Genomic DNA, 57,671 nt, shown 5'->3' with positions numbered 1-57,671 from the left:
AAATTGTTCTTGAACATTTCTAGAAGTTTTAACTATAAGATTAAGTTTGGAATTGTCAATAAGTTCGCTTGCTTTGGAAGTAAAATCCGATAAAAAATAAACCAAAACATCTTTATATTCCTTGGCAGACATTGGAACCTCATCCGATGGCAAAAGAGCAGCAAGTGAATCACTAATATATTCTTTATTTTCATTAATATTCTTAGTAGCGTTTTTTAAATTAACATTAAGTTCAATAATATTTTTACCGTCTTTTTTTTCTATCTTAAACACAGATACATCAGTTTTTTTCATATAGTCGCCTAAAATTTTAATTAAATTATCAAACTTAACAACTAAATTAATAAAATCTCCTTGGGTTTTAATACTCAAAAGCCTGAGTCCAAGCTTTTCTTCTCCATTTTTAAAGTATTTTTTTATTTCATCTACAGGAAAAAGAGGCATATTTGCAATTTTTTCTCCTACCAAAGTTATTAAGAGTTCTTTTCTAATTTTTTCAAATTCTCTATCAACATTAATAAATATTGAAACAATACCACTAATATCATCATTTAACTCAATTTCAACATTAGAACTACAAGCAAAAAAAATAAACAATAAACTCAAACTAACAAAGCACTTTTTCATAACAAACTCCTAACTAACAGTTAAAAACTATTATAATAGAATATATAGATATAAAGCAATAAAATTAAAGGAGAACACCTATGGTGTATGATAAAACACTAGAGCCAAAATTTTTTCAAAACCTGCTAGACAATAGCCCTACCCCTTATCACCTAGTAAACTATATTGAAGAGAAATTAATAAAATATTTTAATGCACAACAATTAAAACTTGATGAAAAATGGAAAATTGAAACAGGATCATATTACATAAAAAAAGAAGGAACTAGCCTTATTGCCTTTAATATTGATGTAAAAAAAAAATATGAACCGTTTCTAATAGCAGCAGCACATACAGACAGTCCAGGATTAAAATTAAAAATAGATGCAACAGAAAAAACAAGTGGCGTGTTTTACAACCATATTGAAGTTTATGGTAGCCCAATAATTTCTACTTGGATTGACAGAGACTTAAGCTTAGCAGGAATTGTATATTTCAAAAAAAATGAGAATATTGAATCAAAATTAATCAATATTGAAAATATAGGAATTATTCCAAACCTTGCAATCCATTTAAACCGACAAATTAACGAAGGATTTAAATACAATACTCACGACAATTTAACAGTAATAAGCAGCACTAAAAAAACAATAAAAGATAATGTCTTAGAACAACTTGGAATAGAGTGTAAAAATTTTTTATCTTGTGATTTAATATTTACAGAATCACAACCCTCCAAAATAATAGGAACAGAAGGAGAATTTTTGGCTTCTAAAAATCTTGATAACAAATCGGGATGCCACGTAATCATGAATGCTTATGTTCATACAAACAATGATAAAAATAAAATAGCTGTATTTTTTGACAACGAAGAAGTAGGATCTTTAACTTCAAGAGGCGCTGATTCAAATTTTCTATCAGAAGTTCTAGAAAGAATCGATCTTGCTCTTAATTTAACCAGAGAAGAGCATTTAATAAAAACAAACAAATCATTTAATATCTCGATTGACAGCGTTCACGGCATTCATCCGGGCTATACATTTAAACACGATCCAAACTATCAAGCAACTTTGGGCAAAGGCCCAGTTGTAAAAACTAGCGCTAATTACAGATATGCAACAGCTTCAACAGGATTTGCAAAATTAAAAAATTTGGCTATTAAAAATAATATTAAGATTCAAGAAATAATAATGAAAGCAAATGTTCCTTCAGGCACAACAATTGGTCCAATTTCAAATGCAAGAACAGGAATAGAAACCATTGACATTGGAACACCAATGTGGGCAATGCATTCCCTACGCGAAACAGCATCAATAGCTGACCACATAGAAGCAATTAAATTGCTAAGAGCTTTCTTTGAAAAAGGAATTTAAAATTGGAAACAATAAAAGAAATAATTGTAGTTGAGGGAAAAGATGATCTTAAAAGAATCAAAGAATCTTTTGATTGCATAGTAGTAGAAACAAAAGGATTTGCTTTAAAAATTGAAACTATTAAATTATTAAAAAAAGCCTTAAAATACAAAGGAATAATAATCTTAACAGACAGCGACAAATCTGGAAATATTATTAGACAAAAAATAGTCAAACATCTAGAAGAAAATAATAAAATCAAACATGCATATCTTAATACTAAAGACACTGAAGTTGAATCGGTAAATAAAACAGAAATAATAAATATACTTAAAAGAGTTGGAACTTTATCTAAAGATAATCAAAAAGATTTATTAACATTAAGCGATTTGTTAGAACTTGGCATAATAGGAGAAAACTCAAAAAAAAATAGACAAAAAATACAAAAATATCTTTGTTTAGGAGATGGAAACAACAAAAAACTCTTAGAAAGACTAAATTACTTTAAAATAACAAAAACAAATCTAAAAAAACAATTGGCTTTAATTAACTCCCCCAGAAGGACTTGAACCTCCGACCTAGTGGTTAACAGCCACCCGCTCTACCACTGAGCTATAGGGGAAATTGAACACTAAAAACATTATCTTAAATTTAAAAATTTTTGTCAATTATTTTCCAATATTTTAAAAATCCCATTAGCAAGAATTTTGGAATCTTGATCTCTAAGCTTAGAAGATCTAATAGACCAAGCTTCCTCTGGAAATGCTAAATTTCTAACTTCTACTAAAAGCTTAGTCATTACTATATTATTTCTTAAAACATGAAGATTTTGACCCTTAATATAAAAACTTCTTTTCATTCCTTCTGTAATTTTTTCTGCTGCAGATTTTGAATGAGTATCATATTTTTTCTCATCATCTTTTTGATAATAAAATCCCATACTCTTGGGCGCTCCAACACTATTATCCGCATGCAAACTAAAAAAGGCTATATCCTTATCTTTAATATGTTTATATTTATTAACAATGTTTTTAACAACAATCAATCTTTTTTTAAGGCCTGATGGAGTGCCGCTTATCCAAGAATCAACAGTATCATTTTTATTTAGATCATAATCATTGTAAACCTCATTTTTAACATTAACAAAAGTATTGTTAGCGAAAACACTATTCCTAATTAAATGGTCAGGAGCCAAAATAGTAAGTTCAACATTAGCCCCCTCTTCTTTGAGGCATACATAAAGCCTCAAGGCAATATCATACACATATTCATCTTCAACAACAAAAACTTCATTTCCAAGACCATCTCTAGATTTAACAATAGCTCCAGGGTCAAGACCGCCGTGACCTGGATCAAGAATTATTAACTTATCTTTAAGCCTTGATCCTTTATTAACCCTGGAATTTACTAACTTTTCAAAACTTTTGAAAAGTTGGGTTGCCTTTTTATAAGAATTCAAAGGAGAATGCCAATCTTCTGAATAAAACTCACTTGGCTGACTTATCTTTCTTGGTCTATACCAATAATAGAAATCACCAACAACCTCAAATATTGGTATTTTAGAGTCTAAAATGACCAAAGAGCTAATATCAAAAATATCTTGATTGGCAGCAATTCCAAAAGTATTTAAATTTATCTTTTTGTTTTTGCTTGAGGGAAGATTAACTATTGTTTGAACTTTATTAGAAGAATTAGAGCTAGAATCAACCTTGTTTTTAATATATAAATCGTTTTTAGTTTTAATTATAGAAGAATCAATTGTAAGTTTTTTATCAAAAATTTTCAATTTTTGATCGTGCATAATATTATTGCTGTTTAAATTATTCCAATTTTTAAGATCCTCAATTAAAACACCGTAATGTCTGGCAATGCTATACAAAGTCTCCCCTACAGCAACTGAATGATATATAAACTTATTATTTATTTTTTTCTCAATTTTTAAATCTCCTCCAACGGGTTTTTCTAAATCATTATTTACAATCTTTAAAACATTTAATAATGAACCTGCTTTAAGATTAACAGCCCGATTACCATTAAGAGCTACAAGATCCTGAGCAGTAACACCATAAATATAAGCAATTCTACCAAGAGTTTCCCCTCTTTTAACATAATGAAAATTAACATTCTTAGTGGCTTTCTTTAAGAAAAGTTGCTGGCCAATCTTTAATTTATCATCATTAAGAAAATTAAATTTTAAAATATCCTTAGAACTAATATCAAAATCTTGAGAAAGTTTTGAAAGTGAATCACCTTTCTTAACAAAATAAGGCTTTAAAAAATCAGGCTCAGTTAATACAAGCTTCATTCCAACCTTAAGATCTTTAGAGCGCAAATCATTCCAAGCGATTATCTCTTCTTGACTTAATCCAACAAGCTTTGAGATGCTCTCAATAGTGTCGCCCTCTTTTGTGGTGTAAAAAATTACTCCTTTATTAACAGGTTCTAGCGAACTAAAAGAATGCCTGACTTTATGGGTAATGTTTCGACCTAAATTAGAATCACTTGGAATAATTAATATTTGCCCTACCTTGATATTGTCAACTTTGAGTTTATTAATCCTTTTAAGATCACTTACTTTGGCTTTATATTTAATTGCAATTGAAAAAAGAGTATCTCCTTTGACAACCTTATACTCAAAATCGGCATTAAGACTAACAGTACTTATTATTAAAAAATAAAATAATACAATAAGCTTTATAATTTTCAAAACACAAAAAGTTTTACTTTTCCTTAATGCCAGTATTTTGAACAATGTAGTCATAAATTATCCAATAATAATCATATTTTTTGAAGAAGAAAGTATATCTTTTGGAAATATAAAATTGCCCATCGTCAAAATATAAATCAGCAATCACCTTGCCCGAAGTATCAGAATAAGTTGTCTCAATAATAGAAAATTTATTTGGTGCTTTTGAAATATCTGAATTATTAGAATTCCACAAATATTCTTTATACTCTTCAACTACATTTTTATTAGGAATGGGTGACAACTTTTGCTTATAAAGGTATGCCTTGCCTTTGTCATTTAATAACAAACCTTCAATATCAAGATATAAAAAGAACTTTTCTTTTTTCCCAAGCTGCAATGCCTTTAACAAATATTTGACAATCTCGTCGGGAGACAATTTTTTCTTCTTCAAGATATCTTGAATATCGTTATTTTCAGACAAATTAACAAGATCTATACTGCCTGGATTTCCATCAAAACTATCATTTAAAAAAAGAGTAATAATATTGGATTCTTTTTTCTTAGATGGATCTGAAATGTCTGGAAAGAAAATACCCTTAACAAAATAAACTCCATCTTTACTAAACTTAACAAATTGATTTAAGTTAATAACTACAGAAAATTTTTCATTAGGTCTCAAGCTCATATTTCTAACAGGAATTGCAACATTTTTAGATCTCTTTTTAACATATTCAATGGGTCTTTTAACTTTAATATTGGCGGTATCGGTAACATCAAAATCAAAGCCAAAAGAATTGATATCGCCTATTTCTAAAGTTAAAACACTGTCAGATGCATTACTAAGAGAAACTTCAATAAAAACATTACTATTAACGCGATAAATAGATTGATTAAAAAACTTGATTTTAAAATCAAGGCCCTTGTAATCTCCCGCAAACAAAAGAAAAGAAATATTCATAAAAAAGATACAAAAAAGCAATTTTCTAATATTCATAAGCTCCCCTCAAAATCTAACCACATTATATATAAAGAAAGTAATAATACCTATAGTATATTATTATACTAAATTAATTAAACAAAAAGGTAAAAAATGAATATAGATGAAGAACTAACAACAATATTAAAAAATAATTCCAATTTAAAAAAAATGAAAGAACTTTTAGAACAAAACACATTTTTTTCATTAACAGGATATGAAGGATTTTTCAAGGCTTTTTTAATTAAAAAAATCAAAGAATATAGCAAAACTGGGAAAATAATATTAATAGTTAAAGACGAGCACACATTAGATAAAATTAAAAATGATTTACAAGTAATTACAAATCAAATCTTTGAACTTAACTATTTTAGCCCCCTTGTATACAAGGGTATCGGCTCAAAAAATACGATCTTTAATAAAAGAATCAAATTTTTAATCAATTTTTATAAAAAAAATCCTGGAATATATATTACAGTCTTAAAATCATTGCTTAGCAAAATACCCGATAAAAATACATTACTAAAGAATGTATATAAAATTGAAAAAAATACCAATATTAATACAGCAGACATTGAAAAAACTCTTATAACATTGGGATATGAAAAAACATTCAGAGTAACAATTCCAGGAGAATTTACAATAAAAGGAGAAATTATAGATCTATACTCTTTTGGAGAGCAAAATCCAATAAGAATTGTACTAAACTTTGACAAAATAGAAGAGATAAGGAAATTTAATCCTTTAACCCAATTAAAACATGATAATGAAATTTTAGAATTCCAAATTCTTCCAAAAAAAGAAATTATTTGGGACGATGAAACTATTAACACCTTAAAAACAAAAATTAAATCTGTTGAATATAAAAAAATTCTCAAAGAGTTGGATTTTAAAAAAGAAACAAAAACGGAAGAAATGTTTTATCCACTAGTAGCAAATACTTACTTAAGTGATGAGATTGAGAAAAATACGCCTATTGTAAACTTTGAAATTAACAATTTCGAAAAAGAAATTGAAAAAATACACCAGGAATACGAAAAACTTTACAAAGAAGCAAAAGAAGCTGGTAAAAATATAATTAATCCAAAAAGAATTCTCTTAAATTATAAAACCTTCAATCTAAAAAGCGATGTTTTATTTTCAAAAATTAAAAACCCTAAATCCAAAGAAATTATAGAATTTAAAATCGAAAGTGAGAGAAACTTTTTTTCAAATATAGCACTTACAAAAGAGGAATTTGAAAATTGGCTAAAAAATGGATTTAAAATAATCATTGCAGCAGAATCTGAATCACAAAAAGAAAAACTTAAATATATTTTCAAAGAATTCCCAAAAGTATCAATTGAGGTTTTAAAAATATCTGGCTCTTTAATAATAGAAAAAGAAAAAATTGCCATTATTCTTGAATCAAACATTTTCAATACCGGGCAAAAAATAAACAAAACCTTTGAATCTTCAAAAACAAAAGCTATTGACTCTTTTGTTGAGATTGAGAAAAATAGTCATGTGGTTCACATAAACCATGGAATTGGTATATTTAGGCAAATAAAAAGAATAAAAACAAGCTCGCTTGAAAAGGATTATATTGAGATTGAATACGCTGAAGGAGAAAAACTATTTATTCCAATTGAACAAACAAATTTAATTCAAAAATACATTGGAAGTGATCCTAAAAATATCAAATTAGATAAAATAAGTTCTAAAACATGGATAAAAAACAAAGCAAACGCAAAAAAAAGAATCGAGGAGATTGCAGACAAATTAATAGAACTTTATTCAAAAAGAGAAAGCATTAAAGGTATTAAATACCCAGAAGATAACGAATTACAATTGTTATTTGAATCTGAATTTCCATACGATGAAACTCCAGATCAAATAAGAGCAATAAAAGAAATAAAAGAAGATATGATGAGCTTCAAAGTAATGGATCGCCTTCTTTGTGGGGATGTTGGATTTGGAAAAACCGAAGTTGCCATGAGAGCTGCTTTTAAAGCCGTAATGGGGAATAAACAGGTTGTTGTACTCTCACCAACAACTATCTTAGCAGAACAGCATTTCAATACATTCAAAAAAAGATTTAAAAATTTTCCAATCAAAATCGAAGTATTAAGTAGATTTATAAAAAATAACGCAGAAACCCGGATTTTAAAAGAACTTAAAATTGGAAAAATTGATATAATCATAGGAACACACAAAATTCTTTCAAAAAAATTCATCTGCAAAAATTTAGGGTTAATAATAATTGATGAAGAACAAAGATTTGGTGTAAAAGAAAAAGAAAAACTTAAAGAAATAAAAATTTCGGTTGATTGCCTTGCTCTTTCTGCAACACCAATTCCCAGATCTCTTCACATGTCGCTAATTAAGCTTAGAGATATTTCCGTTTTAAAAATTCCGCCTAAAAATAGAGTAAAAATAGAAGCTTATTTAGAATCGTTTAACGAACTTTTAATAAAACATGCAATTGATAGTGAACTATCTCGAGATGGTCAAGTTTTTTTAGTAAATCACAATATCGAAGAGCTGCATTATTTAAAGGGACTCATTGAAAAATTAACTCCTTATGCAAGAATTGCAATAATTCATGGAAAACTTACAGGAGACGAAATTGAAAACATAATGCACAATTTTATTAAAAAAGCGTATCAAATTTTATTGGCAACAACAATAATTGAAAATGGAATAGATATTCCAAATGCAAATACAATAATAATAAATAATGCAAACAAGTTTGGACTTGCACAGCTATATCAACTCAAAGGAAGAGTTGGAAGGGGCTCTAAGAAAGCTTATGCTTATTTTTTGTATCAAGATAGCGAAAAGCTAAATGAACACTCTATTGAAAGACTAAGAGCAATAACAGAATTTTCAGATCTAGGAGCAGGATTTAAAATAGCAATGAAAGATATGGAAATAAGAGGCGTTGGAAATTTGCTTGGCAGAGAACAACATGGGGAGATTGAGTCGATTGGATTGGACTACTATCTAACAATGCTAAATAAAGCAATTGAAAAAAAAATGGGAAAAATCACATCAGAAGAAGAAGAGGTTAATATTGAAATTAACTATAGTGGCTTTATTCCTGAAAATTATGCAAAAAATGAGCAGGATAAAATACTAATCTACAAAAAAATCTTTAAAATTCAAACTGAAGAAGAAAGTAAAAAAATAAGATCAGAGCTCCAAGATAACTTTGGCCCAATACCCAAAGAAATAAATAGTCTATTAATGTTAGCTGAACTTAAAATTCTAGCAAAAGATTTAAACATAACAAAATTAAAAGAAACAAACAAAACTTTGGAAATAGAGTATAAAAATATAGAAAGCATTCCTATGGAAAAAATAATAGAAATACTTCAAAAACATCCCAATTTATTAATATTAAATCCCTCATATCAAAAATCAATATTTTTAAGCTTTAAAAATATTGAAAAATCTGAGAAAATAAATTACATATATAAAAATATTAACTTACTAAAAACAAGCACATAACTTGTCAAATACAAAAGGAAAAAAAATGAAAATATTAATCATAAATACAGGAAGTTCTTCATTAAAATTTGCTATTTATCAATATGAAAATTCAAAAAAAATAATATCGGGAATTGTTGAAAAAATAAAATCACAAAAATCAATCATAAAAATAATAAATACTGACGGATCAATAACAGAAAAATTTGAAAAAGGAATTGAAAATCACCAAAAAGCAATAGAGAAAATGTTTAAATTGCTATTAAACAGTAATTTAAACATCCTTAAAACTATCAGCGAAATTAAAATAATAGGTCACAGGGTTGTACATGGAGGATCAAACCTTAAAAATTCAGCAATTCTTAATAATAGTATTTTAAATAAATTAAAACAAATTTCTGAACTTGCTCCACTTCATAACCCAAATGCAATCATCGCAATAGAAGCAGTGCTTAAAATTTTACCACACGCAAAGCAAGTTTTATGCTTTGATACTTCATGGCATCAAACTATAAAAGAACATGCTTTTCTTTATGCAATTCCATATTCTTGGTATAAAAACCACAATATTAGAAAATATGGCTTTCATGGCCTTTCTTATTCGTACATAACAAAAAGATCCTCAGAAATTTTAAATAAAAAAATAGATAATCTAAATTTAATAATTTTGCATCTTGGAAATGGAGCAAGTATTAATGCTGTTAAAAATGGAAAATCTTATGACACAAGCATGGGAATTACTCCGCTTGAAGGCCTTGCAATGGGAACAAGAAGCGGTGATATAGACCCATCAATTATTAATTTGATGAGCACTATATTAAATAAAACCACCAAACAAATTGAAGAAATGTTAAATAAAGAAAGTGGCATACTGGGAATTTCTGAAAAATCAAATGACATGCGGGATATTTGGAACAAAATTGAAGAAGGAGAATATCAATCAAAACTTGCAATAGATATAATGACATATAGAATAAAAAAATATATTGGATCTTACATTGCCATTCTTGATTTTAATGTTGATGCAATAGTTTTTACAGGCGGGATTGGCGTTACTGATTATGGAATAAGAGCTCTTGCACTAAAGGGATTTGAAAAAATTGGAATAGAACTGGACCTTGAAAAAAATGAAATGGCCCAAAGCAAGTATTTAGAATCTGAAATATCAACCATTAATAGCAAACTAAAAATACTAGTACTACCAACAAACGAAGAATTGACCATTCTTGAAGACATTTATAATTTAATTCCAAAAAATTTATAATTTTTCAAATTTAAAACCTAAAATCTGATTTATTTATTATAATCATTTAAAATAGCCTTATATTTAACTCTTGCAAAGTAAAGTTGCTTTTTTAACATTTTCCATTATTTGTTTTCCCTTTACAATTTCAAGAAGAGTAAAAGCAAATTCAAATGAAGTTCCAACACCTTTAGAAGTAATAAAATTATTGCTTATAACAACATTTTTATCTACAAACTCACCATCAAGCACATTTTTTTCCAAATCTGGATAACACGTAAACTTATTAAACCCTAGAAGACCCTTAGCAGCAAGCACTACTACTGGAGAAGCACAAATAGCTGCAATATATTTACCTTTGGCATTCATATCTTTTAAAATCAAATCCAATTCTTTTGAATTAAAAAGATTAGTAGCTCCAGACATGCCTCCTGGGAGAATTATTAGATCAAAACAATTTTCCTTACAGTTTGATATTACATCATCAGTTAAAAAAGAAACGCCTTTTGAACTTATCACAACATTGTTATCATTTGAACTGATAATTTGAATATTAACATTACCCCGTCTTAAAATATCAATCGGAACTATAGCCTCAATATCTTCAAAGCCATTTGCAAGAATAATTCCCACTACCATATTTAGAACCCCTAATGCTGATGGAGGGACTTGAACCCACGACAACTCGGATATGAGCCGAGTGCTCTAACCAACTGAGCTACATCAGCTTAAACTTTTATTAAGTGTATAAATTCAATAATGCTTTGTCAATGCTATTATTAAAAAGCATTATTATAAAGTATAATACAAAATGATTTGCTAATAAACATACTAATATATTAGCATTTACTATTTTATAGTTAAATGAAAAGAAATTTTTATCTTATTCTCATTTTTATAACTAACAACTGCTTCTCCATTGATTTTTGGGATACGATGGAAAGAGAAAAACTAATAAATGAAATGGTAAACAAAATGCAAGATCATGAACTACTAGGTCAAATGTTTATGATAAGCTATCCAAATCAATCAATAACAAACTTTGTTCTTGATTTTATAAGTAAAAAAAACCTTGGAGGAATCAAAATTTTCGGATGGAACGCAAAAAATTTAAAAGACTTAACAGAAAGTATCAATAAAGCTCAAAAAACAGCTCAAAATAATAAATTTAAAATTCCCTTATTTGTAGCAACAGATCAAGAAGGTGGATGGACACAGCACATAAAATCAAATACATCAGAAACAATTGGCAATCTTGGAATTACAGCATCTCTTTCTCCAAAAGATTCTTATAATACGGGATATTACATAGCACAAGAGCTAAGTCAGCTTGGAATAAATTTAAATTTCGCACCCATAGTAGATATATATAGTAATGAAAATAATTTCACAATAGGTCCAAGAACATATTCGGATAACCCTAAAATAGTTTCACTTCTTTCTCTGGCCTTTTACAAAGGGCAAAAACAAGGAGGAATAATTTCTACTGCAAAACATTTCCCAGGGCACGGCAATACTACTCTTGACTCTCATATAGATATTCCAATAATAAATTCTAATTTACTAGAAATAAACTTAAATGAACTTTTGCCATATAAAATATTAATTCAGGAAAACATCCCAGTAATAATGACAGGCCATTTGGCATATCCAAAGCTTACAAATGGAGAAAATATTCCTGCATCATCCTCAATAAAAATAATTAAAGACATACTAAGAAAGAAATTAAAATACAATAATATAATAATTACTGATGATCTATTAATGAACGCAGCAAAATACAATAATGAGAGTATTTACAATACAATTGAAAGAATAGTTAGAACAAAAAGTGATATTTTTTTAATATCTTTAAATGAAAATATACAAAAAAACGCTTACAAAATGCTGCTAAACTTAATGAAAAAAGATTCGGAAATAAAAAATAATATTGTTGAATCTAATAAAAGAATATTAAGAATAAAATTGGCATACTTAAAAGAAAATAAAAATAAATCTAATCTTTATCCTAATTTCAATAAAAATGAGAAAATATGCTCAAAAGAAGGTGAAAAATTTTTTGAACAAAACACATTAAGGGGTATTACAAAAGTAAGAATAGAAAAAGAAATATCTAAAACTAAAAAAACCCTTATAATATCTCCTTATTACAAAATGATTGCAGAAGGCAAAAAAATATTTCAAAATACATATGCTTATTATTACAACTATTATCCCTTAAACAGGACCAACTTCCAAAAACTCGACGAAATTAAAAAATTAATTAAAGAATTTGAACAGGTTATCTTTAGTTTATCAACACCTGGAAGCTTGAAATATTTAGAAAATTTGAAAGAATATAAAGAAAAAATAAGTGTAATTGTATCTCTTACGCCTCAACATGTTAAAAAATTAAATTGGATAAAAAATATAGTAATTATTTATGGAACAACGCCTCTGGCATTTAGATCTGGTTTTTTAACACTCACTAAGGATTTTGATCCAAAAGGGACCATCCCTTTAAAAAATATTATAAATAAATATTATCCTTAATGTATGCTAGCATTCGATTTTTTACAATCTCTAGAGAACCTTGTTTAATTCTAAACCCACTAGCATTTTTATGCCCACCGCCCCCTAAATCTTCTGCCAATTTTCCAACATCAAAAGAATCTTTAGATCTCAGCCCAACTATAATCGAACCATCCTCCATTTCCTTTAAAATACCTAAAATTTCATTATTCTCAACATTGCTTAAAATCATATAAAAAAGCTCATTAACCCCACTAACTCCACCATCTTTTCCAGAACCAGAAGAAGATAAAAACGTAAACAAAACCTTTCCATTCAAATAAGATTCAAGATTGTTAAGCATCAACTTAAGAGTTTCTATTGATTTTAGGCTTTTGGTGGTTTCTATATAGCTATAAACTTCTTTAAGACTTATGCCCTTTGAAACCAGTCTTGCAACCATTTCAAAAGGCTCTGGATCGCTTCTTGAAATGAATTTAAAAAAACCAGTATCGGTGCAAAATCCTACTAAAATATACCAAGCTTCTTCTTTTGTAAGATCATATCCAAACTCTCTTATCAATTTTTCAATTAAAAAAGTAGTAGAAGGCGCAAAAGGATCAATATAGCCCTCACATTCTAATTTTTCACCAGACATATGATGATCGATTACTAAAGTAGGCATATTCTTTACATAAAATATAAATTCATCGCCTATCCTATCTAAAATCGAGCAATCTAAAATAATAACTGAATAATCTGAAAGCTCAATATTAGGCCATTCAGATAAAAATTTATCTTTAAAAGGAACTATTTCTTTTCTAATAAAAGGACCTTCATTTAACAAAATAGAATTTTTGCCAATTCTTGAGAGAAAAGACGATAAAGCTAAAGAAGAACCTATACAATCAAAATCGGGGTCTTTGTGTCCAATAATAATAAAATTATTATATTTTTCAATAAAATTGATAACATCTCTCATAATAAAGTTCGCAAACCTTCCATAAAACAAGTTTTTGGCTTATTTTATATTGACTATATTACAATATTTCAATAAAATAAGCCACAATGGCTAATAAAATATAACGGGTGGAAAATTTTGGAAAAACTAAAACAAGAAGATATAGATAAAGCATTTTATATGGCGGAAAAAGCTAGAAACAATTCATATTCTCCATATTCAAAATTTAAAGTAGGTGCTTGCATTAAGACTAAAACAAACGATTTTTTCATTGGAACAAATGTTGAGAATGCAAGTTTTGGAGCAACTTGTTGCGCAGAAAGAAGTGCAATTTTTAACATGATTGCAAAAATTAGCGTACAAACAATAGATTTTTTATTGCTTAATACAAGTCCTGAATGTATTCCGTGTGCTATGTGCTTGCAAGTAATGGCAGAATTTTTTGATCAAGATACAAAAATAATAATAACAGAATCTAAATCATTTCATGAAAACAAAAAACTAATAAAAATTTATACATTAAAAGATTTGCTTAAAGCTCCTTTTGATAAAAAAGAGCTACTAAGAGTAACAACATAATCTCAACTTGCAAAAAATTAAATTAACTTAATATCTTTAGAGAAACTAAAGCACTTGCAAGTCTATTTAATTTATTGCTTTCAAGAGTATTGGCAGACAAATCAAATACACTTAAAATAAGCTTTTTCTCATCAGAATTAAAATTATATTCCAAATCTTCAAATAATAAAAAATTAATAATTGGAACAAATTTTTCTACAAAACCATACAAACTGTTATTAAGATCATAGAATTCATAATAATAATTAAATATATCTTCTAATGACCGTCTGTCAAACTCTTTTAAAATCTAATAAAAAATATTTTTAATATTATCAATTAAACTGCGCAAATCATTATTATTTAAAATATTTTTTTTACATTTTTTCACAAAAAATCCGATTGTCGCATAAAATATTCCTTACTTTTGTCTCAACAAATCAAGATTGAGCTTGAATTTAATAAATGATAAAATGTAGCATTAATACTACATTAGTAAAATTATGCAACAACTAGGAGAATGTTACAATTATGGTCAAGATAATAAGCTTAAAAAACATTCATAAATTTGCTTATTTAAAATTGGATCCTTTAAAAAAAGAAGATATCTACATTGTTTATATTGAAAATAATTCAAAATCAATTTCAAATCTTAAAGCGAAAGCAAAAGCTGATCAAATTGAAATAATTAATTTTTATATTGATGATGATTTTAAATCAGAAGGCATAGAAAGAATAATGATTAGCAACTTAATTCATTACGGCAAAAAAAATAAGTTTAAAACAATTTCATGCCAAATTACTGAAATACAAGAAGAGCTTTTAAGCTTAGGATTTGAACATAACGATTCTCAATATAAAAAAGAATTAGCATCTGAGATAGAAGAAGATAAGTTTGTAATGGGAATTGGAATAATCTCTATATTTACCGAAGTAGCATCAACATCTTCTAAACTTACTGTTGGAATACTGTTTAATTCATTTGCACTTATTGCTGATGCTTTCCACGTGATGGCCGACTTTGTTTTATCTACAATAACTTACTTTAGCTTGAAAATTACAAGCAAGCCTGAAACCATCCATTATCCTTATGGACACAAACTAATGGAAAGCTTAATAGCTTTTATCATGGGAATAATCATACTTATGGCAGGATTTACACTATTTTTAAATACAACCGGTTTAAATAAATTTATCACTCTGGGGGTAGAATCCGGATTTAATCTACACATACACCAAAACAAAAATAAAAATAATGCTATATATGAACATGACCATAGTCATTCACACAATCACAATCATGATCATAGCAACAATCATAGCGAAGATGACAAAAAAAATATACTAGAAATATTTTCAAATAAATCTCTTAAAAAAAGCTTATGGATACCACTAACCCCTTTCATTTTTTTTATAGTGAAAATAATAGAATATTTGACAAAATTCCAAATAGGAAAAAGATACAACAATCAGCTTCTCTTAGCACTAGCTTCAGCTGATAAAAACTGTATATTCTCACATGGTGGGATTACACTAAGCTTACTGCTTGCAACTTACATGTGGAGCGGCTTTGACAAAATTATGTCTATATTTATTGGCTTTATCATAATAAAAGAAGGACTTAACGTAATAATAAATAACGCAAACAATTTACTCTCAAAGCAAAATATAGATCTTAAAAGAAGCGTAAAAGATACATTAAAAAATTCACACATAAACTTTAAAACACTCAATTTCCATAATCAAGGCAACAAACTTGTGCTTTATATCAAAATAAATTTAAATTCAGAAAATGACTTTAAAAATTTTACAAATAAAATACAAGATATTAAAAAAATCATAAAACAAGAATATAAAGAAATAAATGAAATATATTTTTTAGTCTAATTAAATTAATAATAAACAAATAATTGACACTCATAATAAAGTTGTGTTAACATTTTAAATTGTAAGACGCAGGGTAGAGCAGTTGGTAGCTCGTCGGGCTCATAACCCGAAGGTCATAGGTTCGAGTCCTATCCCTGCTATGCTTTATTTTTAATATGCGAGGAATTGATGAATAGAAAACAAAGAGCTAAAGGCAAGCTAGTAAGGAGATTTGGTATCAACATTTTTGAGCAGCCAAAATATGACAAAATCCTTAAAAAAAAGCCACATCCTCCTGGAATGCACGGAAAAACCAGAAAATCTAAAAACACAGAATATGGAAAACAATTGATAGAAAAACAAAAGATAAAGTTTACTTATGGTGTAAGCGAAAGACAGCTAACCAACACTTTTAAAGAAGCAAAAAAACATCACGGTGTTACTGGAGACAACTTACTCTCAATACTCGAGAGAAGAATTGACAATGTTGTATATAGGGCTGGGTTTGCTATATCAAGAGCACACGCAAGGCAAATAGTTTCTCACGGCATTATTATATTAAATGGAAGAAGAGTTACAATCCCTTCAATAATACTAAGAGCAAATGATCAAATTCAAATAAAAGAGAAAGACAGCTTAAAAAAATTAATAAGATCAAATATAGAAAAAACTTCGTCTCTTAGAAATTTACCAACTTGGATAGAAGTAAATGCTGATGATTTAAACATAAAAGTAAAGCATGCTCCATCAAGAGACGAAATACCTACGCTTGCTAATGAACAAATGGTTGTAGAATATTATTCTAAGAGAGCATAACATATTTTTTGTTTCTGCATGATTAAAAAAACAAAAAGTGGCTAATTAAAGCCACTTTTTTATTTACCCTTTTTTTTACCTTTTGAAAAATTTTTACCCAAGTTATTCTTAGCAAAACAAGAAAAATTATTATTCTTTCTCAGACCCTTAACATTGGGTTGAACACTAAAAGATACTCTATTACCCGAAGGCTTTCTAACCCCATCTTTCATAGATCTACTCCTAAAATATAAATTTAAATATGTGAATTTTTAAATAATATTCAAATAATCAAAAACTTCTTCTAAGTTTGAGACAAACTTAACGTCTATATTGTCTTTAACTTCTTCTGGAAGCTTAGAATAATCTTTTTTATTGTCTTTGGGCAAAATAACTTTACTTATGCCATTTCTATAAGCTGCTAAAACTTTTTCTTTAATACCGCCCACAGGAAGAACAAAGCCCTTTAAAGTCACCTCGCCAGTCATTGCAAGATCCAAAGGAACTTTCTTGTCAGACAGTATTGAAGCAATTGCTGTTGCAATGGTAATACCTGCAGAAGGCCCATCTTTTGGCGTTGCTCCTTCTGGAAAGTGCAAATGAATTTCAGGACTTTCCTTTACATCAAAATTAAGCTTAGAAGAATAGGTCTTAACTATAGAATATGCAAGCTGCGCACTCTCTTTCATAATAGCCCCAAGACTTCCTGTCAAAATAATGTCTCCCTTTTTCTCAAACTTAGTTGCCTCAACAGGAAGAACCGTACCACCATAACTTGTCCAAGCAAGCCCATAAACAAATCCTGAAGAATCAATCTTAATTAAATCTAAATTATCCTCAGTATCAACATAATTAAAATAATTATTAATACTAATTATTTTATAAATACCTGGAATATCAGGATCATGAGTAAAAATCGAATTATTTCCATGTATCAAAGAACTTGGTGAATAAAAATTGCCTTTAATAATTTGATCTTTAGAATACTCATAAAGCAGCTCCCTTACAAGTTTTCTAATCAAATTGGTTAAAACTCTCTTTAGCCCCCTTACGCCAGATTCCATAGTATAGTTTCTAATTAAATTAAAAATAACATCATCTTCTATTCTTATATAAACTTTATCCAAAAAACTCTCTTTAATTATGCTTGGAATCAGAAAAATTTTAGCAATCTCTAACTTTTCAATATAAGAATAACCCTCAACTTTAATTATTTCCATTCTATCCAGAAGCGGCTTTGACATGCCATTCAGAGAATTGGCTGTTGTAACAAATAAAACATTAGAAAGATCATAAGGAATTTCTAAATAATGATCTACAAACTTATAATTTTGCTCCGGATCTAAAACTTCTAAAAGGGCAGATTCGGGATTTCCCTTATAACTACTATTAATTTTATCTATTTCATCAAGAAGAATAACGGGATTGGATTTGCCCGCTCTTTTCATCGCACTAATAAAAACACCTGGAAGAGAGCCAACGTAAGTTCTTCTGTGTCCCCTAATTTCTGCTTCATCTCTTAAACCACCAAGAGATATTTTAACAAATTCTCTAGATAGTGATCTTGCAACAGATTCCACAAGAGATGTTTTACCAATTCCAGGAGGCCCCACAAGACATAAAATAGGAGCTTTAACCTTGGAATTAATTTGATAAACAGCTAAAAAATTTATTATCTTTTCTTTTGCTTCATCCATACCATAATGAGAATTTCTTAATATAAACTCAATCTCACTTAAATGATTTTTCATAACAGTATTTTCATTCCATGGAAGATCCAATATTAATTCTATATAACTTCTAATAATATTAGCATCAGGTGAATTCATCTGCATTTTAGACAATCTAGAAATTTCTTTTTCAATCTTAGATTTAATATCTTCTGGAATATCTTTAGAGTTTAATCTGTCAATATAATCGTTTTCATCTTTACCTAATCTTTTTTGTATCTCTTTAACTTGCTCAGAAAGAAAATAATCCCTTTGCCCCTTATCCAACTTAGCTCTAACTTTAGAATTAATATCTTTTTTAAGATCTAAAAGATCAATTTCAATGTTTAAATTAACAATTAACTTTTCTATTCTGGTTTTAACATTGAGTTCTTGCAAAAGCTCTAATTTTATGCTATTTTCCAAGTTTGAATTAGAGGCTATAATGTCGACAAGCTTACTTGGATTCTCAAAATAATTAATTGGTTCATTATCAGTATCATAAGATTTTAAAGACAAGGAATTTCTATAAGTTTCATAAGTTTCTTTTAAAAATTTTGAGTAAGTGAAAAGCTCTCTGTTTAATCCGCTATCATCAGGCACAAAAGTAACTTTGGCTCTCAAATAATCATTTTTTTTGGAAACACTGCCTATAAGAACCCTACTTTGACACTCAATCAAAACTTTTATTACATCTTTACTTACCTTTATAACTTGTATAAGTTTAGAATAAGTACCCACAGAGCATAAGTTTTTAACTCCTCCCCTATCAGATTCATCATAATTAGACTCATTTGGATAAGCAAATAAAATCAATCTTTCCTCTAACATGGATTGAGCTATGGAATTAATTACATATTCATTATCAAAAGTTACCCACAATGTCATATTGGGAAAAAGAACATTTTCTTTTAAAATAACAATTGGAAGATCTTCTTTTTTATTTTTTATCATATTTAAGATTGATTTCATATAACTCTTTTGCCCAAGGTTTTTTAATTGCATTTCCCACCAAAATTAATGGGTTAATATCTGCATTTAAAACAGATTCTTTTGTAACAACAACCTTCTTGGCCTTACTAATAGAAGGAACCTCAAACATAACATCTTTGAGAAGGCCTTCTAAAATAGATCTAAGGCCCCTTGCTCCAGTATTTTTTAAAATGGCCTCATCTACAATTGATTCTAAAGCATCTTTTTCAAATACCAATTCAACATTGTCCATTTTAAACATATGATAATACTGCTTAACAATAGAATTTTGAGGATCAACCAATATTCTCAACAAATCTTCTTTATTCAACTTTTCAAGATACGAATGCACAGGAAGTCTACCAACAAACTCTGGTATTAAGCCAAATTTAATCAAATCTTCCATTTCTAAATACTTTAATGAAGTATCTTCTCTTATATTCTTTTTTTCAACTGCTGAAAACCCAATAGAACTTTTATTTATTCGATTCTTAACAATATTTTCAAGCCCAACAAAAGCACCACCACATATAAAAAGTATATTTTGAGTATTAATTTCAATAGTATCCTCATAAGGATGCTTTCTGCCGCCTCTTGGGGGAACATTGGCAACAGTACCTTCAATTATCTTTAACAAAGCCTGTTGAACCCCTTCTCCAGAAACATCTCTTGTTATTGAAACATTTTCGTTTTTTTTAGCAATTTTATCTATCTCGTCTATATAAATAATCCCTTTCTCGGCTAAACTAACATCCCCATGAGCAGCATGTATCAATTTAAGTAAAATGTTTTCTACATCTTCGCCAACATATCCTGCTTCTGTCAAAGTTGTAGCATCTGCTATTGCAAATGGAACATTCATCTCTGCAGCCAACGTTTTTGCAAGCAAAGTTTTACCGCTGCCCGTGGGCCCAACTAAAAGTATATTAGATTTTTCAATCTCAATACCGTTGTCATATTTATCATTTTTCAATATTCTCTTATAATGATTATAAACAGCTACAGATAAAACTTTTTTTGCATCTTCTTGCCCAACAACATGCATGTCTAAATGATCTTTAAGTTGTTTGGGAGTTGGCAACCCGTTGGAATTAGAATCTAACGGTTTGCACAACTTTTCTTTAAAAAGATTGTGACATATTTTAGAACATTCCGGACAAATCGCTACTCCATTAGATATAACAACATTACCGCCAAGTTCGGCAACACTAAGTCCACAAAAAGAACACTCTTTTACTTTTTGACCTTTTACTCTTGCCATAAAAACTTTTACCGAAAATAAAACTATTCCCTTGCTAATATACTGTCAATAAGACCATATTTAAGAGCATCACTTGAAGTCATAAAATAATCTCTTTCCATATCAAGAGCCAGTTTTTCCTTATCAACCCCTATTTGATTAGACATAATATCAATTATTAATTTTTTAAGTCTTAAAATTTCATTAGCTTGTATGTTAATATCACTAGCCTGACCACTTATTCCACCCCAAGGTTGGTGAATCATTATTCTAGAATAAGTTAAAGATTCTCTTTTGCCTTTAGCGCCACCCGCAAGCAAAAAAGCTCCCATTGAAGCGGCTTGTCCAATGCAAATTGTCCTTACATCGGGCTTTATATATTGCATAGTATCATAAATCGCAAGACCTGCAGTAATACTGCCACCTGGGGAATTCAAATAAAGATAAATGTCTTTATTTGAATCTTCTGATTCTAAAAACAAAAGTTGAGCAATCACAGTATCTGCCTTAGGGTCATTAATCTCACCACTCAAAAATATTATACGCTCTCTAAGCAGCCTTGAATATATATCAAATACTCTCTCATAATTTCCCGTATTCTCTATTACAGTGGGTATTAAATTATGCATAAATTCCATTTTTCTTACTCACAAATTTTACAATTAACAAAATCTTTAAAAGAAACTTTTTTGCCCTTTACCTCTTTAAGATTTTCCAAAATTTTTTTCTTAGCTCTTTTCCTTTTGATATCATCCTTTAAATAAGAAGTCAAATTTTGATCTTCATAAAATTTTTTAATCTCCTCATAACTTACACCCGAATTCTCAGACTGCCTGGCCATTTCATATTCAATATCGCTCTCAGTAACTTCAATTGGGTCTAAATCTATCATTTTCTGCATTATCAGCTTAGATTTCAAATTCTTAAGAATCTCATCTTTTAAATTATCACTACCAACATATCCTGAAGAATAAAATATATTTTTAAACTCTTCAAGGCTCATATTATTTTTATTTTGCCTTTTAGAATCCTTAAAAGCAATTTCAATTTCGACCTCAATCATTGAATGGGGAATATCTATTTCTAATTTTTCAGAAATAATAGAAAAAAATTTATTTAGCTTTAAAGTTTCTTTTTTTTCTTCAACAATGTTTAAAAGACTAGATTTTATAAAATTTTTAAGATCATCTAGCGTATTATATTTACCACTAATATCCTGTGCAAATTCATCGTCTATTAAAGGAAGATCTCTTTTTTTAATACTCTTAATCTTAATCTTCAATTTTCTTGAAGAGCCCGCAAGTTCTTTAAATTTGTAATCTGCAATATAAGATTTTTCTATAACTCTCTCTTCATTTATTCTCATACCAATTATATCTTTGTCAAAATCATAATAGGTCTCAGATTTCCCAACCGTAAAAACAAAGTCTTGTCTTTTTGTTGATACTATCTCATTTAAAAAGTGATCAAGCTCAACAAAATTCACTTTAACAATGCTATCCTTCTTGACAACTCCTTCCTCATCTTCAATGATAATTGCATTTTCTATTTGAAGATTTCTAATCTCATCATCAATATCAGAATCATCAATAAAAACTTCGGGAATCTCCACTTTAATATCAATCTCAGCAAAACTTGGAATTTTAAACTCAGGATAAGTCTCATATACAAAAGTAAATTCAAAATCTTCATCAAGATTTAATCTTAAATTATTTTCCTTTACAGTAGGAGTAGTATAGCTTAAAGGCATTTTGGACTCTTCTTTAAAAAATTCTTTAAGAGAATTATTAATCACTTCTTCTAAAACAGTGGCTCTTAAACCTTCAGAATATTTATTCTCAATAATATTAATAGGAACTTTTCCAATTCTAAAACCTTGAATTTTAAGTCGGGAAGAATAATCTTGCAATAATGAATTATACTTTTCTTGAATAACACTTTTTGAAACTCTAATGACAACCTCAACTTTTGAACCTGGAAGAAGCTTAATATCTTTACTTAAAATCACTGTTAATGCCTCAATTAAACCTTACTGATAATTATTAAAAAGCGAAAGACGGGATTTGAACCCGCGACTTCCACCTTGGCAAGGTGACACTCTACCCCTGAGTTACTTTCGCACTTTTACAGAAGGTGGGAGTCGAACCCACACGCCAAAGGCACTAGATCCTAAGTCTAGCGTGTCTGCCAATTCCACCACTCCTGCATACTTCATACTCAAACTAGTATACAAAAACTTAAAAGCTTTTGCAAGTATGCCTAATCTACCAAACAAATAATAATTTCGCACTCAGCAGGAGTCGAACCTGCAACCTTCGGATTCGAAGTCCGCCGCTCTATCCAATTGAGCTATGAATGCAATTAAAAATAAAATTGATTAAAGGGTGATTGACGGGGCTTGAACCCGCGACATTCGGAACCACAACCCGACGCTCTACCAACTGAGCTACAACCACCAATAACTAGTGACTATGATTATTATAATATTTTATATATATTTAACTCCTAAGTCAATAAAAGATAAAAATAATAAAAGCCATAAGACTTTTATTAAAAAATTTATAATAAAATATTATTTTTTTTCAAAACTAAAATTTTTGAAATCTTTCTAAGCTTTTTTTCAAAAAATCATAAACTCTAATAGTTGAAGAAATATTTACTCTTTCCCTAGTAGTATGAGGCCATTCAATCCAAGGCCCAAGGGTAACAGATTCTACACCTCCCAACCTAGAAGATATTATGCCTGTTTCAAGACCTGCATGTATTGTGGAAACATTGGCATCTTTAAGATACATCTCTTTATACACTCCTTGAAGATGTTTTAAAAGATTGCTATTCTTATCAGGCTGCCAAGAAGGATCATCATAAATTACACGCAAATTAGCTCCTGATAAATCACTTATGGACTGCAAATGATTGCAAACATACTCTTTGTCTGAATCTAATAAAGATCTTATTAAAAAAGTAAAAATATAATCGTCTTGCATTCTTAAAAGACTTGAAAAATTTAAAGAGGTCTTTATAAGCTTATTTTCATAATTTTCTACTTTTTGAACTCCATGTAAAAATCCCATTCCCATATTTAAAAGCTTATTTTTGCTATTTTCATCAAGAACTTTAACTGATGAAAATTCTCTTTTATTAACAATAATATCAAATTCATCTTCAAGAGAATATGCACTTTTAACTTTAAGTACAAACAGTTTAAGCTCTTTATTTAATAAATCATAATCATTATCATCTATAAAGATTAAAGCCCTGGCTTCAATTGGAATTGCATTGCTACTATTTCCACCAAAAATGCCTTCAATCTCAAAATTAAGATTTGCCTTAATTTCAAAAAGAGCAAAAAACATTAATTTTAAAGAATTTGCCAAATCTAAATGAATATCTGACCCAGAATGGCCACCTTTAAGCCCTTTAAACAAAATCTCTACCTTTGTTTTTTTCGTTACAAGACTATACTTAGGAGAAAAAACAATTTCTACAAGTCTTGATCCCGCACAACCAACTAAAAAATAACCTTCTTCCTCTCCATCAAGATTAATAAGGCTTTTACCACTACATAAATTGGGATCAAGGCCAAGAGCACCTATTAAACCTATTTCCTCATCAACAGTAAACAGAAGTTCTAAGTCGGGATGAGAAAAATTATTAGCTTCACTCATAATCCCCAACATCATAGCTACTCCAATCCCATCATCAGCTCCAAGAGTGGTCCCTACTGCTTTAAGATATCCATCCTCTTCAATAATTTCAATCGGATCTGTTTCAAAATTATGCAAGCTAGATTCATTCTTTTCGCAAACCATATCAACATGAGATTGTAAAATAATAGGATGCATATTAATATTATTATTTGACTTTATCTGCACTACAATATTACCAACACTATCTTCTTTAAAAGAATAACCAAATTTTTTGGCTCTCTGCTTAATAAAATTAATAATTCCTTTAACATTTTTTGAACATCTTGGAATTTTTGATATCTCTTTAAAAAAATCAATTACAATACTCATAATAACTTTCCTTTGATTATATTAAATCCATAAATATACTTAGATTTAATTTATAATTAATAATATATTATACTAAATTAATCTTTGAATTCATTCAATAAATTCAATAATATTGGTTAAGCTTTGTTTTCAACAAAATCTGCATAATAATTAAAATTTAAAAATTCTTTAGGAATTTCTGAAACAAATCTTGAAGGCACCTGATCAAAAATTTGCCTATCTTTTTTACGCTTATTGGCCATAGTAATAACAAGAGAATCTTTTGCACGAGTTAATGCAACATAAAAAACTCGCCTCTCTTCTTCCAAGTCAACCTCGCTATCTTCAATGATTCTATGATGAGGAATAATGTTGTCTTCAACAGCAATAAAAAATACATAATCAAATTCTAAACCTTTAGCAGAATGTACTGTCATTAAATTAATATTAATATTTTCAGATTCCTCACTTGCTTCGTTAGATTGAATAACTATGTAATTTAAAAAACTGCTTAAATCTCTCAACTCACCAAATTGTTTGGATTCCCAATTTTTAATTATGCTTAAAAACCCCTCTATATTTTGATATTTATATTCAGCCACTTTGATTGAATTAGGATTTTCACTAACTAAAAATCCCCAATATTCAATACTTTCTATCATTTCTTTGATTATATTAGAATAAGTGTTTTTTGTTATACTAAATTTATATTGATACTCTTCAATAAAAGATACAAAATCTTCTATGCTTTCAATGACCTGCTTATTCAAAGCTTTATCATAACTAGAAATGTCTGTAAAAGAAAAAGTAATGTCACAAAGAGCATCATAAATACAACAACCTTTCTTGTCTGCTATATCTCTAATTTTTTTCAAATATTCCTTGCCAATACCCCTTCTTGGAACATTAATGATTCTAAGAAGATCATAATCACTTTTAGGATTTATTATTACATTTAAATAAGAAATAATATCTTTTATTTCTTTTCTCTGAAAAAAAGACGTTCCCCCTGAAACTTTATATTTTATGCCCTGTCTTCTAAAAATCATTTCAACGTTTTTAAAAAGAGCATTGGTTCTCATAAGAACTCCTATCTTTTTAGACTTAAAGCCTTCTAGCCTTGAAAGCTGCATGATTCTATTTGCAACAAACTCAGATTCTTGAATTTCATCCTCAAATATAAAAACATCAATAACTTTGCTACAAATCTTTGAGGACCACAAGGTCTTTTCTTTTCTATTTTTATTATTTAAAATCACAGAATTGGCAACATCTAAAATATTTTTTGCAGAACGATAATTTTGTTCAAGCTTTATTTCTTTAACGTTGTAATCTTTTTCAAATTGCAACATGTTGTTATAATTAGCCCCGCGCCAAGAATATATAGACTGATCATCATCCCCTACACAACACAAATTACTATGATTTATCAAAAGACGAATAAAATTATATTGAATCAAAGAAGTATCTTGAAACTCATCAATCAAAACATACTTATATCTTTTAGAATATTTATTTCTAATATCAGAATTGCTGCTTAACAATTCTTTTGGTTTTAAAATCAAATCATCAAAATCAAAAGAATTATAAAGCCTTAATCGATCTTCATAAAGCCTGTAAATATTTAAATCTTCTTCCTTTAAATCATCAAGGGTAAGAATCCCGTTTTTTAAAAGCGAGATAACATTACTAAGTGAATTTAAAGAAATTTTTTTATTAAAAAGACCTTCATCAAGTAAAATCTCTTTAAGAAGAGAAATTCTATCATTGTCATCATAAATGCTGAAGTTTTTTCTATATCCTAATAATTTATAATTTTCTTTTAAAAAGAAAAGCCCAAAAGCATGGAAAGTTGAAACCATAAGATTGCTAAGAGGACTTTTTAAAATTTTTTTAATTCTGTCTTTCATTTCATTAGCAGCCTTGTTGGTAAAAGTCAAAGCTAAAATCTCTCTCTGAGCAATACCTTTTAAAAGCAAATAGGCTATTCTGTGAGTAACAACCCTTGTTTTTCCACTACCAGCACCAGCAATAATTAAAAGAGCACCTTCAATAGTAGTAACTGCTTCATATTGAAATTGATTAAGAGATTTTTTAAAAAAATCATCATTAGGCAAAATTAAAAAACCCTTGTTCCGTCTGGATATTCCACAATAACTTTAAAGTTTTCAGGAAAAGCAAAAATCTTTCGCGACTTAGATTGATCGAAATCTTTGACTAAGATTGGAATACAATACTTATTCAATGTATTAACGGCAAACTCTGAATTTTCAAGTCCAACCTTAACTGATCCTTTTGCCATAAAATTAGTTCCTCCAAAAAGCTTGGCCTTAAGATTGCTTTTATTAGCTCCATTTTCGAGCATCGCATTTATTAACATGGGAATAGCATAAATTCCATATCTTCCCCTTTGCTCAGGAGATATGTCAAGATCTGACTTAACTAGAACATAATGATTCATCCCAATTAAATTGTTTGCTTCGTCAAAAAGCACAACAGCAACACAAGAACCAAGAATTGTGGAAATCACTCTTTTATTTGAAACAAAAGCTTCACCAGGAACTATTATCGTAACATCGCGTTTTAATTTAAAATTAAAATGATTCAACATAAAATTAATACTCTCTTGAAAAAAAATTTATAAAACTCTTATAAAGGCTTTGCCAAAACCTTAATTTATTTACCTTCTCACTAAACAAATCAACATCACCTACCTTTTCATTTTCTAAAAAAATCATAGCCCTCCCAACAGGCACATCTCCACTAAGTGGAGCAACCAACTTATCAACAGTATAGCTTATATTAATTTTATCAAATTCATCTTTAGTTAAAACATAATAAAAAGGCTCTTTAGAAAAAAGAGCAACTGTATCCACCGTACCATTATAGACTTTTTCTTTTAATTTTACTATTAAAGGAAATTTAGAATATTCATTAAATCCATATTCAAATAAATTTTTTGCAATCGAAGCTCTCATTTTCTCTCCAAATCCATTAATTCCTTTTTCAACCCCCAATACAACTGCTATCAATCTTCTATCGCCCTTTTTAGCAGTGGCAACAAGATTCAAGCCTGATTCCTTAATATATCCCGTTTTAATACCATCTGAATAAGGATATTCATGTATTAATAAATTAGCATTTCTTTGTTTTAAGTTTAAAAATCTTGATGACAAAGCAGTTCCTAAATTTTTATGCTTTGGATAAACAAAATACTTTAAAGAATGAATATTAAGCATAAATTTAAATTTTTCTACATAAGATTTTACAAAAAAAGCCATATCTAGTGCTGTAATCTTATTTTCACCACTATATCCAGAAGGTTCAACAAAATGCATATTAAAAAGTCCTAAATTTAAAACATTAATATTCATTAAATTAACAAAGCTATTTAAATTGCCTACTACAAACTCAGCAATTGCAATAGAAGCATCATTGCCCGAAGAAACCGAAAGTCCCTTTAAAATCTCTTCAAAATTAACAATTTGACCTTTTTCTAAAAACATTAAAGAAGAATTGGGGGGTGCATTATAATATGAAGCAGAATCGCTAATAGGAACTATGCTTTTTAATTTTATGTTTCGCTTTTCAGCTTCAATTAAAGCTGTATAAATTGTAACAATCTTTGTAAGCGATGCTGGAGGAAAAATTAAATTGGGCCTCTTAGAATAAAGTATTCGCCTAGTATCAAAATCCATTAAAACTATTGATTTTGCATACCTTGATAATTTATTAATCTCATCTAAATTAACTGCAAAAAGATCATCACAAAGCGGGGGAAAAAAGAAAAATAAAATTAATAACAATTTCCCAATAACATAGATACTATTCATGTTGTAATATTAAATTATATATTATTTATCGATTGTTAATTACAATACAATTTAAAAGGAGCCATTTTTATGAATTCTTATGATTTTGTAACAGCTTTGGTACCAATAGTCCTAATAATTATTGGTCTTGGCATAATAAAAAAGCCAGCTTACTATGTAATACCCATATCATTAATAGCAACCGTTGCTATAGTTATATTTTATAAAAACTTGGGAATAGTAAACACAAGTCTTGCAATGCTTGAAGGCGCCCTAATGGGAGTATGGCCAATAGCAACTGTAATTATTGCTGCCATATTTACATACAAAATGTCAGAAGATCAAAAAGATATAGAAACTATTAAAAATATTTTATCAAACGTATCTTCTGATAGAAGAATTATAGTCTTGCTAGTAGCATGGGGATTTGGAAATTTTTTAGAAGGTGTTGCTGGATATGGAACTGCTGTTGCAATCCCTGTATCAATATTAATAGCAATGGGATTTGAACCATTTTTTGCCTGCTTAATCTGCTTAATAATGAATACCTCATCAACCGCCTATGGATCTGTAGGAATTCCTATAATATCTTTAGCTCAAGCAACCAACTTGGATGTTAATATTGTTTCATCTGAGATTGCATTCCAACTAATACTTCCAACCCTAACAATACCTTTTGTACTGGTAATTCTTACAGAAGGAGGCATTAAAGGATTAAAGGGAGTATTCCTTCTTACCCTACTCTCAGGAATGTCAATGGTAATATCACAATTATTTATATCAAAAACTTTGGGACCAGAACTTCCTGCAATCCTTGGAAGCATTCTTTCTATGACAATAACAATAGTTTATGCAAAGTTTTTTGGAGAAAAAAAAGAAGCTGCTGAGCACCAAAGCAAAAACACAATATCCTTATCAAAAGGTATTATTGCCTGCTCGCCCTACATTTTAATAGTAACATTTATAGTGCTTGTATCTCCTCTTTTTGACAGAATTCACGAATACCTAAAAACTTTTCAAAGCACTGTTAGTATTTATCCAGAGGCAAATCCCCTACACTTTAAATGGATTGTCTCTCCAGGCTTCTTGATTATACTTGCAACAATAATATCCTATTCAATACGAGGGGTTCCAATGTTAAAACAGCTAAAAATATTTACACTAACTTTGAAAAAAATGGCATTATCTTCATTCATAATCATATGCATCGTTGCAATATCAAGATTAATGACACATAGCGGAATGATAAGAGATCTTGCTAATGGAATCTCAATGATAACAGGAAAATTTGGACCATTATTTAGCCCACTAATTGGAGCTATTGGAACATTTTTAACAGGGAGCGATACAGTTTCAAATGTTCTTTTTGGCCCTCTACAAACACAAATGGCAGAAAATATTGGAACAAATCCTTACTGGCTTGCAGCAGCAAATACAACAGGAGCAACTGGAGGAAAAATGATTTCTCCCCAAAACATCACAATAGCAACAACAACTGCCGGATTAATTGGACAAGAAGGCAAGCTTTTATCAAAAACAATAATTTATGCTTTATGCTACATTTTAATAACAGGATTGCTAGTTTATTTAGTATAAATTAATCATTTAAAATAAATAAGATTAATTTATACTAAAATTAATCTTATTTATAAATTTGAATAATATAAAAATAACAAAATAATAATATGGCCTTGAATTTTTAACTAATATTTTAATATTATATAGATGTTATATATATGTTTAATATATTATACATAATAGCATATCTATAATATATTTATTAATACGTTTAATTAATAACTGGAACTAATAAAAAAATTTCTAATTACAACAGGAAGGTATAATTATGAAAAACCAAATTTTATATAAATTAATTATATTTTTAACCACATCTGCAGCAATATTTGCAGCAGACGCATTAAAAGAAAAAGATATATTTAAAATAAACCCATGGATGCCGACATTCGGATTTGAAAATACAAGTGAATTCAGATTAGATATGGACGAGCTTGTCCCTGGGTTTGAAAACAAAAGCAAAATTATTATTAAGCTTAAACCATTTGAAGCTAATCCCGAATTAGGCAAAGACGATCCATTCTCAGCTTACATTAAGGTAGATGATCTTGCATTAAAAGCGGATGGCAAAAAGGGTGATCAATTTAAAATTGACGTAGGAGACATTACAGCACAAATCAATATGTACGATTTTTTTATTAAAATAAGTACTATGACAGATTTTGACTTTAATAAAGAGTCTTTATTTAGTTTTGCACCTATGACTGGATTTAAAAGCACTTACTATGGATTCCCAAGTAATGATAGAATAGTAAGGGGGACAATTCTTGCAAGAGGTACTTCTAAAAACATAGGAACAATTCAACTGGGATACAAGCTTCCAAAACTCGACCTTACATTTGCAATAGGAGGAACAGGCACTGGTAACAGAAATCAAGAAAATGACAAAGACACTCCATACAATAAAACATATCAGGGAATCCTTTATGGAATTCAAGCAACATGGAAGCCAATAAAAAATCTACTTGATCAAAATGAAGATACTAAATCTGTAATTGCAGAAACACCTTTGGAATTAAATTTTGGCTTATCAGGAGCCTATGGAAATGAAACATTCAATAAGTCATCAATAACATACTCTTTAAAAGATAAATCCGTAATTGGTAACGATTTATTAAGTCCAACTTTATCAAATTCTGCAATTTTAGCATCTTTTGGAGCTCAATATAAACTTGGATTAACAAAAATCAACGATAAAAATACTTATCTTATTTTACAAATGGGAACTGATTTTGGAATAGATCCTTTTGCAAGCGATTTTTCTGTATTTGGACACATCTCAAAAGCAGCGAATTTTAAAAAAGAAACATCCTCAGATCCTAATAAAAAAACTGAAAATATATTTGATCCAAAAGGCAATGCTCTTAATTTTAGTAAAAATACAGAATTGGGTATTGCATTTTCAACAGGAGCAAGCATAGGATTTGCTTGGAATAAAGATACTGGCGAAAAAGAATCCTGGGCAGTTAAAGGATCTGATTCCTACAGTACAAAACTATTTGGAGAACAAGACAAAAAATCTGGAGTTGCATTAGGAATAAGCTATGGACAAAACCTTTACAGATCTAAAGACACCAACAAAAGATTAAAAACCATATCTGAGAATACATTTCAAAGCTTAAATGTTGAAATTTCAAGCTATGAAGACAACAAAAAGGGAATTATAAATGGACTAGGATGGATAACATCTATCGGACTTTACGATATTTTAAGACAAAAATCTGTAGAAAACTATCCCACAGTAGCTCCAAGCGCCGATGAAAAAAATCAAACTGGAAAAAGTTCAGCAGGCACAAAGACTACAACCCCCGATCTGACATTTGAAGATGCAATGAAACTCGGCTTGGCTGTATATCTTGATTATGCAATTCCAATAACATCCATTTCAACAGAAGCACATGTAGTACCATATATTGGGGCATACATTTTAGGGCCTCTTAATAAACTCTCAAGCGATGCTACAAAAATTTATTTAAAAACAGGACTTAGCCTTGAAAAACTAATAAGATTTACAACAATTTCTCTTGGATGGGATTCAAATAACATCATAGAACTTGCTAATAAAAACACAAATAATGCTGCCATTGGAAGTGCTTTCTTGCAATTCAAAATAGCCTACAGCGGAAGCTAACAGCAAAAGAAGGGCTAAAGCCCTTCTTTTCTATCTTTAAAAACAATTGATTAATTGATTACCTTATATTTCTTTCCCTGCAAATTTTTTCATAAGCATCTTGAATTTTTATAAATTTATCATTTGCATCTTTTTGCCTTACAGGATCATTTGCAAACTTATCAGGATGATATTTTATAACAAGGCTTTTATATGCCTTTTTAATCTCATCATCACTAGCACTATATGTTAACCCCAAAACACTATAGGGATTTACAATTTTAATATTAATATCTTTATAGGCTTCATAACCATCAGATTCAAGCTCTAAAAAAACACCAACATAAGAAATAAATTTTTCAGCTTCTAAATTTTTATACCTAGAAAGCCTATTAATCTCTTTAAGGGAAGCAAAAAGCCATATAAAAAGATCTTTATGCTGAAAATAACCAAGCTTAAGAGTATATAAAATTTTATCAGCATTATTATTTTTAGTAATAGCAGAATGAAAGATAGTATACAATTCTGATTTACCACGTTCAGATAAATTTAAAGAATTGATAATAAAATTGACATAATTTAGTTGCTCTCCAGTTACAGTTCCCAAAATAGATAGCAATTTGGCCATTAATAAAAAAGAAAGTTTATAAAATTCAAACTCTCTAGATCTAGAATATGAGTAATCTCTTGTAAAGTATATTCTAAAAAAACCTAAAAAACTAAATAATATCAACACAAAAGGAAATAAAATAAAAAGCATCGCTATTAAAACGGGATTAAAAATAAAAATAAACAACAACACTAAAAAAAACACTCTAATTGGACTTGGCATTTATTGATCATAACCTCCAACGTAATCAAGGTATGTCAAAATCTTTAATAAATCTTACAACTTCCTTTTTTATTTGTTTTAATTCAATATCTGACTTTGCCTTTAAGGCTCTAACAATAAATTTAGCAACATTTAAAGAATCGCTTTCATTTAGGCCTCTAGAAGTAATAGCAGCACCCCCAATTCTAATACCAGAAGCCAAAGAAGGGCTTTTTTTATCAAAAGGAATAGCATTTTTATTTAAAGTAATATTTACACTCTCAAGTAATTTCTCAGCATCAGCACCAGTAAGATCCGAACTACTAAGATCAACCAAAAACAAATGATTGTCTGTGCCACCACTAACAATACGAAATCCTTCTGATTTAAAATATTCAGCCATAACTTTAGTATTTTTTATTACGTTAGCAATGTATTCTTTAAAATTTTCCTGAAGAGCCTCTTTGAACGCAATAGCCTTACCCGCAATAACATGAACCAAAGGACCCCCTTGAGTTCCAGGAAAAACTTTAGAATTTACAGCACTAAATAAGGGTTTCTCTTTTCCATTAAAGTTTACTAATTTATCAAAATCCTTTCCAGAAAGTATTATTCCGCCTCTTGGTCCTCTTAACGTTTTATGCGTAGTACTTGTAGTAAGATGCGCCACATCAATTGAAGAATTATGAAAACCAGCAACAATAAGGCCTGCAATATGTGCAATATCACACAAAAGATAAGCAGAAACATCATCTGCTATTTCTCTAAATTTTTTAAAATCAATTTCTCTTGAATAAGAAGAAGCTCCAGCTATTATTAAATTCGGCCTACAATCTCTAGCTATTTTAAGAACTTCATCATAATCAATTAGCTCAGAATCCCTAGAAACACCATAAAAATAGGTGTTAAAAAATATACCAGAAAAATTTACCCTGCTGCCATGAGTTAAATGTCCTCCATGGGATAATTGCATACCAAGAATCCTGTCACCTGGACCAATAAGAGCCATTATGGCCGCCATATTGGCCTGAGATCCGCTATGCGGTTGAACATTGGCATACTTTGCACCAAAAAGCTCTTTTGCTCTTGAAATTGCCAAAGTTTCAATCTCGTCAATAAAAGAACACCCGCCATAATATCGATTCAAAGGATAGCCTTCGGCATACTTATTGGTTAAAATACTACCAACAGCCTGCCTTATCTCTAAAGATGTAAAATTTTCAGAAGCAATAAGCTCAATATGTTCTCTTTCTCTTAATTTTTCTTTCTCAATTAAATTAAATATTTGATCATCTCTCATTAAAAATTATCCTCCAAAACAAACCTATGCATTAAAGAATACGATCCGTTTGTCAAGCTTTTATACTTTAAAAACCTAGAATCTAAATATCCGTCAAAAAATTCATTTTTATCATAATCCTCTTTGCATCCATATTGAATATAGTTATCAGACATATTCAAAAAATACTTAGAGCTATCTTTAAATAATACTGCATTTATTATATCAAAATATATAAAACCAACCTCAGATAAAAAAAATTCAAACCAAAAATGCTCTTTTAATTTAAGAGAATTAGAATCATAATAAAGCCCGACTATATTTCTCAGTGGAATCTCGTACTTTAAAAATAATAAATTCGTAAGAACTATTAAATTGCTATATGAAATTTTTTTTTCTTTAATAGAATCCTTTAAACTTAAATTATTCTCAATAATTTTAAAATTTGAAGTCAAAACATCAATAATTGCTTTAGCCAACTTATAAACTGAATTACTGCCAGCGGTTTTGGATAAAATTAGAGAATCTAACGACATTAAATCAACAGAGCTGTAACATAAATAATCTTTTTTTTTGTCTTGAACATACTTTTTGTACTCTTGTTTATTAATATCTCTATTAATCTCAATACTTTCTAAATATTTCGCATCTAAAAATTCCAAATTAAGTTTATAAGTTTTTACCTTAGTCTTAAAAACAAATTTATTTGTCTTAAGATTTTCAAAAAATAAATTATCAATATTAAAATCAAGATGCTCATTACTGAGATCTGTAATTTTTTGACGCTCATTCTCAATTGGTTTTAAATAGAAGATATTAAAATTAATATCTTCGGGGTTTGAATCAAAATTACTACTAATATTTTGATTAAAATAAATCTCTTCAATTATTGTAAACTCTTTTGAATCATTCAAAGTCCACTTAAAAAAATTATCTTTAACAGAAAACGAAACTTTATTGCTTTGAATATTGTCCAATAAAACATAAAGTTTCCCACTAGAATTTAGAGTTTTAGGAGAAATAAATTCCAAGCTATTCTCAGAAACATTTAAAATATTTTGAGGTAAAATTGTATAAAGTTTATCCTTGGTTTCAAGAAAAATTTTAATAGTACTAAAATATGAAAACAAATTCATACCCTGCAATAAGGTTGAAGAATTTGTATTTAAAGTTATTTTATCCTCTGAAAAAATAAAAGGTACATTTTTCCTATTAAGCTTAACGGGAACTTGCCTACTAATGACAAGAAAAAGCTCATTGCTAATACCCCTTTCACCTTTTACAAAAATAAGTCCAGAATTCACTTCGTCTGTAATTTTAAAAACTATTTCCGTATTATTCCAGCTAATAATGCTACTTTTAACCAAATAATTATTGTTGATATTAATCTCTCCTGTACTGTGGCCTAAATTATTCCCCTTAATAACAATAATATCCTTGTGCGAAGTGGGAATTGGAGATATATCATAAATAATTGGCTTTGAATAAAATAAAAATCCAGAAAAAACAAATAAAACTAAAAAAATAATAAAAATTAAGCTTAAATAAAAATATTTGTTTTTTAAAAAAATAGCCAAATATTAGCCTCTTTTAACCTTAGTTCCTTCCTTAGTATCAACCAAAACAAAACCTTTTTTGGCAAAAAGGTCTCTAATTTCATCAGCACGCTTAAAATTTTTTTCATATTTAGCCATTCTTCTCTCTTCAATCAAAGCCCTCATATTCTCATCAATAACTACATCATGGTTTTCTAAATTTTTCAAAATTTCTTCTCTTAGATTAAGTGACATAATCTCATCAAAAATAAAAGCTAATCTAAGCTTCGAAACAAAGCCTAAATTTTCAGATTTAATCATCTCCCAAAACAAAGCCAATCCTTGAGAAACATTTAAATCAAAAGAAACTTTTTCTACAAAAGAGTCATAATATTCTTTTTCTGCACTAAAACCAAAATTTTTTAAATCCTTATTAAGTATATTTAAATCAACTGGATCTAAAGATTCATAAAAAAAACTTAGTTTGTTTATCAAATTTTCTCTAGCAATTTTACTTGCTTGAAGATTATCCAATGAAAATTTTAATTGATTTCTGTAGTGTGATGTCAAACATAAATATCTAAAATCAAGAGGGGAAAAATTTTGATCTTCCAAATCTTTAATTGTAATAAAATTTCCACTTGACTTTGACATTTTATTGTAATCCATAATCAAAAATTCTCCATGAACAAAGATATCACACCATTTCTTATTCAAAAAACACTCTGCTATTGCTATTTCATTTATATGGTGAACTCCAATATGATCAACTCCTCCCAAATGAATATCAAGCGTATCTTTGAAATACTCCAAATTCATAGCAGCGCACTCCAAATGCCAACTTGGATAACCAAATCCCCAAGGAGAATCCCATTTCATCTCCTGATCTTTAAACTTAGAATTAGTAAACCACAAAACAAAATCAGTTTTATTTCTTTTAAATTTATCAACATCAACTCTGGGCAAGGTCATATTTTTATCAATAAGATCAATGCCGGCCATCTCACCATAGCTTTTAAAACAAGAAGTATCAAAATATACATTACCATTAGAAAAATAAGTATTTTTTTTTTCTTCAAGAATTTTAACAACCGCTATCATGATGGGAATATGTTTACTTGCAACAAGAACTTTATCGGGATATACAATGTTTAATTTTCTACAATCATTAAAAAAAGCTTCTGTAAAAAATTCACTAATCTCATAAGCTGTAAGGCCCTTCTCTCTTGCAGTCTTGGCAACTTTATCTTCTCCATCGTCAATATCACCTGTTAAATGTCCAATATCTGTAATATTCATCGCATAATTAACTTTATACCCTAAAAACCTTAAAGTTTTAATTAATAAATCTCCAAAAATATAGGTTCTAAAATTTCCGATGTGCGCATAATTATAAACAGTAGGCCCGCAAGCATACACTTTTACATTTTCAAAATTTGTTAATTCTGAAAAATCCTTTGTTCTAGTATTATATAACTTTAAAATCATACATTTCTCAAAATTGAAAAAATAAAAAATCTCATTTATTATTAAGTACGTATGCCTAAAAGCCTAAATAATTTTCTTAAAAAAATCAATATTAAGCCTCAAACAAAAAATCTAGCTGACTATACAACATATAAAATTGGAAACATTTCGAAATTATTTCTTACTCCTAAAAATATTAAGGAAGCCGAAAATATTTTCAAAGTAGCAATAGAAGAAAAAATAAAACTATTTATTCTTGGGGGAGGATCAAATATTTTAGTCAATGACGATAAAGAGCTTGATTTTCCAATAATATACACTGGATATCTAAACAAAATAGAAATTCGCAAAAATAAAATCATTGGCGAATGTGGTGCGAATTTTGAGAATTTATGTAAAATTGCGCTTGATAACAGCTTAAGTGGCCTAGAATTTATCTATGGACTACCCGGAACACTAGGGGGCGCTGTATGGATGAATGCCAGATGCTTTGGAAATGAAATCTCTGAGATACTAAAAAAAATTACATTTATAAATGATAAAGGAAAAACTATTTGCAAAGAATTTAAAAAAGAAGACTTTAAATATAAAATATCACCTTTTCAAAATAAAAACTTTTTTATATTAAAAATTGAATTGAATTTAAAAAAAGACAATAAGAAAATTATTGAAGAAAAAATGAATAAAAATAAACAAGCAAGAATAAATAGGGGGCACTATTTATTTCCAAGTAGTGGAAGCACTTTTAAAAACAACAAAGCATTTCTCAAACCTAGTGGACAAATAATTGAAGAGTGCAAGCTCAAAGGATTAAGCATTGGAGGAGCTACAGTAGCTAAATATCATGGAAACTTTATCATTAATATTAAAAATGCCACTTCCAACGACATAAAAAGCTTAATTGAAAAAGTAAAAGCTGAAGTCTACTTAAAAACTGGGTTTTTGCTTGAAGAAGAAGTTCTTTACATAGGATTCAAATAATCAAAAAAACTAAAAAAGAATATCTTTAATCTCATCATTAATCTTTTGAATCAATTCCTTTGTCTTTAATATCTTATCCTTAGAGGATTTCACTAAAGATGAATATTCTTGAAGAGAACTTACCGCATCTAAATTCATCTTAGAAACTTTAAACTCTTTTAAATCTTGGCTAAAGTTGTTAAACTTGCTGCTAATAAAATAGTGGTTATTAAATATTTCTTTATACATATTCTTAGCATCTCTGATCTTAGTATCGTGAGACAAATACCTTTCTTTAAACTCACCAATTTCTTTAAAGTGCTTAGCAAGAGTAAGATCTACTTTCTCATGTCTTGAAAAATTGTTGTCCACATTATCTTGAATGTCTATGAAATTTTTATAAATTGTATCAATCTCTGAATTAATTACTGCAATAATACTGTCGACAGTTTTAAGTTCATCTTTAATGGTTTTAGAATATTTTCCAGAATTAATAGCAAGCTTTCTAATCTCCTCAGCAACAACTGCAAAACTTTTGCCTGCATCACCTGCTTTTGCTGCTTCAATTGCTGCATTCATAGCAAGCATATTGGTCTGAGCTGAAATTGAAACTAAAAGCTTATTTACACTTTGTAAACTATTTGTTTGAGACAAAAGATCTGCAAAATTTTTATTCACATTTTCAAAAACAATATTTAAATCAAAAACCTTACTTTTAATATTTTCAATATCAGCAGAATTTATTGTAGCAACCTTATTAAAAATTTCCAAATTTTTATCTATACTATAGAAAAAACTAACATTCTCTTCAAAATTTGAAGAGATTTCTGATATGTACTTATTGTGGTCATTGATCGGATCAGCAATAGATTCAAAGCCTTTTAAAATATCAGCAATTGATTTTTCAAATCTAGAAAAAGTATCTCCTAGCTGTTCGTAAACTAAAATGCTAGAATCCATACTCTCAGTATTTGATACAGCAGTTTCTATTTGTTCCAAATATTCATTCAAATCTTCAGAATAAAATTTTATTTTTTCAAAAGATTCATTACTCTTAGAAGACAGATTATCTAGCTTTAAACTAATATAAGAAATAATAGACGAGGAATACTTAACCTTTAAGGGAGGTTCAAGACTAAAAGGATCGCTTTTTGATTTTTGATAAGCAACAATCCTGTTAAAATCATTAATTAATGAAAAAACAAAAGTATTGCACAAATAAAACATAATTGAAAAAGATAATAATAAAAGCATAAAAAATATAACCCAATTCGATTTAAACATAATAGAAATAGAATTAACATTTAAAATAAGCCCTTGAGTCAAAAAATCATCGGTTTTCACAAAGTTCAAAGAATAAAAATCTCTTCCATAATTAAAAGTATACTGAGAACCAGAAGAATCTTCTTTAACATAAGCTATAACTTTACTTAAAAAATTCTCACCATAAGCCGTAGAAAAAGGTTTGGCCTGAAGATTATTAAAATTTAAAAAAATGGGCATATAATTCCTGTCAAGCATAAAAAAATTATAATTCTTACTGCCAAATTTAAGAGAAGAATACAATTGATTTTCAATAATATCTAACGACTCATCAAAGCATAATAAAATCCCTATCACGCCCAATGTTGCAACAGAATCTCTAACCGGGAAACTTACCACAGAATAAATTTTCCCATCTATTTGCATATATCTTGAATAATACTTAGAATTTTTTTCTACAGGAACAGAATAAATTGGATCCAATCTAATATCTTTTAAGCCTAAAGATGAAAAATTTGAATTTGATATTAAAACATTTTTTCCTATAGGAATATAAAATATACCTTCAAGTGAATCGTTTGCTAAAGGAATAGTCTTAAAAATTTTATCTATGGAACTAAATTCTCTTGACTTTAAAAACAAATCGCTGTTTTCATCTAAATTATCACCCAACTTTAAACTTGAAGACAAAAGAAAGCTTTTTGAAGAATTCACCAATATCCCAAACCTATAACTATCTTTTATAAGCTCCTCAAGAAACCTAGAGGATTCCGAATATTTGGCTTTAATTACAGCAGAAACACTGTTTAAAAACAACTTAGAATCGAATTTAAAGCGATCCAAATATTCATTTTTATGATTCATATAAGCATAGCCTATGAATAAAAAATTTAAAAAAAGGAATCCAAATAAAACTAGATAAAGAAATCGTTTAGTATTTTTCAGATTAACATCGATTAAATTCTCATCTGTCATAAAAGCTCTCCAAACATAACATTAGCATGATTAAAATCTTAAAACAAAACTTTCACCTTCATAAATCATATACAAATAATTACTAATAACAATTGGCAAATTAAACATTTCTTTCCGAATCTTAAAGATTAAATCCTTCAAATATTTGCAAATAATTATTTTATTATTTAGCTACATGCATATATAATTATATAATAAAACATGTAGAATACTAAAAATTTAATGTTTTAAAAATTTTATGAAAATTATGAAAAAATAAAATTTTTGAGGGGACTTAGTGAAAAGAAAGAAACTTAACTCCAACCTTTTTTATAAATTCAATTTTATAATTCTGGCATATACAATAATAATTATTGCAACAACCTTTTTACTACTAGATCAGGGCTATAAAAAAATCATAACAAAAGAGCTACAAGACTTTACAAAATTCATTAACCAAGCAATGATTAAAAGCTTTTCTGATGAATCTAAAGAAATAGTAAAAGCTTTAAGCATATTAACAACCAGATATGATTATAAATCTGCAATTCTAAATAACAAAAATGAAGAGTACTTAGTATCTGACAAGATTTTAATGACACTACCGTCTTTTATTAAAATAATAGAGTATACAAACAAAGATGGATACATAATAGCATCAAGCGAAAAAAAAAGAAACGGTCAATATATGAGCTTAAAAGAATTGCTTCTGAGTAAATCTATAACTACATTTCAAATTTCAATTCTTCACAACAGTTTAGTAAAAATAAATAACAATTTTTATATTCCAATAGCATATAAAATAACAGATTCAAAAAAATCTAATATTGGATATATTATTTTATATGCTGACATTTCAGAAAAAATTGCCGAACTAAAAGAATATCTTTTACTGCTTTTGGAAAACTCATTACTAGAACAAAATGCAAGCAGCAAAAACTCATCAAAATACTTTAATGTATACGTAATAAACAACAATGGCGATGCATTTGGAGGAAAAGACGAGGTTTTAAAAAATATAAAGCACATATTTGGCTTTAACCTAAAAACATTAACTGAAATACTAAATGTATTATCTCAAGGAAAGGCAAATTACAATACAAGCAATTCAAATGAAATAATCTCCCTAGCAAGGATTACAACATCCCATTGGTACTTAGGAATAAAAATAGATTATAATAACATATTTTCAAAAGAATTTAAAAATATGAGATTAGTTTCACTTTCTATTATATTTATTTTGGTAATAATTTTTATATTAATAATGATATCAACCATAAAAACTTTAATAATATCAAAAATAGATAAACTCAACGTTGTAATTCCAAAAGTTAAAAATGGCGACCTGACATTTAAAATCGAATCAAAAGGCAAAGATTCCATAAGTTCAACAATAAATCTTTTTGGTCATTTTATTGAAAACCTAAAAAATGTAATTAATTCACTACAAGAACGAGTAAAGCTACTTAAAGAAAATGGAGACCATTTATTTAGCGAAATAAATAAAACCCACAATACAATAAAAAATTCAAATCAATACATAGAAAAAACACAAGAAGAAGTAGAAAAGCAAGTAGAATTCATCTCTAATACAACAAATATAATTGAAAGTCTTTCAAAAAATATTTCATCTCTTGACAATTCAATTGAAACTCAAGCCGCAAGTGTTGAACAATCTTCATCGGCTATCGAAGAAATGATAGGAGGAATACAGTCAATAACAGAAATAACTCAAAAAGCTGCAAAAAGCACAGAAGAACTAAAAAGATTCTCTGACGATGGACGAAAAAAACAAGAAGAAGTTATTACTCAAATCAAAGAGATTTTCAAAAACTCAACAAGATTACAAGAAGCAAACTCTTTAATTTCATCTATAGCAAGTCAAACCAACCTACTATCAATGAACGCTGCAATTGAAGCATCTCATGCTGGTGAAGCCGGAAAAGGATTTGCAATTGTTGCAGAAGAAATAAAAGACCTGGCAGAACAAGTGACATCACAATCAGAATCTGTTGCCTCATCAATTAACGAAATAATGGATTCAATAACCAAAACCGTAAACACTTCTGAATTAACAAATAAAGCTTTTAACCAAATATTTGATTCGATCAATTTAGTTGTTCAAGTAATAGAAGAAATAAATCATACAATGCAAGAGCAATCAATAGGTAGCCAAGAAATTTTAAAGGCTTTAAATACAATGCGGGAAATAACATATGAAGTAAAAATTGGTTCAAATGATATGTTTAGAGGCAACAAAGAAATTATTAGCACCATTAAACTGCTGGGAGAAATTAATATTACGGTCTCAAACTCCATGAAAGGTTTAAAAGAAGAGATTAATAAACTGATAGAAGCAATTGAGCGTATTAAAGTTTTAGGAACTACAAACTCAAGCCATATTTCTGGAATTAGTGAAAGTACAAATCAATTTAAAACCAAATAACCTAGATTAAAAGGAAATAATATGCAAAAAAAGACATTTTATAATACTGAAAAATATCTTAAAAGCCATTTAATGTTATTTCCTATTTTTGCTTATACAAAAAACTTTTTAGATGCTATTATCGTATCTATTTGGATTTCAATATGTATAATACTTCCTGCCTTAATAATCAATCAAATAGAACTAAAAAAGCATAAAAGCCATATATTAGGGATATATCTATTAATAATAGGAATTTTTACCAGTCTAACCTACTTATTCATGCTCTATTTAACACCAACTTTATACAAAGAATTTAAATTTTCAATACCCATTTTAATAGCCATAATAATATCATTTCATAAAAACGAGCCTTTTAAAATGCTAAAAAACCCGTCAATGATAATTAAATATTCTAAAATTCCAATTTTAATTTTTATTGCACTAAGTTCAACAGCCTCACTTATTAGGGAAATATTAAACACTGGCAATTTAAAACTTTTTAACAACGAAATACCCATAATAAAGGAGCTTATAAATACAAAAATGTCAGCCCACAGCTCAAACATTTTTATTTTAGCGTCCTTAATTTTACTATTAATCAATATTTTAACAAGCATTAAAGAAGAAAAAATTATTAAAAGTGTTAAAGAGGGAAAAAATGAATAAAAGTGTTAAAAACAAGATTAAAGACGAAATTAATGTTATAGTCAATAATTTAGCATTATCAAATAACATAAAGCTAGATAAAATTAATATAAATATTCAAAAACCTCCAAAAAGCGATCTAGGAGATATTTCCATATTAATGTTTGAAATTAGCAAAACCTTAAAACTTCCTATTGAAACCATCTCTGAAGAAATAATAAAAAATCTTAAAGCTAAATATGAAATTAAAGCTGTGGGACCTTACTTAAACATCAAAATTTCTAGAAAAAAATATATTAATAATACAATACAAATGGTAAATGCCCAAAAAGATGCCTATGGAACAAGCAAATATCTAGACAATAAAAAAATAATATTAGAATTTTCATCACCAAATACAAACAAGCCACTACATGTGGGACATCTTAGAAATGACGTAATAGGAGAAAGTCTGTCAAGAATATTAAAGGCTGTAGGTGCAAAAATCACAAAAATCAACTTAATAAATGACCGTGGAGTTCACATCTGCAAATCAATGCTTGCATACAAAAAATTTGGAAATGACATTACCCCCGAAAAAGCTTTTAAAAAAGGAGATCATTTAATTGGCGATTTTTATGTTAAATACAACAAATACTCACAAGAAAATGAAAATGCCGAAAAAGAAATTCAAGATCTACTTTTACAATGGGAACAAAAAGATGCAAGTACAATTGAACTTTGGAAAAAGTTAAATAAATGGGCAATTGAAGGAATAAAAGAAACATACGAAATTACAAACACCTCATTTGATAAAATTTACCTTGAAAGTGAAATTTTTGAAATTGGGAAAAATGTCGTATTAGAAGGGCTTGAAAAAGGATTTTGCTACAAGCGAGAAGATGGTGCAATATGCATTGACTTACCCTCAGGCTCAGATGAAAAAGAAGATCCTAACGTAAAACAAAAAGTACTCATAAGATCAAACGGAACATCTATTTATCTTACCCAAGATTTAGGAAATATAGCAGTAAGAACAAAAGAATTTAATTTTGAAGAAATGATTTATGTAGTTGGAAGCGAACAAATTCAGCACTTCAAAAGTTTATTTTTTGTAGCAGAAAAATTAGGACTTTCCAAAAACAAGAAACTTATTCATTTGTCGCACGGAATGGTTAATCTTATTGATGGAAAAATGAAATCAAGAGAAGGCAATGTAATTGATGCGGATAACTTAATCTCAGATCTAATAGAATCAATAATACCTGAAATTACACAAAAAATTGAGGACAAAGAGAGTGCCAAAAAAAATGCTTTAAACATTGCATTAGGAGCAATTCACTATTATCTACTAAAATCAGCTATACATAAAGATATTGTATTTAATAAAAAAGAAAGCCTATCTTTTACAGGAAATTCTGGACCATATATCCAATATGTTGGAGCAAGAATTAATAGCATTCTTGACAAATATAACGTACTTTCTATTCCTGTAATAGAAAAAATTAATTTTGACCTTTTAAAACATGAAAAAGAATGGGAAATTATTAAAATTATATCGGAATTAGAAGAAAATATAATCAAGGCAGCAAAAGATTTAAACCCCTCAATACTTACCAACTATTCATACTCACTTGCAAAGCATTTTAGCACATACTATCAAGAAGTTAAAGTAATAGATATAAACAATATTGATTTAACAATCACAAGAATCGAATTTTTAAAAGCCATATTACAAACAATAAAAAATTGTATGTATCTGCTTAATATCCCTTATATGTTAAAAATGTAGACAAGAAAATTTTGCAAAATTTTCTTGTCTAATATCCGTTTAAATCTAAGTCACTTTTGCTAAAAATTAATTTTATTTTATCTTCATATTTTTTGGATATATAATATCTTTTTAACTTAAGAGTATTAGTAAGCTCTTCCCCAATCGAAAAAGAATCTTGAAGTAAAACAAAGCCTACTATTTTTTCAAAACTTTTAAAACCTAATTTAGTATTAATAGTGTCTGAAATATGCTTAGAATAAAGCTTATTAACATCCTCATTGGCCAGCAAATCACTTCTGGAAGAAAAAGACACCCCACTAGAATTTGCCCATTTTTCAAGATTATCAAAATTAGGCACAATAACAGCACCCAAAAATTTTTGATCCTGGCCAACAATCATAATATTTTCAATAAACAAAGATTTGCCTAAAACTCTCTCAAGAGGCTCAGGCTCAATATTTTCCCCCCCCCTCAGAACAATTGTATCCTTGCTTCTACCAACAATTGAAATTTCATTATTAATTGTTAATCTAACCAAGTCCCCAGTGTTAAACCAACCATCTTCTGTTAAAACTTTACTGGTCTTAGCTTTATCCTTAAAGTAGCCGCTCATTATTTGTGGCGACCTGATCCAAAGCTCACCTTTTTCTCCATAGGGCAAAACTTTTCCATCAATTCCAACTACTTTGCATTCAACATCTGGCAAAATGGGCCCTACAGTTCTTGCTACAGGGCTTTTAAGATGCCTAACGCTCAAGATAGGACCCGTTTCAGTAAGACCATAACCTTCAAGAACTTTAATTCCTACAGCCTTAAAAAAATAATCAACGTAATCAACCAATGCCCCACCACCAGAAACTCCAAATTCAAAATTTTGTCCAAGGGCATTTTTTATTTTTTTAAACACTAAAATATCACCCAATAATTTAATAGGAAAAATTAAAACAACCCCCACAAATAAAAATAATTTTGAAAAAAGCAAAATAAACAAATTGGATTTTTTATAAATAGGAGAAAGTCCTAAAAATCTCTCCTTAAGCTTTGCATAAATAATTCCAATTTTTAAAAACCCCCCAAACACAAGCTTCTTAATAAAAGATTCTGACACCTTTTTAATAATACCTATTCTTATACCTTCCCAAATTCTAGGTACAGAAATAATCATTTGAGGATTTAAAAGTAAAAAGTCTTTTAACAAAACAGGACCTATGGGCTTTGAATATGCAATTGCTATGCCCTTTAAAGCAACTATATATTCACAAGCCCGCTCAAAAGAATGCCAAAGAGGAAGAATAGAAAGCATCATCTTGCCGGGTTTAAGTGTTGGAAGATAATCATAAAGTCTATCTAATTGAAAAATAAAAGATTCATGCCTCAACATTACTCCCTTTGGCATGCCTGTTGTACCAGAAGTATATATTATGGTTGCAATGTCTTTTGAAGAACCTTTTTCAATCTCCATATCAAATGCTTTTGGATTAGCTCTTAAATACTCAGTTCCAAGTTCCAGTAATTTTTTATAAGAAAATACAGTAATATTTTCTACTTTTTCTTCATAAGATTTATCATCATCAATAACAACAATACATCTTACAAATTTAAGATCATGTTTTTTAGATAAAACCTTGTGAAGTTGCTTATTGTTTTCAACAAAAATAAAAGTAGATTCAGAATGGCTAATAATATAAGTTAATTCATCCTCAGAAGAATCATTTCCTCTAGGAACATCAACACAGCCTAACCCCAAAGTAGCAACGTCGATTATTATCCATTCTCTTCTAGAATCAGAAATAATTACAACTTTTTCTCCCCTTTTAATACCACAATGCAAAAGCCCAGAAGCTACTCTTTTTGTTTCATTCCAAAAATCCGCATATATTTGCTTCTTAAAACTTTTTGATTCCCCTTCCTTATATATAAAAATATCAAGCTCACTATAAAGAGCCGCCGCATCTTTAAAGCGCTTAGGCACAGTATCACTCATAAATCCCCCTCAAAACAATTTAAAATTAATTTAAAAAAAGCAACAAACTGCTAACAATAATATTATAAAAACTATGTATAAAAATCACATAATATACATTTTTATACCTTAAATAAGTAAAAGCAAAAAATATCCCCAATATAAATGTAACCAAAAATCCTAAAATTCCATAATATAAATGCCCATAAGCAAAAAAAATGCTACTAAGAATGGCGGTAACGACAACAGGAAATCCCATTTGTGTAAACTTAGCAATAACAAAAGCCCTATAAAAAAGTTCTTCAAAAGCTCCTGTAAAAAAAGAGGTAAAAGTCATTAAAAAAAATGCTTTTTTGCTGCTAATTTTCCAATTAAATCCAGCATTGTTTTGGAAATAATAGACAAGTACCGATTCTGGCAACAGATATTCAAGCAAAAAAGCTATTAAAAAAATGAATATCATTGCAAGTAATATTGTTTTAATAAAAATTACAACAGAATCCCAAATAAAAATAAATTTAAATTTAGGAATAAAAAACTCTACTCTAAAATCATCATAAGAACTAGTAAGTTTAAAAAAATAAATTATAAAAATAATTAAAAAAGATCTTGAAATCCAAAAATAAAAATGATTTTTATCAATATTCCAAAATTCTGAATCAACATTTACAAAAGGAGATGCCAAATAAATAATTGCGTAGACCAAAAAAATATCAAGCAAAGCCCGCTTGAATGAATATTTATTTTTTAACAATTGCATAAAGTATTGTAATTAAATAATTATTAATTGTCAACGAATGATTATTGATTGATTAATCAAAACGAATTAAAATTCAAAATATAATTATTTCTAAATAAAAATAAGAATATTATAAATGATTTTAATATTTGTCCTTATTTCACTTAATTTGGTGATTCAATATTATTTAAAATTCAATTTAATTTATTTTAACACAATACTGGCATTATTTTTTATACTTAAAAATAACAAACACTTAGCACTTAGTTTTATTTTTTGCACAACATTGCTATTAAGCTTTCAGGCTAGATTAAATTGTAAAACATTTAAAAAAAATATTTACCAAATAACAAACATTAAAAATTTTAAAAAAGATTCAAAAACTATTATAGAAGTAATTGACAATCAATCAAATATATACAAATTCGGCTTCAAAAATATTGAAAATATTTACAAAATAGGAGATATTATTAACATTGAAAATCAAAAAATAAACTTTATTAAAAGGCCCTTTCTTGCCAAGCTTAGAGAAAAATATATAAACACGTTAAACAATTTTTTTGCTGCATTAAATCTTAGTTATTCTCATTTTTCAAAAGCAATAATTTTGAATATCAAATCAGAAATAACAAAATATGAAAAAACATTATTTCAAAATGCAGGGATTGCCCATATTTTAGTAGTATCTGGCCTGCATTTTTATCTAATAAGTTTAATAAGTTATTATTTGATTTTAATAATCACAAATGAAAAATTAAAATACTTAATATTAAGCATAATTTTATTAAATTATCTAATATTAACTGGATTTGCACCTTCAACACTAAGAGCATTTTTAATGACAGAATCTCTTATAATATACAAAATAATTTACGGCAAAATTAATCTAATAAGCTGCACATCTATTAGTTTTATAATAAATGCTCTTGTACTCCCCGAAACGCTAAATTCAATAGGTTTTCAGCTCTCCTATCTTGCAACAATAGGGATATCAGTATCAGTTCATCTAAAAAACAGATATGATCTTAATATACTAACATCATCAATGCTTACAACATTTTTTATTCAAATATTCACTTCGCCAGTAATTTATGTTAATAATTTTGATCTAACGCCAATCTCAGTATTATCAAATTTAATAACTATTCCATTAATATCAATTTTCTTAGCAATAACAATATTAAGCTTAATAACTTACTTTTCAAGCTTAAATTTATTTTTTCCTCTTGACCTTATAAATGCCTACATATTTCAAACAATAAAAATTACAGCGGTATTTTTTAGCAAATTCTTCATTGTCAAGCACCATCAAATACCTATATTTTTAATATTAAGTATTCTTCTTGTAACCTACATTATTTATAATAACGAAACTAAAAAAAATAAAATAATTTTAAAATAGCTGCCATTATAAAGAATAATATGATACTATCTCTTTTATCTATGAATATCAACTATAATAGCATAGCTAGCATAAAACAAACATTAAAAGAAAAAAAAATTGCTCCAAGAAAATTGTGGGGACAAAACTATTTAATCAACAAAAGCATAAGGCAAAAAATAATAGAAAGCTTAAATATAAAAGAAAATGAAAAAATCTGGGAAATTGGCCCAGGCCTTGGCGCAATGACTGAGATTTTATTAAAAAAAACCAATCTTTTAACCGCATTTGAAATTGATTTAAAATATTCAGAAATATTAAATGAAAAATTTGGAAAATTAAAAAACTTTAAATTGATAAAAGGGGATTTTTTAAAAAAATACAAAAACGAAAATCAAAACATTGATAAAATATTTTCAAATTTGCCATACAATATTGCATCAAAAGTAATATCTAAATTAATTGAAGAAAATTTTTTAAAAGAAATGGTATTCACAGTACAAAAAGAATTAGCTGACAGAATAACTGCAAAAATAAATAGCAAAAACTATTCTTCATTTACAGTCCTAGTACAATCACACTTCAAGGTAATTAAAATATTAGATATAGGGGAAAACAATTTTTATCCTGCACCCAAAGTTAAATCTACAACACTAAAATTAATTCCTAAAAAAAACAACATAAAAGACTTCAAAGAATTTAACAAATTAGTTAGAACTGTATTTTCAAGCAGAAGGAAGAAATTAAAAAACACTATTATTAATTTCATTGCCAATAAAGCTATTCTGAGAGAAAATTTTCTAAATAAATATTTAAACAAAAGACCTGAAAACATTTCTGTTGAGGAATTTATACAAATTTCCAACACTTTAACTGCTTATCATTAAAGCACTTGCAAATACAATTTCATCAACAGAGCAACCCCTTGAAAGATCGCTAATGGGCTTGGAAAAACCTTGCAAAAAGGGACCGTAGGCCTTAGCAAAAGCAAGTCTCTCTACTAATTTATAACCAATATTGCCTGCATCTAAATTGGGAAATATTAAAACATTGGCAGAACCGGCTACTAAAGATTCTCTACATTTTTTTTCTGCAACATCTTTTATTATGGCCGAATCAAGTTGAAGCTCGCCATCAATAAGTAAATCACTCTCTTTATTCTTAACAATATCTAAAGCATTCTTTACTTTTTCAGCTTCTTTGACACAAGAAGACCCTTTTGTTGAAAAACTTAACAGAGCAACCTTGGGCTTTGCATTTAAAATATCTTTAAAAGATTTAGCACTTTGCAATGCAATTTCTGCAAGCTCTAAAGAATTGGGATTAACTACTACAGAACAATCTGCAAAAAATAAGATTCCATTATGCCCAAAACAAAAATCAACATTACGAGCAGTGCATAAAGTATCCATAATCATAAAAGATGATATAATTTTAACACCTTCCAACTTGGGAATTATTCTTAAAGCATTAGACAAAACTTTAGCAGAAGTTGAGATAGCCCCACAAACACAAGACTTAGCATAACCAAATCTTACCATAAGCATAGCAAAAGTAATTTCATCTAAAACTTGAGTCTTTAAACTTTGCTTCGTAACTCCTTTTAATTTTTGCAAACTCCAATATTCATCCAAATACATTTCAATATCTGGGAAAAAATTGGGATCAATAACTTCTATTCTTTCTAAAATATCATTACAATTGGAAAATTTTTTTAAAGAATTAATAACAGGATCTTTTTTCCCTATCAAAATAATTGAATCTGCAAGATTCTTTTGCAAAACAACAATAGCTGCCTTTAAAACCCTAGGGTCACTACTTTCGGGAAAAACTATATTGGCTCTAAGCTTATTCTCTTTTACAAATATCCTTGCCTTATTAAAAACATAGTCTTTTAAACAAAACACCTTATAAAAAGAATACAACACAATTGATAATGCATAAAAAAAAACATTTTAAAATAAAAAATCTTTTTTCATACATGATTTCCAATTATAAAAATTAAATATTTCTCAAAGTTTTCTTAAAATTTCTTGTACAACTTTAGCTGAATTGAAAGCAGCTATTTTAGAAAATTTACTATATTCAACCTCATTCCCTTCTTTATTTACAATGTCAGATATTGACCTAATAACTATAAAGGGTATATTAAACATATGAGAAACATGCCCTATTGCTGCACCTTCCATCTCAACAGCTATTACATCTTTAAAGTTTCCTATAATTTTGTTAATATAAGTTGGATCAATAAACTGATCTCCTGAAACTATTAATCCTGAATATGCATTAGAACCTCCAACCTTTGATTTAACGGCCTCTATAGCATTCTTAATTAAATTTTTATTGGCAATAAATTTTTGAGGCAATCCTTTAAGCTGTCCTACCTTGTATCCAAATTTAGTCAAATCAACATCATGATATGCAACCTCTGAAGACACCACCACATCTCCCACTTTAATATCTTTGTATTTAGCACTAACAACACCACCAGCAACACCAGAATTAATGACATGACTTATATTGTATTTTGACAAAATGTAGCTAGTCCACACGCCCGCATTAACCTTACCAACCCCACAAATAATAACCATAACATTGCGATTAGACAACTTCCCCTTTAAAATCTTTTTATTAAGACCATACTCCTTGAGAACTATTTCTTCCTTATTAGACATAAGCTTGTTTATCTGCTCAAACTCAGAGTCTATAGCAGTTACTATTAAAACATTGACATTTTTAGAAAAAGCAACATAACCGTTTGAAAAAAGTAATAAAAAAATAAAAAATTTTATGAAACAATTATTCATAAACTCACACTCCTTATAGTAAAAGAATACTTATATCATTTTTTACAAAAAAAATCAAAACTTAATTACTTTTAAAAGAATTTTTGTAAAAGAAATTGAAAAAAAATATCCTATCCATATTACAATATTAATAGCAAAAAAGGGGAAACTAAATGAAAAAAATGAATCTAATTACAGCTGCTCTACCCTATGTTAATAACATACCTCATCTTGGAAATTTAGTTCAAGTACTATCAGCTGATGCTTTTGCAAGATATTCGAAAATGTCAGGAATTGAAACTCTTTATATCTGCGGAACAGATGAATATGGAACAGCCACAGAAACTAAAGCCTTAATTGAAAATACTACCCCTTTAGAACTTTGCAATAAATATTATGAAATACATAAATCAATTTACAAATGGTTTAATATTGAATTTGACATCTTTGGTCGCACAACCAACAAGCACCATCAAGACATTGTACAAAAATTTTTCCTACAATTAGAAAAAAACGGATATATAAAAGAGCGAGAAACTGAACAGTTTTTTTGCAATAAAGATTCAATGTTCTTAGCTGATAGATATGTAATAGGAGAATGCCCAGAATGCCAAAGCATGGCTAAAGGAGATCAGTGCGACAACTGTTCTAAGCTTCTAAATCCAACAGACCTAATAAATCCAAAATGCATAATTTGTAAAAATAAACCTATTTTAAAAAAAACCAATCATCTTTATTTAGATCTTCCCAAAATAAAAACAAAACTTGAAAAATGGATAAAAAATCCAGATACTAACAAGAATTGGAATACCAATGCTCTTAAAATGACAAAAGCTTTTTTAAGAGATGGCCTTAAAGAAAGAGCAATTACAAGAGACCTTAAATGGGGAATTCCCGTACCTAAAAAGGGTTATGAAAATAAAGTATTTTATGTGTGGTTTGATGCTCTAATAGGATACATTTCAATTACCAAAAACATTGTCAAAAATTGGAAATCTTGGTGGAAAAACAATGATCAAGTAAACCTTGTACAATTTATTGGAAAAGACAATATATTATTTCATACAATTATATTCCCTTGCATAGAAATTGGAAGCGAAGAAAATTGGACAGTATTAAATCAACTTTCATCAAGCGAATACTTAAATTATGAAAATCTCAAATTTTCAAAATCAGAAGGAACAGGAATTTTTGGAAACGATGCTATTACCACAGGAATCCCCTCTGACATTTGGAGATTTTATATTTATTATAACAGACCTGAAAAATCTGATTTTCAATTCATGTGGCAAGATCTCATGGAAAGAGTAAATACAGAGCTTATTGATAATTTTTCAAACCTTGTAAACAGAGTATTAACATTTCAAAGAAAATTCTTTGGAGATGTAATAGAAAAAATAGAAATTCAAAATAAATTTTGGAAACAAATAACACCGAAATATAGTAAAATATTAAATCTTTTCAAAAAGACAGAGCTAAAGTCTGCACTCAAAGAAATACTTAAAATTTCATCCCTTGGAAACAAAATATTTCAAGATAACGAACCATGGAAAAGAAAAGACAGCTCTCCACAAGAAACAAAAGCACTAATCTCAAACCTAATATACCTAATAAGAGATTTATCTATTTTAATGATGCCATTTATTCCTGAAACAAGCAAAAAGATACAAAAATTCTTTGGCAACAGTTATAAATTTTCAACCAAAATTCTTGGAACTAAATCGGGAATTAAAAAAATTGAATTTACAGAAATATTATTTAATAAATTAGAGCAAAAAAAAATCAACAATTTAAAGCTAAAATATTCAGGAGAGAAAAACATGAAAGAAAACGAACAAGCAGAAATCTTGCCTATAGAAAAAGAGCAACCAGAAAACTTGTTCAGAGAAAAAGTGCTCTTAAGAGTTGTAAAAATAAATAAAATAGAAAGAAACCCCGAAGCTAAAAACTTATTCATATTAAAACTGGATGACAAAACTGGAAAGGATAAACAAATAGTAAGCAGCCTTGAAGGGTATTATACAGAAGAAGATCTTTTAGAAAAACATATAATAATAGTAGATAATTTAAAGCCCGCAAAGTTTAGGGGAATAAAATCTGAAGGAATGCTAATAGCTGCTGAGGACAAAAATAAAAATTTTAAAGTCATAATTGTAGAAGATTCAATACAAAATCCTATTGCTGGAGAGAGAGTAATCCTTGAAAGTGATCAGAATAAAGATCTTGCCTGCCCGCCTAGAATTGACATAAATAAATTTTTAAAAGCAAATATAGTAGCAGAAAACGGGGAACTTAAAATAAATGGAATAAATTTAATATTAGAAAATTCTAAGAAAAAAATTTTGTCTAAAGATATTACAAACGGAACAATTTGTTAAGAGCTATTAATGACCATTAAAAAAATAAAAACAAAAGAAATGGAAGAAAATTATCTTCAAAGCGAACTGTGGGCATTAATAAAAACAACAAAAAACAACAATTGGAAAGCCATGGCATTTGAGAGTGATGTCCTTGGTAAAATTGTTGTAATGCAAAGAAGGCTGTTTAAAAATTTTTACTTAGCATATATTCCACATCCAGAGTTCTCAAACAAAACTCTTAACAACATTAATATTGACAAAATCAGCAAAAGTATTAAAGAATTTAGCATAAAAATAAAGCCCTACTTACATAAAAATACAATCTTTTTAAGATTTGATTTAATGTATTACTATCAAAGAAAACTGAATGACAAATACTTTCCAATAAAAATTAAAATCAAATACCTAAAAAAATCATTTGATGACATACAGCCTTCAAACACAACAATATTAAACTTAAATAATTCTCTTGAGAATATTTTGCTTAACATGAAAAAAAAAACAAGATACAACATAAAGCTCAGCACAAAAAAAAATCTAAACATAGTAATAGATGATAAATTTAAACATTTAAATGAATTTTATACACTTTATAAAGAAACTAGCAAAAGAGATAAATTTGCTATTCACTCAGAAGAATATATACAAAACCTCGTTCAAATATTCAAACAAGATAAAAATGCCCAAATAAAATTGATAATTGCATTTTACAACAACATAATTATTTCTGGAATAATAGTGGGAATTTACAAAGAAAAAGCCATCTATCTTTATGGGGCTTCAAGCAAAGAACATAAAAATTTAATGCCCAATTACGCAGTACAATTTAAAGCAATACAAATTTTAAAAAAATCAGGAATAAAAGAATATGATTTATTAGGAATTCCCCCAATTGCAAATAAAAAACATCCTTTATATGGTCTTTTTGGTTTTAAAACAGGATTTGGAGGAAATATTATTCACAGAATTGGATGCTATGATTTTACTTACAAAAATTTTATTTATAAAATTTATGCAAATCTTGAAAAACTTAGATACTTTTATTACAAAGTATTAAGAAAAAAAATTTAACCAAGCATATTAACTAAATTTTTAAATTGTAAGCCTCTATCAAACTCATTATTAAAAAGCTCAAAAGAAGCACTAGCAGGAGAAAATAATACAATGTCACCTGAATTTGAAATTTCAAGAGAATAATTTACTGCGTCTTTTAAAGAATCAAATACAAAATATTGTATGCTACTTTTTTCTAAAATCTTAATAATTTTTACAGTTGCACTACCTTTTATTAAGATCCAAGTTTTCACAATATTTATTATCTTGCTAAAACTTGAAAAATCAAGTTCTTTATCGGTTCCCCCAACAATTAAGTTAATATGGTTATCTTTTGTTTTTAAACTTTTAACAGATAAAACCGTAGATTCAGGAATAGTTGAAGCTGTATCATTATAAAACATTACATTTTGAACTAATCTAACAAACTCTAATCTATGCTCAATGCCTTTAAAATTATTTAAAATCTGAGACGTATGATTAAGGTCTATATTTAAATAATACGAAACAAAAAAAGCAATAAATTTGGGAATCATAAAAACAACTTGTGAATCAGAAAAACTTCCAATCAGGTTGTCATTAAAATATACCTTACCTTTATTACAATAAAAAATATCTTGATCAAAATCACAAGAATTGGATTCGGAAAACAAAATAACTTTGGCTTTTGTTTTAAATTTTGAAAAATATTTGTAATAAGCCTTGTCCTGAATAATCACAATTCCTGAAGTTTGATTTACAAAAATTTTTGACTTATCGATAATATAGTCATCAAAATTTATATAATAATTTTGGTGATCGTTATAAACATTTGTAATAATGCTAAGAATAGGATTAAAATTATCTAAAGATTGTAATTGCCAAGAAGAAAGCTCTAAAATCACGGGAAATCTTCCGTCAAGTTGATCAAAAAAACTCAAAGGAGACACGCCAATATTTCCTCCAAGCTTTGCTCTTGGATATTTTTTTTTCAAAACCTGATACAAAAGAGATACAAGAGTAGATTTACCTTTGGTGCCTGTTACTGCAATTATAGGATTCTTATTGAAAATCAAAAATAAGCTAATATCAGTTTCAACTCGTTTTGCAAGCTTTAAATATTTATTATTGGGTTTCACACTGGGATTTTTCACAACAATATCAGCACTTTTAAAATCGTTTATATCGTGTCTGCCTAAAACATACCTAATTTGATTATCAAAATCTTTTAAAGAATCAATGCTTAAAGCTAATTCTGCCTCACTTTTAAGATCAGTAATTACTAACTTTGCCCCATGCTTTAATAAAAATCTAGAAAGAGCTACTCCTCCCCCATTAATACCTAAACCCATGACTAAAAATTTTAAATCTTTAATTTCGTCTAAACGCACAATAAGATTATATCAAACCTACCAGCCTGTTTTAATAGATTTAATCCACCTTTCACTATAAAAATAAGGAAGTGAAATAGCAAGTTTGATTGCATCCTCAAGAGCTGGAATAAAAACAACAATTTCAAAAGGCAAATTTGTATAATTTGCTAAAACAAAAGCAATAGGAATAGTATAAATAAAAGTTACAGAGCCTTCCATAATAGCACCAAAACTTGGAGATGCTCCTGCACGAAAAAATCCAAAAAGATATTGAAAAGCAAGAGCCATAAAAAAGGCAGAAACAGAAGAATACCTTAAAATAATTCCTATAAGGTGCGAATATTTTAATGTATAAAAAATATACGGAGCAAAAAATGAAAACACAAACAATACAAAAGATGTTAAAAAAGCAAGTTTTAAGCCAATTCTACCTAAATAAATTGCAACTTTCATAACTTCTTTTTTACTATTATGCATTTCATAGCCCATCATAATATTCAAAGAAATACAAAAGGAATT

The 57,671-nt window shown here is 28.3% G+C and carries 42 protein-coding genes, 7 tRNA genes and 2 pseudogenes (1 of these 51 running past the window's edge); 19 read left to right on the top strand and 32 right to left on the bottom strand.

Going from position 1 to position 57,671, the window contains the following annotated elements; translation table 11 throughout:
• A protein-coding gene (locus LRB30_RS03100) for a hypothetical protein (protein ID WP_231014443.1) crosses the window boundary here: on the bottom strand, nt 1-627 show its 5' portion. 99 nt of this gene lie to the left of the window's left edge; 627 of the gene's 726 nt are visible here — the first part of the coding sequence; its start codon is at nt 625-627; its stop codon lies beyond the left edge, outside the window.
• Between the two features lie 80 nt (nt 628-707).
• Between LRB30_RS03100 and LRB30_RS03095 the strand changes: the two genes are divergently transcribed.
• Together LRB30_RS03095 and rnmV are read left to right on the top strand one after the other, a co-directional pair.
• Nucleotides 708-1,979 carry a M18 family aminopeptidase gene (locus LRB30_RS03095; protein ID WP_231014442.1) on the top strand — a complete coding sequence of 424 codons (1,272 nt, stop codon included), beginning with the start codon at nt 708-710 and terminating at the stop codon, nt 1,977-1,979.
• A gap of 2 nt (nt 1,980-1,981) precedes the next feature.
• Nucleotides 1,982-2,527 (top strand): ribonuclease M5, encoded by a 546-nt coding sequence (rnmV, locus tag LRB30_RS03090; protein WP_231014441.1) that lies wholly within the window; start codon nt 1,982-1,984, stop codon nt 2,525-2,527.
• On the opposite strand, the gene LRB30_RS03085 is transcribed toward rnmV, so the two are convergent.
• The 3 genes from LRB30_RS03085 to LRB30_RS03075 all read right to left on the bottom strand — a co-directional run bounded on the left by LRB30_RS03085 (nt 2,509) and on the right by LRB30_RS03075 (nt 5,641).
• Nucleotides 2,509-2,580 (bottom strand) — tRNA-Asn (locus LRB30_RS03085). The genes rnmV and LRB30_RS03085 overlap by 19 nt on opposite strands.
• Nucleotides 2,581-2,622: 42 nt before the next feature.
• Nucleotides 2,623-4,719 (bottom strand): LysM peptidoglycan-binding domain-containing protein, encoded by a 2,097-nt coding sequence (locus LRB30_RS03080; protein WP_231014440.1) that lies wholly within the window; start codon nt 4,717-4,719, stop codon nt 2,623-2,625.
• Nucleotides 4,679-5,641: a hypothetical protein gene (locus tag LRB30_RS03075; RefSeq protein ID WP_231014439.1), complete on the bottom strand. Its 963-nt coding sequence runs from the start codon at nt 5,639-5,641 to the stop codon at nt 4,679-4,681. Before LRB30_RS03075 ends, LRB30_RS03080 begins: the two co-directional genes overlap by 41 nt.
• Before the next feature lie 96 nt (nt 5,642-5,737).
• Here LRB30_RS03075 and mfd point away from each other — a divergent pair, with 96 nt between their 5' ends.
• Entirely contained in the window at nt 5,738-9,115 is a 3,378-nt protein-coding gene (gene mfd, locus LRB30_RS03070) for a transcription-repair coupling factor (protein ID WP_231019131.1), read from the top strand.
• 25 nt (nt 9,116-9,140) lie between these two features.
• Entirely contained in the window at nt 9,141-10,358 is a 1,218-nt protein-coding gene (locus LRB30_RS03065; RefSeq protein WP_231019121.1) for an acetate kinase, read from the top strand.
• 63 nt (nt 10,359-10,421) lie between these two features.
• On the opposite strand, the gene LRB30_RS03060 is transcribed toward LRB30_RS03065, so the two are convergent.
• Nucleotides 10,422-10,976, bottom strand: coding sequence for a DJ-1 family glyoxalase III (locus tag LRB30_RS03060; RefSeq protein ID WP_231013722.1), 555 nt, complete (start codon nt 10,974-10,976; stop codon nt 10,422-10,424).
• Between the two features lie 15 nt (nt 10,977-10,991).
• A tRNA-Met gene (locus LRB30_RS03055) sits at nt 10,992-11,065 on the bottom strand.
• 208 nt (nt 11,066-11,273) lie between these two features.
• On the opposite strand from LRB30_RS03055, the gene LRB30_RS03050 reads away from it, so the two are divergent.
• Nucleotides 11,274-12,869, top strand: coding sequence for a glycoside hydrolase family 3 N-terminal domain-containing protein (locus LRB30_RS03050; protein WP_231013720.1), 1,596 nt, complete (start codon nt 11,274-11,276; stop codon nt 12,867-12,869).
• Here LRB30_RS03050 and LRB30_RS03045 read toward each other — a convergent pair.
• Nucleotides 12,847-13,809, bottom strand: coding sequence for a DHH family phosphoesterase (locus tag LRB30_RS03045; RefSeq protein ID WP_231013718.1), 963 nt, complete (start codon nt 13,807-13,809; stop codon nt 12,847-12,849). The genes LRB30_RS03050 and LRB30_RS03045 overlap by 23 nt on opposite strands.
• Before the next feature lie 117 nt (nt 13,810-13,926).
• Here LRB30_RS03045 and cdd point away from each other — a divergent pair, with 117 nt between their 5' ends.
• Nucleotides 13,927-14,367 carry a cytidine deaminase gene (cdd, locus tag LRB30_RS03040; protein ID WP_231013717.1) on the top strand — a complete coding sequence of 147 codons (441 nt, stop codon included), beginning with the start codon at nt 13,927-13,929 and terminating at the stop codon, nt 14,365-14,367.
• Nucleotides 14,368-14,389: 22 nt separating this feature from the next.
• On the opposite strand, the pseudogene LRB30_RS03035 reads toward cdd, so the two are convergent.
• Nucleotides 14,390-14,749: pseudogene (locus LRB30_RS03035) on the bottom strand (hypothetical protein).
• A 128-nt stretch (nt 14,750-14,877) separates the two neighbouring features.
• On the opposite strand from LRB30_RS03035, the gene LRB30_RS03030 reads away from it, so the two are divergent.
• The 3 genes from LRB30_RS03030 to rpsD all read left to right on the top strand — a co-directional run bounded on the left by LRB30_RS03030 (nt 14,878) and on the right by rpsD (nt 17,028).
• Nucleotides 14,878-16,233, top strand: a complete 1,356-nt coding sequence (locus LRB30_RS03030) for a cation diffusion facilitator family transporter (protein WP_231019111.1) — start codon at nt 14,878-14,880, stop codon at nt 16,231-16,233.
• 67 nt (nt 16,234-16,300) lie between these two features.
• Nucleotides 16,301-16,373: transfer RNA gene (locus LRB30_RS03025), tRNA-Met, on the top strand.
• A 28-nt stretch (nt 16,374-16,401) separates the two neighbouring features.
• On the top strand, nt 16,402-17,028 hold the full coding sequence (gene rpsD, locus LRB30_RS03020; protein ID WP_231013714.1) for a 30S ribosomal protein S4: 627 nt from the start codon (nt 16,402-16,404) through the stop codon (nt 17,026-17,028).
• A 59-nt stretch (nt 17,029-17,087) separates the two neighbouring features.
• Here rpsD and LRB30_RS03015 read toward each other — a convergent pair whose 3' ends face one another.
• The 13 genes from LRB30_RS03015 to LRB30_RS02955 form a co-directional block, all read right to left on the bottom strand.
• A complete protein-coding gene (locus LRB30_RS03015) occupies nt 17,088-17,240 on the bottom strand; it encodes a hypothetical protein (RefSeq protein ID WP_231013713.1) in 153 nt (50 codons plus the stop codon).
• Nucleotides 17,241-17,279: 39 nt separating this feature from the next.
• Entirely contained in the window at nt 17,280-19,670 is a 2,391-nt protein-coding gene (gene lon / locus LRB30_RS03010) for an endopeptidase La (protein WP_231013725.1), read from the bottom strand.
• Nucleotides 19,657-20,949 carry an ATP-dependent protease ATP-binding subunit ClpX gene (clpX, locus tag LRB30_RS03005; protein ID WP_231013712.1) on the bottom strand — a complete coding sequence of 431 codons (1,293 nt, stop codon included), beginning with the start codon at nt 20,947-20,949 and terminating at the stop codon, nt 19,657-19,659. Before clpX ends, lon begins: the two co-directional genes overlap by 14 nt.
• A gap of 23 nt (nt 20,950-20,972) precedes the next feature.
• Nucleotides 20,973-21,557 (bottom strand): ATP-dependent Clp endopeptidase proteolytic subunit ClpP, encoded by a 585-nt coding sequence (clpP, locus tag LRB30_RS03000; RefSeq protein WP_231013711.1) that lies wholly within the window; start codon nt 21,555-21,557, stop codon nt 20,973-20,975.
• Nucleotides 21,558-21,571: 14 nt separating this feature from the next.
• On the bottom strand, nt 21,572-22,936 hold the full coding sequence (gene tig, locus LRB30_RS02995) for a trigger factor (protein ID WP_231019100.1): 1,365 nt from the start codon (nt 22,934-22,936) through the stop codon (nt 21,572-21,574).
• Nucleotides 22,937-22,976: 40 nt separating this feature from the next.
• A tRNA-Gly gene (locus tag LRB30_RS02990) sits at nt 22,977-23,048 on the bottom strand.
• 5 nt (nt 23,049-23,053) lie between these two features.
• Nucleotides 23,054-23,134 (bottom strand) — tRNA-Leu (locus tag LRB30_RS02985).
• A gap of 79 nt (nt 23,135-23,213) precedes the next feature.
• Nucleotides 23,214-23,287 (bottom strand) — tRNA-Arg (locus LRB30_RS02980).
• A 24-nt stretch (nt 23,288-23,311) separates the two neighbouring features.
• Nucleotides 23,312-23,384 (bottom strand) — tRNA-His (locus tag LRB30_RS02975).
• A 132-nt stretch (nt 23,385-23,516) separates the two neighbouring features.
• The gene (gene pepD, locus LRB30_RS02970; RefSeq protein ID WP_231013708.1) at nt 23,517-24,947 is read right to left on the bottom strand and encodes a beta-Ala-His dipeptidase; all 1,431 of its coding nucleotides are present in this window, start codon (nt 24,945-24,947) and stop codon (nt 23,517-23,519) included.
• 116 nt (nt 24,948-25,063) lie between these two features.
• Nucleotides 25,064-27,043: an ATP-dependent helicase gene (locus LRB30_RS02965; RefSeq protein WP_231019091.1), complete on the bottom strand. Its 1,980-nt coding sequence runs from the start codon at nt 27,041-27,043 to the stop codon at nt 25,064-25,066.
• Between the two features lie 2 nt (nt 27,044-27,045).
• Complete coding sequence (cheD, locus tag LRB30_RS02960; protein ID WP_231013704.1) at nt 27,046-27,537, bottom strand: chemoreceptor glutamine deamidase CheD; 492 nt, start codon at nt 27,535-27,537, stop codon at nt 27,046-27,048.
• Between the two features lie 4 nt (nt 27,538-27,541).
• Nucleotides 27,542-28,759, bottom strand: coding sequence for a D-alanyl-D-alanine carboxypeptidase family protein (locus LRB30_RS02955; protein WP_231019085.1), 1,218 nt, complete (start codon nt 28,757-28,759; stop codon nt 27,542-27,544).
• Between the two features lie 69 nt (nt 28,760-28,828).
• Between LRB30_RS02955 and LRB30_RS02950 the strand changes: the two genes are divergently transcribed.
• Both LRB30_RS02950 and LRB30_RS02945 read left to right on the top strand, forming a co-directional pair.
• Nucleotides 28,829-30,334 (top strand): L-lactate permease, encoded by a 1,506-nt coding sequence (locus tag LRB30_RS02950; protein WP_231013701.1) that lies wholly within the window; start codon nt 28,829-28,831, stop codon nt 30,332-30,334.
• A gap of 250 nt (nt 30,335-30,584) precedes the next feature.
• Complete coding sequence (locus LRB30_RS02945) at nt 30,585-32,444, top strand: integrin-binding adhesin P66 (protein WP_231019076.1); 1,860 nt, start codon at nt 30,585-30,587, stop codon at nt 32,442-32,444.
• A gap of 58 nt (nt 32,445-32,502) precedes the next feature.
• On the opposite strand, the gene LRB30_RS02940 is transcribed toward LRB30_RS02945, so the two are convergent.
• Genes LRB30_RS02940 through LRB30_RS02925 form a run of 4 tightly spaced genes read right to left on the bottom strand, consistent with a single transcriptional unit; the run spans nt 32,503 to nt 37,536 of the window.
• Entirely contained in the window at nt 32,503-33,255 is a 753-nt protein-coding gene (locus LRB30_RS02940; RefSeq protein ID WP_231013699.1) for a J domain-containing protein, read from the bottom strand.
• Nucleotides 33,256-33,280: 25 nt separating this feature from the next.
• Nucleotides 33,281-34,534 (bottom strand): serine hydroxymethyltransferase, encoded by a 1,254-nt coding sequence (gene glyA / locus LRB30_RS02935; protein WP_231013698.1) that lies wholly within the window; start codon nt 34,532-34,534, stop codon nt 33,281-33,283.
• Nucleotides 34,534-36,090 (bottom strand): IPT/TIG domain-containing protein, encoded by a 1,557-nt coding sequence (locus tag LRB30_RS02930; protein ID WP_231013697.1) that lies wholly within the window; start codon nt 36,088-36,090, stop codon nt 34,534-34,536. Before LRB30_RS02930 ends, glyA begins: the two co-directional genes overlap by 1 nt.
• Before the next feature lie 3 nt (nt 36,091-36,093).
• A complete protein-coding gene (locus LRB30_RS02925; RefSeq protein ID WP_231013696.1) occupies nt 36,094-37,536 on the bottom strand; it encodes a cysteine--tRNA ligase in 1,443 nt (480 codons plus the stop codon).
• Nucleotides 37,537-37,587: 51 nt separating this feature from the next.
• On the opposite strand from LRB30_RS02925, the gene murB reads away from it, so the two are divergent.
• Entirely contained in the window at nt 37,588-38,496 is a 909-nt protein-coding gene (murB, locus tag LRB30_RS02920; RefSeq protein ID WP_231013695.1) for a UDP-N-acetylmuramate dehydrogenase, read from the top strand.
• Between the two features lie 9 nt (nt 38,497-38,505).
• Here the strand turns inward: murB and LRB30_RS02915 are convergent, their stop codons facing one another.
• The gene (locus LRB30_RS02915) at nt 38,506-40,713 is read right to left on the bottom strand and encodes a methyl-accepting chemotaxis protein (RefSeq protein WP_231013693.1); all 2,208 of its coding nucleotides are present in this window, start codon (nt 40,711-40,713) and stop codon (nt 38,506-38,508) included.
• 277 nt (nt 40,714-40,990) lie between these two features.
• Here LRB30_RS02915 and LRB30_RS02910 point away from each other — a divergent pair, with 277 nt between their 5' ends.
• From LRB30_RS02910 to argS, 3 genes are read left to right on the top strand one after another with little or no spacing between them, the layout of a single operon-like run.
• Nucleotides 40,991-43,138 (top strand): methyl-accepting chemotaxis protein, encoded by a 2,148-nt coding sequence (locus LRB30_RS02910; RefSeq protein ID WP_231019066.1) that lies wholly within the window; start codon nt 40,991-40,993, stop codon nt 43,136-43,138.
• Nucleotides 43,139-43,159: 21 nt separating this feature from the next.
• Nucleotides 43,160-43,786 (top strand): hypothetical protein, encoded by a 627-nt coding sequence (locus tag LRB30_RS02905; RefSeq protein WP_231013691.1) that lies wholly within the window; start codon nt 43,160-43,162, stop codon nt 43,784-43,786.
• Nucleotides 43,779-45,536 (top strand): arginine--tRNA ligase, encoded by a 1,758-nt coding sequence (argS, locus tag LRB30_RS02900; RefSeq protein ID WP_231019058.1) that lies wholly within the window; start codon nt 43,779-43,781, stop codon nt 45,534-45,536. The genes LRB30_RS02905 and argS overlap by 8 nt, the downstream gene beginning before the upstream one ends.
• A 28-nt stretch (nt 45,537-45,564) precedes the next feature.
• Here argS and LRB30_RS02895 read toward each other — a convergent pair whose 3' ends face one another.
• Both LRB30_RS02895 and LRB30_RS02890 read right to left on the bottom strand, forming a co-directional pair.
• Nucleotides 45,565-47,502 (bottom strand): AMP-binding protein, encoded by a 1,938-nt coding sequence (locus LRB30_RS02895; RefSeq protein ID WP_231019052.1) that lies wholly within the window; start codon nt 47,500-47,502, stop codon nt 45,565-45,567.
• A gap of 25 nt (nt 47,503-47,527) precedes the next feature.
• A complete protein-coding gene (locus LRB30_RS02890) occupies nt 47,528-48,241 on the bottom strand; it encodes a CPBP family intramembrane glutamic endopeptidase (protein ID WP_231019040.1) in 714 nt (237 codons plus the stop codon).
• A 115-nt stretch (nt 48,242-48,356) separates the two neighbouring features.
• Between LRB30_RS02890 and LRB30_RS02885 the strand changes: the two genes are divergently transcribed.
• Both LRB30_RS02885 and rsmA read left to right on the top strand, forming a co-directional pair.
• A complete protein-coding gene (locus LRB30_RS02885; protein WP_231019038.1) occupies nt 48,357-49,622 on the top strand; it encodes a ComEC/Rec2 family competence protein in 1,266 nt (421 codons plus the stop codon).
• A 20-nt stretch (nt 49,623-49,642) separates the two neighbouring features.
• Nucleotides 49,643-50,488 carry a 16S rRNA (adenine(1518)-N(6)/adenine(1519)-N(6))-dimethyltransferase RsmA gene (rsmA, locus tag LRB30_RS02880; protein ID WP_231019029.1) on the top strand — a complete coding sequence of 282 codons (846 nt, stop codon included), beginning with the start codon at nt 49,643-49,645 and terminating at the stop codon, nt 50,486-50,488.
• On the opposite strand, the gene pta is transcribed toward rsmA, so the two are convergent.
• Both pta and LRB30_RS02870 read right to left on the bottom strand, forming a co-directional pair.
• A complete protein-coding gene (gene pta / locus LRB30_RS02875) occupies nt 50,471-51,526 on the bottom strand; it encodes a phosphate acetyltransferase (protein ID WP_231014539.1) in 1,056 nt (351 codons plus the stop codon). The two genes, rsmA and pta, sit on opposite strands and share 18 nt — an antisense overlap.
• A gap of 87 nt (nt 51,527-51,613) precedes the next feature.
• Nucleotides 51,614-52,408 carry a 5'-methylthioadenosine/adenosylhomocysteine nucleosidase gene (locus LRB30_RS02870; protein ID WP_231014536.1) on the bottom strand — a complete coding sequence of 265 codons (795 nt, stop codon included), beginning with the start codon at nt 52,406-52,408 and terminating at the stop codon, nt 51,614-51,616.
• Between the two features lie 152 nt (nt 52,409-52,560).
• Between LRB30_RS02870 and metG the strand changes: the two genes are divergently transcribed.
• Both metG and LRB30_RS02860 read left to right on the top strand, forming a co-directional pair.
• Complete coding sequence (gene metG / locus LRB30_RS02865; protein WP_231014535.1) at nt 52,561-54,765, top strand: methionine--tRNA ligase; 2,205 nt, start codon at nt 52,561-52,563, stop codon at nt 54,763-54,765.
• Between the two features lie 9 nt (nt 54,766-54,774).
• Nucleotides 54,775-55,818, top strand: a complete 1,044-nt coding sequence (locus LRB30_RS02860; protein ID WP_231014534.1) for a lipid II:glycine glycyltransferase FemX — start codon at nt 54,775-54,777, stop codon at nt 55,816-55,818.
• Here the strand turns inward: LRB30_RS02860 and murD are convergent.
• Together murD and LRB30_RS02850 are read right to left on the bottom strand one after the other, a co-directional pair.
• A complete protein-coding gene (murD, locus tag LRB30_RS02855) occupies nt 55,815-57,170 on the bottom strand; it encodes a UDP-N-acetylmuramoyl-L-alanine--D-glutamate ligase (RefSeq protein WP_231014533.1) in 1,356 nt (451 codons plus the stop codon). The genes LRB30_RS02860 and murD overlap by 4 nt on opposite strands.
• A gap of 18 nt (nt 57,171-57,188) precedes the next feature.
• A pseudogene (locus LRB30_RS02850) lies at nt 57,189-57,671 on the bottom strand (MATE family efflux transporter); the annotation flags it as partial.

The sequence above is a fragment of the Borreliella americana genome, from assembly GCF_021043605.1.
Taxonomy (GTDB): domain Bacteria; phylum Spirochaetota; class Spirochaetia; order Borreliales; family Borreliaceae; genus Borreliella; species Borreliella americana.
This window is presented reverse-complemented; position numbering and strand designations above follow the sequence as displayed.

Coding starts and splice junctions, on each gene's coding strand:
- LRB30_RS03095 (WP_231014442.1), top strand. CDS start 708: ATGGTGTATGATAAAACACTAGAGCCAAAATTTTTTCAAAACCTGCTA.
- LRB30_RS03080 (WP_231014440.1), bottom strand. CDS start 4,719: ATGACTACATTGTTCAAAATACTGGCATTAAGGAAAAGTAAAACTTTT.
- LRB30_RS03075 (WP_231014439.1), bottom strand. CDS start 5,641: ATGAATATTAGAAAATTGCTTTTTTGTATCTTTTTTATGAATATTTCT.
- mfd (WP_231019131.1), top strand. CDS start 5,738: ATGAATATAGATGAAGAACTAACAACAATATTAAAAAATAATTCCAAT.
- LRB30_RS03065 (WP_231019121.1), top strand. CDS start 9,141: ATGAAAATATTAATCATAAATACAGGAAGTTCTTCATTAAAATTTGCT.
- LRB30_RS03060 (WP_231013722.1), bottom strand. CDS start 10,976: ATGGTAGTGGGAATTATTCTTGCAAATGGCTTTGAAGATATTGAGGCT.
- LRB30_RS03050 (WP_231013720.1), top strand. CDS start 11,274: ATGGAAAGAGAAAAACTAATAAATGAAATGGTAAACAAAATGCAAGAT.
- LRB30_RS03045 (WP_231013718.1), bottom strand. CDS start 13,809: ATGAGAGATGTTATCAATTTTATTGAAAAATATAATAATTTTATTATT.
- LRB30_RS03030 (WP_231019111.1), top strand. CDS start 14,878: ATGGTCAAGATAATAAGCTTAAAAAACATTCATAAATTTGCTTATTTA.
- rpsD (WP_231013714.1), top strand. CDS start 16,402: ATGAATAGAAAACAAAGAGCTAAAGGCAAGCTAGTAAGGAGATTTGGT.
- LRB30_RS03015 (WP_231013713.1), bottom strand. CDS start 17,240: ATGAAAGATGGGGTTAGAAAGCCTTCGGGTAATAGAGTATCTTTTAGT.
- lon (WP_231013725.1), bottom strand. CDS start 19,670: ATGATAAAAAATAAAAAAGAAGATCTTCCAATTGTTATTTTAAAAGAA.
- clpX (WP_231013712.1), bottom strand. CDS start 20,949: ATGGCAAGAGTAAAAGGTCAAAAAGTAAAAGAGTGTTCTTTTTGTGGA.
- clpP (WP_231013711.1), bottom strand. CDS start 21,557: ATGCATAATTTAATACCCACTGTAATAGAGAATACGGGAAATTATGAG.
- pepD (WP_231013708.1), bottom strand. CDS start 24,947: ATGAGTATTGTAATTGATTTTTTTAAAGAGATATCAAAAATTCCAAGA.
- cheD (WP_231013704.1), bottom strand. CDS start 27,537: ATGTTGAATCATTTTAATTTTAAATTAAAACGCGATGTTACGATAATA.
- LRB30_RS02955 (WP_231019085.1), bottom strand. CDS start 28,759: ATGAATAGTATCTATGTTATTGGGAAATTGTTATTAATTTTATTTTTC.
- LRB30_RS02950 (WP_231013701.1), top strand. CDS start 28,829: ATGAATTCTTATGATTTTGTAACAGCTTTGGTACCAATAGTCCTAATA.
- LRB30_RS02945 (WP_231019076.1), top strand. CDS start 30,585: ATGAAAAACCAAATTTTATATAAATTAATTATATTTTTAACCACATCT.
- LRB30_RS02940 (WP_231013699.1), bottom strand. CDS start 33,255: ATGCCAAGTCCAATTAGAGTGTTTTTTTTAGTGTTGTTGTTTATTTTT.
- glyA (WP_231013698.1), bottom strand. CDS start 34,534: ATGAGAGATGATCAAATATTTAATTTAATTGAGAAAGAAAAATTAAGA.
- LRB30_RS02925 (WP_231013696.1), bottom strand. CDS start 37,536: ATGATTTTAAAGTTATATAATACTAGAACAAAGGATTTTTCAGAATTA.
- murB (WP_231013695.1), top strand. CDS start 37,588: ATGCCTAAAAGCCTAAATAATTTTCTTAAAAAAATCAATATTAAGCCT.
- LRB30_RS02915 (WP_231013693.1), bottom strand. CDS start 40,713: ATGACAGATGAGAATTTAATCGATGTTAATCTGAAAAATACTAAACGA.
- LRB30_RS02905 (WP_231013691.1), top strand. CDS start 43,160: ATGCAAAAAAAGACATTTTATAATACTGAAAAATATCTTAAAAGCCAT.
- argS (WP_231019058.1), top strand. CDS start 43,779: ATGAATAAAAGTGTTAAAAACAAGATTAAAGACGAAATTAATGTTATA.
- LRB30_RS02895 (WP_231019052.1), bottom strand. CDS start 47,502: ATGAGTGATACTGTGCCTAAGCGCTTTAAAGATGCGGCGGCTCTTTAT.
- LRB30_RS02890 (WP_231019040.1), bottom strand. CDS start 48,241: ATGCAATTGTTAAAAAATAAATATTCATTCAAGCGGGCTTTGCTTGAT.
- LRB30_RS02885 (WP_231019038.1), top strand. CDS start 48,357: ATGATTTTAATATTTGTCCTTATTTCACTTAATTTGGTGATTCAATAT.
- rsmA (WP_231019029.1), top strand. CDS start 49,643: ATGATACTATCTCTTTTATCTATGAATATCAACTATAATAGCATAGCT.
- LRB30_RS02870 (WP_231014536.1), bottom strand. CDS start 52,408: ATGAATAATTGTTTCATAAAATTTTTTATTTTTTTATTACTTTTTTCA.
- metG (WP_231014535.1), top strand. CDS start 52,561: ATGAAAAAAATGAATCTAATTACAGCTGCTCTACCCTATGTTAATAAC.
- LRB30_RS02860 (WP_231014534.1), top strand. CDS start 54,775: ATGACCATTAAAAAAATAAAAACAAAAGAAATGGAAGAAAATTATCTT.